The organism is Sungkyunkwania multivorans, from assembly GCF_042675645.1.
Taxonomy (GTDB): domain Bacteria; phylum Bacteroidota; class Bacteroidia; order Flavobacteriales; family Flavobacteriaceae; genus Sungkyunkwania; species Sungkyunkwania multivorans.
On the sequence record NZ_JBHTJH010000025.1, the window covers coordinates 1,557 to 59,227 of the forward strand.

The 57,671-nt window shown below is 41.5% G+C and carries 54 protein-coding genes (1 of these 54 only partly in view); 43 read left to right on the forward strand and 11 right to left on the reverse strand.

What is annotated here, in order from left to right; translation table 11 throughout:
- Window positions 1-40: 40 nt before the first annotated feature.
- Genes ACFQ1M_RS17700 through ACFQ1M_RS17710 form a run of 3 tightly spaced genes read left to right on the forward strand, consistent with a single transcriptional unit; the run spans window position 41 to window position 4,121 of the window.
- The gene (locus tag ACFQ1M_RS17700; protein WP_449343019.1) at window positions 41-1,177 is read left to right on the forward strand and encodes a DUF7507 domain-containing protein; all 1,137 of its coding nucleotides are present in this window, start codon (window positions 41-43) and stop codon (window positions 1,175-1,177) included.
- Window positions 1,178-1,227: 50 nt separating this feature from the next.
- Window positions 1,228-2,175 (forward strand): PorP/SprF family type IX secretion system membrane protein, encoded by a 948-nt coding sequence (locus ACFQ1M_RS17705; RefSeq protein ID WP_386410968.1) that lies wholly within the window; start codon window positions 1,228-1,230, stop codon window positions 2,173-2,175.
- Between the two features lie 11 nt (window positions 2,176-2,186).
- Window positions 2,187-4,121, forward strand: a complete 1,935-nt coding sequence (locus ACFQ1M_RS17710; RefSeq protein WP_386410970.1) for an OmpA family protein — start codon at window positions 2,187-2,189, stop codon at window positions 4,119-4,121.
- A gap of 64 nt (window positions 4,122-4,185) precedes the next feature.
- On the opposite strand, the gene ACFQ1M_RS17715 is transcribed toward ACFQ1M_RS17710, so the two are convergent.
- Entirely contained in the window at window positions 4,186-5,772 is a 1,587-nt protein-coding gene (locus tag ACFQ1M_RS17715) for a peptide chain release factor 3 (RefSeq protein WP_386410973.1), read from the reverse strand.
- Window positions 5,773-5,970: 198 nt separating this feature from the next.
- On the opposite strand from ACFQ1M_RS17715, the gene ACFQ1M_RS17720 reads away from it, so the two are divergent.
- The 4 genes from ACFQ1M_RS17720 to ACFQ1M_RS17735 all read left to right on the forward strand — a co-directional run bounded on the left by ACFQ1M_RS17720 (window position 5,971) and on the right by ACFQ1M_RS17735 (window position 10,036).
- Window positions 5,971-6,705, forward strand: a complete 735-nt coding sequence (locus ACFQ1M_RS17720) for a LytR/AlgR family response regulator transcription factor (RefSeq protein WP_386410976.1) — start codon at window positions 5,971-5,973, stop codon at window positions 6,703-6,705.
- 335 nt (window positions 6,706-7,040) lie between these two features.
- Window positions 7,041-7,196, forward strand: a complete 156-nt coding sequence (locus ACFQ1M_RS17725) for a hypothetical protein (protein ID WP_386410979.1) — start codon at window positions 7,041-7,043, stop codon at window positions 7,194-7,196.
- A 125-nt stretch (window positions 7,197-7,321) separates the two neighbouring features.
- Window positions 7,322-9,352 carry an ATP-binding protein gene (locus ACFQ1M_RS17730; protein WP_386410982.1) on the forward strand — a complete coding sequence of 677 codons (2,031 nt, stop codon included), beginning with the start codon at window positions 7,322-7,324 and terminating at the stop codon, window positions 9,350-9,352.
- A gap of 12 nt (window positions 9,353-9,364) precedes the next feature.
- On the forward strand, window positions 9,365-10,036 hold the full coding sequence (locus ACFQ1M_RS17735; RefSeq protein ID WP_386410985.1) for a response regulator: 672 nt from the start codon (window positions 9,365-9,367) through the stop codon (window positions 10,034-10,036).
- Window positions 10,037-10,402: 366 nt separating this feature from the next.
- On the opposite strand, the gene ACFQ1M_RS17740 is transcribed toward ACFQ1M_RS17735, so the two are convergent.
- Complete coding sequence (locus tag ACFQ1M_RS17740) at window positions 10,403-11,470, reverse strand: branched-chain amino acid aminotransferase (RefSeq protein ID WP_386410988.1); 1,068 nt, start codon at window positions 11,468-11,470, stop codon at window positions 10,403-10,405.
- Between the two features lie 124 nt (window positions 11,471-11,594).
- Between ACFQ1M_RS17740 and ACFQ1M_RS17745 the strand changes: the two genes are divergently transcribed.
- From ACFQ1M_RS17745 to ACFQ1M_RS17785, 9 genes are all read left to right on the forward strand, one after another.
- On the forward strand, window positions 11,595-12,113 hold the full coding sequence (locus ACFQ1M_RS17745) for a DUF4920 domain-containing protein (RefSeq protein ID WP_386410991.1): 519 nt from the start codon (window positions 11,595-11,597) through the stop codon (window positions 12,111-12,113).
- 1 nt (window position 12,114) lies between these two features.
- Window positions 12,115-12,786 (forward strand): tRNA (5-methylaminomethyl-2-thiouridine)(34)-methyltransferase MnmD, encoded by a 672-nt coding sequence (gene mnmD / locus ACFQ1M_RS17750; protein WP_386410994.1) that lies wholly within the window; start codon window positions 12,115-12,117, stop codon window positions 12,784-12,786.
- A gap of 127 nt (window positions 12,787-12,913) precedes the next feature.
- Entirely contained in the window at window positions 12,914-13,858 is a 945-nt protein-coding gene (locus ACFQ1M_RS17755) for a TIGR01777 family oxidoreductase (RefSeq protein WP_386410997.1), read from the forward strand.
- Window positions 13,859-13,996: 138 nt separating this feature from the next.
- Window positions 13,997-14,527, forward strand: a complete 531-nt coding sequence (locus ACFQ1M_RS17760) for a nucleotide exchange factor GrpE (RefSeq protein ID WP_386411001.1) — start codon at window positions 13,997-13,999, stop codon at window positions 14,525-14,527.
- A 68-nt stretch (window positions 14,528-14,595) separates the two neighbouring features.
- Window positions 14,596-15,714 (forward strand): molecular chaperone DnaJ, encoded by a 1,119-nt coding sequence (gene dnaJ / locus ACFQ1M_RS17765; RefSeq protein ID WP_386411004.1) that lies wholly within the window; start codon window positions 14,596-14,598, stop codon window positions 15,712-15,714.
- 313 nt (window positions 15,715-16,027) lie between these two features.
- A complete protein-coding gene (locus tag ACFQ1M_RS17770) occupies window positions 16,028-16,954 on the forward strand; it encodes an ABC transporter ATP-binding protein (RefSeq protein ID WP_386411007.1) in 927 nt (308 codons plus the stop codon).
- Window position 16,955: 1 nt separating this feature from the next.
- Window positions 16,956-18,269 (forward strand): ABC transporter permease, encoded by a 1,314-nt coding sequence (locus ACFQ1M_RS17775; protein ID WP_386411010.1) that lies wholly within the window; start codon window positions 16,956-16,958, stop codon window positions 18,267-18,269.
- Window positions 18,270-18,288: 19 nt separating this feature from the next.
- Window positions 18,289-19,131 (forward strand): mechanosensitive ion channel family protein, encoded by an 843-nt coding sequence (locus ACFQ1M_RS17780; protein ID WP_386411013.1) that lies wholly within the window; start codon window positions 18,289-18,291, stop codon window positions 19,129-19,131.
- Complete coding sequence (locus ACFQ1M_RS17785) at window positions 19,124-20,287, forward strand: sigma-54-dependent transcriptional regulator (protein WP_386411016.1); 1,164 nt, start codon at window positions 19,124-19,126, stop codon at window positions 20,285-20,287. The genes ACFQ1M_RS17780 and ACFQ1M_RS17785 overlap by 8 nt, the downstream gene beginning before the upstream one ends.
- 83 nt (window positions 20,288-20,370) lie before the next feature.
- Here the strand turns inward: ACFQ1M_RS17785 and ACFQ1M_RS17790 are convergent, their stop codons facing one another.
- Together ACFQ1M_RS17790 and ACFQ1M_RS17795 are read right to left on the reverse strand one after the other, a co-directional pair.
- Entirely contained in the window at window positions 20,371-21,168 is a 798-nt protein-coding gene (locus ACFQ1M_RS17790) for a hypothetical protein (protein ID WP_386411019.1), read from the reverse strand.
- Window positions 21,169-21,298: 130 nt separating this feature from the next.
- On the reverse strand, window positions 21,299-22,489 hold the full coding sequence (locus ACFQ1M_RS17795) for a hypothetical protein (protein WP_386411022.1): 1,191 nt from the start codon (window positions 22,487-22,489) through the stop codon (window positions 21,299-21,301).
- A 206-nt stretch (window positions 22,490-22,695) separates the two neighbouring features.
- Between ACFQ1M_RS17795 and ACFQ1M_RS17800 the strand changes: the two genes are divergently transcribed.
- Window positions 22,696-23,589: a PPK2 family polyphosphate kinase gene (locus tag ACFQ1M_RS17800; protein ID WP_386411025.1), complete on the forward strand. Its 894-nt coding sequence runs from the start codon at window positions 22,696-22,698 to the stop codon at window positions 23,587-23,589.
- Window positions 23,590-23,595: 6 nt separating this feature from the next.
- A complete protein-coding gene (locus ACFQ1M_RS17805) occupies window positions 23,596-24,993 on the forward strand; it encodes a M20/M25/M40 family metallo-hydrolase (protein WP_386411028.1) in 1,398 nt (465 codons plus the stop codon).
- A gap of 273 nt (window positions 24,994-25,266) precedes the next feature.
- On the opposite strand, the gene ACFQ1M_RS17810 is transcribed toward ACFQ1M_RS17805, so the two are convergent.
- The 7 genes from ACFQ1M_RS17810 to ACFQ1M_RS17840 form a co-directional block, all read right to left on the reverse strand.
- A complete protein-coding gene (locus tag ACFQ1M_RS17810; protein WP_386411031.1) occupies window positions 25,267-25,914 on the reverse strand; it encodes a hypothetical protein in 648 nt (215 codons plus the stop codon).
- A 446-nt stretch (window positions 25,915-26,360) separates the two neighbouring features.
- The gene (gene secA / locus ACFQ1M_RS17815) at window positions 26,361-29,726 is read right to left on the reverse strand and encodes a preprotein translocase subunit SecA (RefSeq protein ID WP_386411034.1); all 3,366 of its coding nucleotides are present in this window, start codon (window positions 29,724-29,726) and stop codon (window positions 26,361-26,363) included.
- A 206-nt stretch (window positions 29,727-29,932) separates the two neighbouring features.
- Window positions 29,933-30,154, reverse strand: coding sequence for a DUF2795 domain-containing protein (locus tag ACFQ1M_RS17820; RefSeq protein ID WP_386411037.1), 222 nt, complete (start codon window positions 30,152-30,154; stop codon window positions 29,933-29,935).
- 146 nt (window positions 30,155-30,300) lie between these two features.
- A complete protein-coding gene (locus ACFQ1M_RS17825) occupies window positions 30,301-30,882 on the reverse strand; it encodes a cob(I)yrinic acid a,c-diamide adenosyltransferase (protein WP_386411040.1) in 582 nt (193 codons plus the stop codon).
- A 191-nt stretch (window positions 30,883-31,073) separates the two neighbouring features.
- On the reverse strand, window positions 31,074-31,229 hold the full coding sequence (locus tag ACFQ1M_RS17830) for a hypothetical protein (protein WP_386411043.1): 156 nt from the start codon (window positions 31,227-31,229) through the stop codon (window positions 31,074-31,076).
- A gap of 96 nt (window positions 31,230-31,325) precedes the next feature.
- The gene (locus tag ACFQ1M_RS17835; protein WP_386411046.1) at window positions 31,326-32,081 is read right to left on the reverse strand and encodes an O-methyltransferase; all 756 of its coding nucleotides are present in this window, start codon (window positions 32,079-32,081) and stop codon (window positions 31,326-31,328) included.
- Window positions 32,082-32,377: 296 nt separating this feature from the next.
- Complete coding sequence (locus tag ACFQ1M_RS17840) at window positions 32,378-34,231, reverse strand: ABC-F family ATP-binding cassette domain-containing protein (protein ID WP_386411049.1); 1,854 nt, start codon at window positions 34,229-34,231, stop codon at window positions 32,378-32,380.
- 194 nt (window positions 34,232-34,425) lie between these two features.
- Here ACFQ1M_RS17840 and ACFQ1M_RS17845 point away from each other — a divergent pair, with 194 nt between their 5' ends.
- The 25 genes from ACFQ1M_RS17845 to ACFQ1M_RS17965 all read left to right on the forward strand — a co-directional run.
- Window positions 34,426-35,169, forward strand: coding sequence for a polysaccharide biosynthesis/export family protein (locus tag ACFQ1M_RS17845; RefSeq protein ID WP_386411052.1), 744 nt, complete (start codon window positions 34,426-34,428; stop codon window positions 35,167-35,169).
- Window positions 35,170-35,200: 31 nt separating this feature from the next.
- On the forward strand, window positions 35,201-37,669 hold the full coding sequence (locus tag ACFQ1M_RS17850; protein WP_386411055.1) for a polysaccharide biosynthesis tyrosine autokinase: 2,469 nt from the start codon (window positions 35,201-35,203) through the stop codon (window positions 37,667-37,669).
- Between the two features lie 13 nt (window positions 37,670-37,682).
- Window positions 37,683-38,267, forward strand: coding sequence for a sugar transferase (locus ACFQ1M_RS17855; RefSeq protein WP_386411058.1), 585 nt, complete (start codon window positions 37,683-37,685; stop codon window positions 38,265-38,267).
- A 29-nt stretch (window positions 38,268-38,296) separates the two neighbouring features.
- Window positions 38,297-39,160 (forward strand): ABC transporter permease, encoded by an 864-nt coding sequence (locus ACFQ1M_RS17860; RefSeq protein WP_386411061.1) that lies wholly within the window; start codon window positions 38,297-38,299, stop codon window positions 39,158-39,160.
- A gap of 157 nt (window positions 39,161-39,317) precedes the next feature.
- Window positions 39,318-40,583: an ABC transporter ATP-binding protein gene (locus tag ACFQ1M_RS17865; protein ID WP_386411063.1), complete on the forward strand. Its 1,266-nt coding sequence runs from the start codon at window positions 39,318-39,320 to the stop codon at window positions 40,581-40,583.
- Window positions 40,580-41,374, forward strand: coding sequence for a sulfotransferase domain-containing protein (locus ACFQ1M_RS17870; protein WP_386411067.1), 795 nt, complete (start codon window positions 40,580-40,582; stop codon window positions 41,372-41,374). Before ACFQ1M_RS17865 ends, ACFQ1M_RS17870 begins: the two co-directional genes overlap by 4 nt.
- On the forward strand, window positions 41,367-41,993 hold the full coding sequence (locus ACFQ1M_RS17875; protein WP_386411070.1) for a sulfotransferase: 627 nt from the start codon (window positions 41,367-41,369) through the stop codon (window positions 41,991-41,993). Before ACFQ1M_RS17870 ends, ACFQ1M_RS17875 begins: the two co-directional genes overlap by 8 nt.
- Window positions 41,994-41,996: 3 nt before the next feature.
- Window positions 41,997-43,073, forward strand: a complete 1,077-nt coding sequence (locus tag ACFQ1M_RS17880; protein WP_386411073.1) for a DegT/DnrJ/EryC1/StrS family aminotransferase — start codon at window positions 41,997-41,999, stop codon at window positions 43,071-43,073.
- Window positions 43,070-43,774, forward strand: coding sequence for a WbqC family protein (locus tag ACFQ1M_RS17885; protein ID WP_386411076.1), 705 nt, complete (start codon window positions 43,070-43,072; stop codon window positions 43,772-43,774). The genes ACFQ1M_RS17880 and ACFQ1M_RS17885 overlap by 4 nt, the downstream gene beginning before the upstream one ends.
- Window positions 43,774-44,409, forward strand: coding sequence for a class I SAM-dependent methyltransferase (locus ACFQ1M_RS17890; RefSeq protein ID WP_386411079.1), 636 nt, complete (start codon window positions 43,774-43,776; stop codon window positions 44,407-44,409). The genes ACFQ1M_RS17885 and ACFQ1M_RS17890 overlap by 1 nt, the downstream gene beginning before the upstream one ends.
- A gap of 11 nt (window positions 44,410-44,420) precedes the next feature.
- Window positions 44,421-45,080, forward strand: a complete 660-nt coding sequence (locus tag ACFQ1M_RS17895; RefSeq protein ID WP_386411082.1) for an acetyltransferase — start codon at window positions 44,421-44,423, stop codon at window positions 45,078-45,080.
- A gap of 1 nt (window position 45,081) precedes the next feature.
- Window positions 45,082-46,017: a hypothetical protein gene (locus ACFQ1M_RS17900; RefSeq protein WP_386411085.1), complete on the forward strand. Its 936-nt coding sequence runs from the start codon at window positions 45,082-45,084 to the stop codon at window positions 46,015-46,017.
- A 24-nt stretch (window positions 46,018-46,041) separates the two neighbouring features.
- Window positions 46,042-46,971, forward strand: a complete 930-nt coding sequence (locus tag ACFQ1M_RS17905; protein WP_386411088.1) for a glycosyltransferase — start codon at window positions 46,042-46,044, stop codon at window positions 46,969-46,971.
- A 3-nt stretch (window positions 46,972-46,974) separates the two neighbouring features.
- The gene (locus tag ACFQ1M_RS17910) at window positions 46,975-47,721 is read left to right on the forward strand and encodes an FkbM family methyltransferase (protein WP_386411091.1); all 747 of its coding nucleotides are present in this window, start codon (window positions 46,975-46,977) and stop codon (window positions 47,719-47,721) included.
- The gene (locus ACFQ1M_RS17915; protein WP_386411094.1) at window positions 47,722-48,507 is read left to right on the forward strand and encodes a glycosyltransferase family 2 protein; all 786 of its coding nucleotides are present in this window, start codon (window positions 47,722-47,724) and stop codon (window positions 48,505-48,507) included. It abuts the gene before it with no gap.
- A 3-nt stretch (window positions 48,508-48,510) separates the two neighbouring features.
- Entirely contained in the window at window positions 48,511-49,332 is an 822-nt protein-coding gene (locus ACFQ1M_RS17920) for a glycosyltransferase family 2 protein (protein ID WP_386411097.1), read from the forward strand.
- A gap of 1 nt (window position 49,333) precedes the next feature.
- The gene (locus ACFQ1M_RS17925; RefSeq protein ID WP_386411100.1) at window positions 49,334-50,347 is read left to right on the forward strand and encodes a hypothetical protein; all 1,014 of its coding nucleotides are present in this window, start codon (window positions 49,334-49,336) and stop codon (window positions 50,345-50,347) included.
- Window positions 50,348-50,362: 15 nt separating this feature from the next.
- Window positions 50,363-51,214: a glycosyltransferase family 2 protein gene (locus ACFQ1M_RS17930; protein WP_386411103.1), complete on the forward strand. Its 852-nt coding sequence runs from the start codon at window positions 50,363-50,365 to the stop codon at window positions 51,212-51,214.
- Window positions 51,211-51,960 carry a glycosyltransferase gene (locus ACFQ1M_RS17935; protein ID WP_386411106.1) on the forward strand — a complete coding sequence of 250 codons (750 nt, stop codon included), beginning with the start codon at window positions 51,211-51,213 and terminating at the stop codon, window positions 51,958-51,960. Before ACFQ1M_RS17930 ends, ACFQ1M_RS17935 begins: the two co-directional genes overlap by 4 nt.
- A gap of 1 nt (window position 51,961) precedes the next feature.
- On the forward strand, window positions 51,962-53,212 hold the full coding sequence (locus ACFQ1M_RS17940; RefSeq protein ID WP_386411109.1) for a glycosyltransferase: 1,251 nt from the start codon (window positions 51,962-51,964) through the stop codon (window positions 53,210-53,212).
- Window positions 53,213-53,234: 22 nt separating this feature from the next.
- Complete coding sequence (gene gmd / locus ACFQ1M_RS17945) at window positions 53,235-54,353, forward strand: GDP-mannose 4,6-dehydratase (protein ID WP_386411112.1); 1,119 nt, start codon at window positions 53,235-53,237, stop codon at window positions 54,351-54,353.
- Between the two features lie 3 nt (window positions 54,354-54,356).
- The gene (locus ACFQ1M_RS17950; RefSeq protein ID WP_386411115.1) at window positions 54,357-55,439 is read left to right on the forward strand and encodes a GDP-L-fucose synthase family protein; all 1,083 of its coding nucleotides are present in this window, start codon (window positions 54,357-54,359) and stop codon (window positions 55,437-55,439) included.
- 4 nt (window positions 55,440-55,443) lie between these two features.
- A complete protein-coding gene (locus tag ACFQ1M_RS17955) occupies window positions 55,444-56,352 on the forward strand; it encodes a class I SAM-dependent methyltransferase (RefSeq protein ID WP_386411118.1) in 909 nt (302 codons plus the stop codon).
- Between the two features lie 6 nt (window positions 56,353-56,358).
- Window positions 56,359-57,138 (forward strand): glycosyltransferase family 2 protein, encoded by a 780-nt coding sequence (locus tag ACFQ1M_RS17960; protein WP_386411121.1) that lies wholly within the window; start codon window positions 56,359-56,361, stop codon window positions 57,136-57,138.
- Window positions 57,135-57,671, forward strand: partial view of a glycosyltransferase family 2 protein gene (locus ACFQ1M_RS17965; protein ID WP_386411124.1) — the 5' portion only. The gene runs 351 nt beyond the window's last position; 537 of the gene's 888 nt are visible here — the first part of the coding sequence; its start codon is at window positions 57,135-57,137; its stop codon lies beyond the right edge, outside the window. The genes ACFQ1M_RS17960 and ACFQ1M_RS17965 overlap by 4 nt, the downstream gene beginning before the upstream one ends.

Consider the following 57,671-nt stretch of genomic DNA (forward strand, 5'->3'; position numbering starts at 1 on the left):
CGACGGCACGAGTGACGGTGACCCGACGAACGACCCGACGGTGACCACGCTCGGTCCGAACCCGGAGCTGACGGTGACCAAGACGGTGCGCGTCGCGGGATCGGCCCTGAATGACGTGATCGAGTACGACATCATCGTGACCAACACGGGCAACGTGACCCTGACGGACATCGAGGTGACGGATGCGAACGCGGACGCGGGCAGCATCGTGGGCAGCCCGATCGCGAGCCTCGACCCAGGTCAGAGTGCGACGGTGACGGCACAGCAGACGATACAGCAGTCGGACCTCGACGCGGGCTACATAGAGAACAGTGCGACGGCCACGGGGGACAGCCCCGATGGCACGGACGACGTGAGCGACGTGTCGGACACGGACGTGGATGGCAACGGCGACCCGATACCTGACAACGAGAACACGGAGACGGACGACGGCGACGGCACCAGTGACGGCGACCCGACGAACGACCCGACGGTGACCACGCTCGGTCCACCACCAATGCCTTCGCTTAGATTAGTCAAAACTGCGGCGTTCGATGGAGTAGGTGAAGTAGGTGAAACCATATTGTATACTTTCACTGTAACAAATACCGGAAACACGACAGTTAGTAATTTGACTATAACAGATGCAGTCATTGGAATAAGTAATTTGGCAGTGACACCTAGCACTTTAGCTCCAAATGAGATCGGTATTGCTACGGTTAGCTATTCATTGACATCCACAGATGTATCCAATGGTACCGTGGTTAACTCGGCAGTGGTCAACGGGGATAGTGATTCTGGTGGAACAGTCAGTGATGTGTCGGATAATGGAGATGAGAATGAAGATGAAGATGGCGACGGTGATGGAGGAAATGACCCAACCATTGTTGTATTTGACTTAGATCCTATAACTGGAGTTTCTCCTGATGATGATGGAGAGAACGATACCTTCCAGATTCCTGGAATCGAAAATTTCCCTAACAACACCGTACGAATCTATAATAGATGGGGTGTTCTTGTCTATGAAACTCGAGGCTATGGACAGAATGGAAATGTGTTCAGAGGAATCTCCAATGGAAGAGTCACCATTAATACGGACGCAACTTTACCCGAGGGAACCTATTACTATGTGCTAGAGTACCAGCTGCCAAACGGTACCTTCCGGAGCAAAGCAGGATACTTATATATTAACCGATAGTATTTATCTGGGCGAATCATCTTCGCCCAGATAATTATAACATATTACTCATGAAAAAAATATTTTCTTTATTTGTGCTCGCCCTTCTTTCGAATGTTGGTATTCATGCCCAACAGGATGCGCAATACACCAATTATATGTACAACACGATGGCATATAATCCTGCTTATACAGGATCTAGAGGTGTTTTAAGTGCGTTTTTGTTGCATAGGTCACAATGGGTAGGTTTAGATGGTGCACCAACTTCTCAGGCTTTTTCTATTAATTCACCTCTGAAATATGAAAAGGTTGGTCTAGGATTATCAATTGTCAATGACAAACTGGGTCCATCCCAAGAATTTATCATTGATGGTAATGTCTCTTACACGATCGATGTCTCCGATAGGGCAAGGCTGGCTTTTGGACTTCGCTTAGGGTTTAGTATCATCGATGTTGATTTTAGTAAGCTGAATCTACAGTTTCCAGATGGAACTCCCGTAAATGATCCGAGCTTTTTTCAAAATATTGAGAATCGATTCGCACCTATGATAGGTCCAGGGTTATATTATTATTCAGATAATTATTATTTAGGAGTATCCGCACCCAATTTGATACAGACCGAGCACTTTCAAGAGGAGTTGGTGCAACCGAGTTCTACGACTTTCATAGCTAAAGAGCGCATCAATTATTATATCATGGGTGGTTACGTTTTTAGGTTTGGAGAGGATTGGCAATTCAAACCTGCGGCCTTGGCAAAAGTTGTTGGTGGGTCACCTTTGCAAATAGATTTGTCAGCAAATGTATGGTACAAGGAAAAGTTGAGTCTTGGACTTGCATATCGATGGAGCGCTGCTTTGAGTGCTTTAGTCGGATTTCAAGTGAGTGATGGGCTTATGATCGGTTATGGATATGATGCGGATACTACCGAATTAGGTAATTTCAATTCTGGTTCGCACGAAATATTCTTGCGTTTCGAAATTTTCTCAAATCAATCAGTTGAATCACCAAGGTTCTTTTAAAATTATAAGAAATGATACGATTTTGTTCCACATTATTATTAATCCTTTGTTCTTTTTTTGCATTGGCTCAAGAAGGGGCCTATAAAAAGGGAGAAGAGGCCTTTGGTAAAAGTAATTTCAATGAGGCCGTTACACAATACCTAAAAGTTGCGCAGACGGATTACAATTCGATTTCGGTATATAAGAGATTAGCAGATTCCTATTACTACCAGGCCAAATTGCTCGAGGCGGCAGATTGGTATGAAAAGTATTTTAATGCAGGTAAGGATAGCATCAGTTTTCAATCAGAATATTATTTTAAGTATGCCCAATCGCTCAAGGCACGCACCAACTATGCTAAAGCAGATTCATTGATGAAGGTCTTAGCGGATATTGAAAATGAAAAAGATTCAAGAGGTGTGAAGATCAAGGAAAATCCCTCTTATTTGAAAGAGATTGAAGATTTTTCTGGAAAGTATTCGATATCACCTACCGATATCAATCAAGAATCTTCAGATTTTGGTACTTCTTTTGGATTGGATGGTATCGTCTTTGCTTCTTCCAGAGATGACGGAAGTAAAAAGCATAAATGGACAGGTGATCCTTATTTAGAACTCTATACAGCTTCTATTGATGAAGACGGAAAATTGTCAGACACAAGAAAGGTCAAAATCAAAACGAATAGGAGATATAATGAATCCACTACCGCATTTACCAAGGATGGAACTACGATGTATTTTACCAGGAATAATCAATTGAGAGGCAATAAGTATGAGACAGATAGCACTGGTTTGGTAAGGCTTAAGATATATAAAGCTACGCTAGAGGATGGAGCATGGAAAAATATCGAAGAGCTTCCTTTCAATGATAATAATTATTCTGTGGCGCACCCAACGCTTTCATCTGATGAGCGCACCTTATATTTTGCTTCAGATATGCCAGGGACGTATGGGAAGTCCGATATTTTTAAGGTTGATATATTATCGGACAGCACCTATAGCGAACCGGTAAATCTCGGAAAGCATATCAACACCGAAGGACGGGAGACGTTTCCCTTTATAAGTAATAACGGCGATCTTTATTTTGCTTCGGATGGGCATCCAGGAGTTGGGGGGTTAGATGTTTTTGTTAGCTTATCCGATCCGACCTATACTTCAAACAAAGTATTGAATCTAGGAAAGCCGATCAATAGTAAATTGGATGATTTTGCATTTATCATAGATGCTGACCATAAGATTGGCTATTTTACTTCCAATAGAGAAGGAGGCCAAGGGTCTGATGATATTTATCTGCTTAAACAGTTGGAACCATTATATGTCTGCAAAGGTAGTATTAGTGGCGTTGTCAAAGATAAGTCGAACACGAAGTTGGCCAATGCCAAAGTAGAGTTATTAGACCTTAACGAGAATGTGATCGCGTCTCAAATTACTGGAGCAGATGGAAGTTTTAATTTTGAGGTGGCATGCCAAGATGCAGAATTCAAATTGTATGGGTCAAAGGAAGAATACCATCCTGCGAATTTAATTACCAAGATCAACTTTAATGACCCGAACAATACTGAAGAATTGATCTTAGACAAGAAGACCTTCGATGTGGGCACCGATCTTGCAAAGGTGCTAAACATTAAAGAGATCTATTTCGACTTGAATAAGGCAAACATTCGTCCGGATGCAGCCATTGAACTCAATAAGGTGGTCGCCTATCTTAAAGAATATCCTTCGGTGAAGATCGATGTGCGTTCGCATACCGATAGCCGCGGGAGTGATCGATATAACCTGAAATTATCCGATCGGAGAGCAAAATCGACCATCGCCTACATTGTTGGTCAAGGCATTTCGGAGGATAGGGTCAACGGACGTGGTTATGGGGAAACCAGCTTACTAAACAAATGTAACAACTTTACGCTTTGTAGTGAGGAAGAGCATCAATTGAATAGACGAAGCGAATTCATCGTGGTGACAAACTAAAGCAAATCTATAAGAGGAAAGGGCCGTGCTTTTTAGCATGGCCTTTTTTTATCCACCTAGATAATTAGAATTCAGAGGTGAAATGAAATTGAATACTTGGATATTTCTGCTGCGTCATCTGCAAAGAGAACATGGAGTCTGCCAAGAATACCAATTGCCCGTATTTATCTTTTGCTAAGAACTTTTGCTTTACCCTTTTAAATTCTTTGAATTCTTCGTTGTTCTCATCTTCCACTGCTACCCAACAGGCCTTGTGCACATTTAGGTTTTCGTAGGTACATTTGGCACCGTATTCGTGCTCTAGTCGATATTGGATGACCTCATATTGGAGCGCGCCTACCGTTCCGATTACTTTTCTACCGTTTAATTCCAATGTAAAAAGTTGGGCCACACCTTCATCCATCAACTGGTCGATCCCTTTTTGAAGTTGTTTGGCCTTCATGGGGTCGGCATTGTTGATATATCTAAAATGTTCTGGGGAAAAGCTTGGGATTCCCTTATACTGCATCACCTCGCCTTCTGTGAGCGTATCTCCAATTTTGAAGTTTCCGGTATCGTGAAGTCCTACGATATCTCCTGGATAGGAAACATCAACAATTTCCTTTTTTTCGGCAAAAAATGCGTTAGGACTACTGAATTTCAGCTTTTTATCGCTTCTTACATGAAGGTAGGGCGTGTTTCTTTTGAATTCGCCAGAGACCACCTTTACAAAAGCCAAACGGTCTCTATGTTTTGGGTCCATATTGGCATGTATCTTAAAGACGAATCCTGAAAATTTGTCCTCCGTTGGAAGTACTTCTCGTGTATCGGAATCTTTTGGTCTAGGATTGGGAGCGATCTCCACAAAACAATCCAATAATTCCCTAACACCAAAGTTATTCAGTGCGGATCCGAAGAATACGGGCTGAAGAGTACCCTTTAAATATGCTTCTTTTTCAAAGGCAGGATAGACTTCATACACTAATTCTAACTCTTCTCTCAGCGTATCTGCGGCGGTCTCACCTATAATATCATTGAGTTTCGGGTCATTGACATCCTCAAATTTTATGGTATCGCTTACGGTGGTCTTACGCTCTCCAGAGAATAGATTAATATTCTTTTCCCAGATATTATAGATGCCCTTAAAGTCGTAGCCCATTCCAATTGGAAAGCTTAAGGGCGTCACGGTAAGTCCCAATTTCTGTTCCACCTCGTCCAAAAGATCGAATGCATCTTTTCCTTCACGGTCCAATTTGTTTATGAAAACGATCATTGGAATGTTTCGCATTCTACAGACTTCGACCAACTTTTCGGTCTGCTCTTCCACCCCTTTGGCGACATCGATGACGACGATCACGCTGTCCACGGCGGTGAGCGTTCTAAAAGTATCCTCGGCGAAATCCTTATGTCCTGGGGTGTCCAAGATATTTATTTTCTTGTCCTTATAGTTAAAGGCTAAGACCGAGGTAGCTACAGAAATGCCTCGTTGACGCTCGATTTCCATAAAATCGCTGGTAGCGCCCTTCTTTATCTTATTACTTTTAACAGCCCCTGCCTCTTGGATCGCACCACCGAACAGCAATAATTTTTCTGTCAAAGTGGTCTTTCCAGCATCTGGGTGAGAGATAATACCAAAGGTCCGTCGTTTTCTTATTTCTTGTATGAGACTCATCTTTTAGGCCGATCTATTCAAAATTCAGTGTGCAAAGGTATTATAATTTATGAGCTGACACACCATTTTGTCTATGATACTTTTCGAATCTTAGGTACAGCTTTAGATTGCGATTCCACATTATTATTACGGTAAAACCACAGTATAACCACCCACATATTTTTTATCTTATATGCGGATTTTAACCAATAGGCCACGATGAAGTACACCTATGTCATCATAGATAACGATAACAGTTCCATAGAAGCGATCCGGAATGCTTTTTTGAACTTTCCGGATTACCTATGCAAAGGCACTGCAGCGAACGAAGAGGCCGCGGTAGATCTCATTTTGGCACAATCACCAAATCTGGTTTTTATCGAAGTGGAAATACCTGGAAAATATGGTTGTGTGAGTTCTTTTGGAGTGATCGACGAACTAAGAAAATATACCGACAGCTTGCCTTTCTTTATAGTGGTCACCAAAACCGAGAAATTTGCGCTGGACGCTATCAAGAATGATGTGCTTGATTATGTTCTAAAGCCGATGGGAGGACCATCGTTGAGAAGGGCGTTATGTAGATTTGAGAAGAAGAACGAGGTACAGGCAGAAACCGTTTGTATTCGTTCATATGGCGATTACCGATTTTTGAACACCGATGATATTCTTTACTTGAAGGCAGATAACAATACCACGGATTTTTTTCTGGAAGGGGGAAATAAAGTAAGCGCATATAGAACGCTGAAATATTTCGAGAATATGTTACCCCAACATTTTGTACGCATCCATAACAGCTATATCATCAATTCTAAACATATCTCTCGCATTCATTTTGGGAAGGCCAAATGTGCCATAAAAAATTCCAAAGAACTCATTCCGTTTTCCAAGTCCTATAAAGACAAAGTAGAGACAATGAAAAACTCCCTTTATATCAACAGTTCTGTATTTATTTAAAAGATTTTAGTATCTACCCTGCAAAACGGGTTATCCACTACACAGAAATAGTCACCCACTACATGTACACTTAAACACGATACTTTTCTCAAAAGGTTCTGTAGTTTTGAAATGTTCATGATAGAGAAGGCCACTCTTCACGAACGATATCGAAGCTTCGATAGCAGGTAATTGCTAAAAGTTCGCTTAAGGGAAATGTGAACTTTGAGAACATTGTCTTAAATCTTGGCGTGTGAATTCCCATCATACGCTTAACCTCAAGAAATAATTCTAAACACAAGGTTGAACCGACATTCGACCTGGAAAACTAATGTCTAAAACTAAAACAAAATTCTATGAGACTTTTTAAATATATTTTAACTGCGGCAATATTTAGCATTTCTTTAATTGCTTGCCAAACCGACAGTTTACAAGAGGATGAGCAACTGTATGATATAGAGAATATTCAGGCAACTGAAGGTCAGGTTGATAGACCTGCTGAGCCTGAATAATAATATTTCTTAATAAAGCTTTACCAACCCCGTTTTTTACGGGGTTTTGTTTTTTTCTGAGTTTTTTTGTTTCTTAGCTAATGTTCCCCGCAGTTAATTATTTTTATTTTTTTAGAGAGAAATAGATGCGGAGATGTCTTGCCTTTTATTTATTAGTTTCAATCTTTATTTGCTGTCAAGAAAAAGACACTTTTTCCAGTACGGCCTCGGCAGAAGTAGAGGCTATTAAAATATTGATTGATAGCGCCCAAAATAATTCTTTTTCCGTTGAAAAGAGAAGGTCATACCTCAAAGAAGCCTCAGCCTTTTTACCTTCCGTTGAGAATGATTCCGTTGCAATCAATGTTCACTTCGACATAGCCCTCACGTATTATCGCTTAGGAGATAAAGACTCATTTCGTGATTCAAGTAAAGAGATTCTTGAAAAATCACGTTCTGTAAAAGATTCTATCGGAATTGGAAGGGCACTAGGCTTTTTGGGGAATTATTTCTTAAGAAAACACAAATCCGATAGTGCGTATCAACATCTTTATGAAGCAAGTAAAATTTATAAAAACTTAGGCGATGAATACAGTTTAGCGAAAGTCCTTCTCGACATGGCGATCATTCAAAAGAATGGGAAGGACTTTATCGCTAGTGAAGCAACTACAATAGAAGCCCTATCATATTTTGAAAATTTAGAAAAAAATGATCGTATAGCGGCATGTTACAACAACTTGGCTATCATAGCGAATGAATTACAAAGATACGATGATGCTATTGAATATTATAAAAGAGCTATTGAGTATGATACTAAAAATGGAAATTTTAATGCGATTAAAATTTCTTTGAATAACATGGGTGTAGTTTACGAAAGACAAGGAGACTACAATAGTGCTATTGAATTGTATGATAGGGTGCTTTCTGAGAAAGATTTAGCCAAAGACTCTCCAAGTTTGTATGCCTTCGCGTTGGATAACTTAGCACATACTAAACTTGAATCTGGTTATGAGGCAGATGTATTGCCAGATTTACTTCAAGCTTACAGAATCAGGGATAGTATAGGAGATTCTCAAGGATTGATTACGAGCTTTTACCATCTGGCAAAATATCATGCTGCTGTTGGAGAAAACGATAAAGCTATTAATTATGCCGTAAAAGCGAAAGACTTATCGTATAAGTCAAAAGACTTTAGTGATATCTTAAAGCCTTTATTGCTTCTCATAGAAACTGAAAGCGGAAGTAGAGCCACAAAATATGCAAAAGACTACATCCGCATCAACGATAGCCTTCAAAAACAAGAACGTGCATTGCGCAATCAATTTGCACGTATCCGCTTTGAGACCGACAAGATCGCTTCTGAAAACGAACTTATATCAAGACAACGCCTGCAACTGATGATCTTATTGGCAGTGTTATTCCTTACTGGTTTTTTATTGTATATCATAAAGGAACAGCGCGCGAGAAACAAGAAATTGGTCTTCGAACAAGAGCAGCAGCAGGCCAATGAAGAAATTTATAACCTGATGCTCGCGCAACACGGTAAGCTAGAAGAAGGTCGGTTGGACGAACAGCGACGTATCTCAAGAGAATTGCACGACGGCGTGCTAAGTAGACTCTTTGGCACTCGACTTAATCTCGACGTGCTTAACCCAAACAATGATGAAAATGCCATCAACTCCAGGAAAAAGTATATCGATGAGCTAAAGAATATCGAAGAGGAGATTCGACATGTGTCGCACAATCTAAGTTCAGGTCTTGTGGAACAATCGAGTTTTTTAGATATCATAAAAGACCTTTTGAAGTCACAAGAACAGATCAATGGGTATGCGACCCATTTGGACAGTGACACCAAAATTGATTGGGAAGAGATTCCCAATAAAGATAAGATACATTGCTATCGTATCGTACAGGAGGCCATTCAGAACATCAACAAACATTCTAAGGCAAAGAATGTTACTGTCAAAATTAGATCGATCAATAACGATCTGATTTTGAGCGTCATCGATGACGGCGTTGGATTTAATATTGCAAAGAAAAAAGACGGTATCGGCCTCAAGAATATCCAAGCTCGGGTCGAAGAGCTCAAAGGTTTCTTGGACGTTTTTTCAAAGAAAGGCGAAGGCACCGAAATTAGAATTGAGTTTTCCCTAAGAACCCCCCAAACCATAAATTAAAAAAGTATTGTAATGAAAAAGAAACTCTCTGTTTTAATCATAGATGATCATCCGATGATCATTGAAGGATATCAAAATTCGTTACTCGCACTGAAGAGCGAGGGATTTTCATTTAGCTATGAGACCGCGAACGATTGTGATGAGGCAATAAGGAAAATTGATGAGGCGGCAGGTTCAGATACGTTCGACGTGATGCTGGTGGATATCAATCTGCCCGCATCGAGCGATGGCGATATCACTTCGGGGGAAGACATCGTGGTCTATGCAAGACCCTTATTTCCGAATACAAAGTTCATCATCCTTACGATGTATAACGAAAATCATCGTTTGCATAATATTTTAAGGTCTTGCGATCCAGACGGATTGCTTATTAAAAGTGACCTAACTTCCAACGAACTGGCCAAAGCATTTAAAGAAGTGCTCAATGACCCGCCCTATTACAGCCATACGGTGGATAAATACTTGCGAAAGGCGATGCGAAACAATTTTGCATTAGATGATGTGAATAGAAAGATCATCTATTATCTGTCCCAAGGAATCAAGACAAAGAATCTGACTACCCATGTTGGACTTTCTTTAAGCGCCATTGAAAAACGTAAAAGCCAGATAAAGGCACTGTTTGGTATTGAATCTGGCGATGACGAACGGTTGCTAGAAGAAGCGCGTAAACGTGGGTTCGTTTAATGGTGGCTAGAGATAATTCTTAGTGATAATCTTCGTTTTCTGAAAGATATTCACGCATTATTTCTACGGTTTTCCCGTAACAAATTGTTCTTTTTTGTAGTTATCTTTGATAGGGTTAAGTTTATTAACAGACTTAATAAAACCGGGGGATTTTTCTTATTACTTAATGTTAATGAATCAAATTCGTCAAAAGCATATGCACTTATAGAATTCATTGTTTTTACGAAGAAGTTTCAGACAGAATTAAGTCTTAAGTATTCAATCAAGTTAGAGAAGGGCTGCGGTCGAAGGATCCAGCCCTTTTTTATTTTAAAAATATTCTGTGAGCTCTCTCGAGTATTCGGAAATGCATCCAGAAACTCTCTTTTACACCTTGTAGCGCCATCCATACGGGTCCTCAGCCTCGTTATGCTGTATTTTGGTGATAGTTTCTTTGAACAAATTAGCATAGGAATTCTCGATCTTTGGTAGCTCAAACTTCTCGCCTTTATAACCAAATCCTAGTATAGGGTTGATCACAGCGGCAGTACCCGACCCAAAGATCTCTTTTAACTTTCCATCTTTTACGGCTTTTACGATCTCATCGACCTTAATACGGCGAACTTCTACCTTGATACCATTACGCTCGGCAACAGCGATCACACTTTTTCTGGTAACGCCGTCCAATATCTTATCATCATTTGGAGCGGTGATCAATGTATCTCCTATTCTGAAGAAGACATTCATGGTTCCAGCCTCTTCTAAATATTCGTGAGTATCAGCATCGGTCCAGATCACCTGTTGGTAACCTTCTTCTTTTGCGAGATTTGTAGGATAGAATTGCGCGGCGTAGTTTCCTGCAGCCTTCGCTGCTCCTACACCACCACTTGCGGCACGACTGTAGTGTTCTGCGATCTTCACCCTAACTTCTCCACCGTAATATGCCTGCGCTGGTGAACAAATGATCATAAAGCGATATTCGTTAGCCGGAGAGGCCAAAACGCTCCCTTGAGTTGCGATCACAAAAGGACGTATGTACAAGGAATTACCAATGCCTTTTTTGATCCAGTCTTTTTCAAGCTGCAGTAGCGTTTTCATTCCTTGGAAGAAGAACTCCTCTGGAAATTCGGGAATAGCAAGTCTTTTGGAGGATTTATTGATACGTTTGAAGTTTTCATCAGGTCTGAAAAGCCAGATCTGATCTTCTTCATCCTTATAGGCCTTCATTCCTTCAAAAACAGCTTGCCCATAGTGAAAGACCCTTGCTGAAGGCTCTAACTCGATTGGACCGTAAGGTACTATTTGTGGCGTTTGCCACGCGCCATCCTTGTAATCACATACGAACATATGATCGGTGAAAATACTTCCAAAAGTAAGATTCTCAAAGTCAACATTCGTTATTTTCGAAGTTGCACTTTTTTCAATTGGGATCGAAAGTAATACCTCGTTTTTCATGCCTTACTAATATTTTATGCGAAGTTAGCCAAATTAAAGGAGACTTGTTATTTACACTATCAGCAAAAATCATTTATTTTGCATTTTTAATGAGAGAGCTATTTAATTTAAAAAATATCAAGATATGAAGCGTTTTGTTATTGTTTTTGCATTGGCTACAACAGTTTTTGCATGTAAAGATGAAGGGAAGTCGTCAAAGGAAGTCATCAAAGAGCCCGTGACTGCAGTGGCTGAGGAGGTTGCGAATACAACTTTTGGAATACCGGTCAGTGAGGCATCAGCGATTGACGCGGTTGCAATGCGCTCAAAGTTCGAGTCGTTGAGGGTTGGGGATACGATCCCAGTGAAATTTAAAGCAAAAGTAAATTCGGTCTGTCAAAAAAAAGGCTGTTGGATGCGATTGGATCTTGGTGAAGATCAAGAGACGATGGTTCGATTCAAGGATTACGGTTTTTTTATGCCCAAGGATATCGCAGACCAAGAAGTTGTGGTGGAAGGAAAAGCCTTTGTAGAAGAAACCTCTGTAAAAGATCTACAGCACTATGCCAAAGATGCTGGAAAAACTGCTGAAGAGATCGCTGCTATCACAAAACCAAAGAAGACCTATTCCTTTACCGCCGATGGAGTGCTTTTAACCAATTAGTTTGAAACGCAAGATCATTAAGACGGCAGATGGTTCTACCACCATTCATTTAGTGGATTGGGATGAGCAATACCATTCCAAACATGGTGCGATACAAGAGGCCTATCATGTCTTTATAAAAAGCGGATTTGAACGATTTACTCCTAAGGCGAACGAACCTCTAAATATCCTAGAGATAGGTTTTGGTACGGGTCTGAATGCCTTTATAACATTTCTAGAAGCGCAAAAGCTTGCCTTGAAGGTAGATTATGTTGGTATTGAAGCCTATCCGGTGGAAAACGAAGAGCTAGAGCATCTTAACTATATCCAAGAATTATCTGCTGAGAAGTTTAAGGATATCTTTGATAAGATGCATCAAGTTTCATGGGAAGAATCACATGCCATTACCAATGATTTCAACCTGTTTAAAAGAAAGCAATTCTTCAGCGAGATCAACGATATCGCAACGTATGATCTGATTTATTTTGATGCCTTTGGAGCAAGAGTGCAACCAGAACTTTGGACTGAAGCGATCTTTGCCAAAATGTTCAATGCGCTTAAGTCAAACGGGCTGTTAGTCACCTATGCCGCAAAGGGCAGTGTTAGACGGGCCATGCAAGCGGTGGGATTTACCGTTGAGCGCTTGCCCGGTCCTCCTGGTAAGCGGGAAATGCTCAGAGCTGTTAAGGGGTGAGCATTTGACAAATTCACTGGCTTCATGGTGCAAAAATGCTTTAACAGCCCTTAAACAATACTGTTAAGAGCATATTAAAAATTATGCATCCCTACTTTCGAAAGCTATCTTTGTAAAAATGAATGTTATGAAGGTCTTAATTACAGGTGCAACAGGATTGATAGGAACGGAGTTGGTGAAAGTATGTCATCAGCAAGGAATCGACGTTCATTATCTCACGACAAGTAAAAATAAGATCGAGCATCAAAACAATTATAAAGGCTTTCATTGGGATCCAGATAACGGAAAGATCGACCCTCGTTGCATCGAAGGTGTGGACACGATCATCAACCTGGCAGGAGCTACTGTAGCCAAGCGATGGACCTCTTCTTACAAGCAAGAAATTCTAGAAAGTCGTTTGGATACTATAGACCAGTTGAAGCAATTGTTGGAAAACAATGAGCATCAAGTAAAGAATATCGTATCGGCTTCAGCGATTGGAATTTATGAGGATTCTCAAACAAATTATTATTCAGAGGAGAGTAATCAACTTGGAACGGGTTTTCTTGCTACTGTGGTGAAACGATGGGAAGGTGCCTTGGATGCCATTGAGCAAATGGGCGTCGCGGTCTCTAAGATAAGGATTGGGCTCGTTCTTTCGGATAAAGGAGGTGCGCTTACTAGCATGGCAAAACCGATCAAGTACTTTGTGGGGGCAGCTTTTGGCGATGGACAACAATGGCAATCTTGGATCCATATAAATGATTTGGCCAGAATGTTCTTATTCTTAGCGGAAAAAGAAACTTTCGGTGTTTTCAACGGGGTAGCGCCAAATCCAGTGAGTAATGAAAAATTGACCAACGAGATAGGAGCTGTGCTCAAGCGACCTGTTTTCTTGCCAAATATCCCTCGTTTCTTCATGAGACTGGTATTGGGTGAGATGAGTCAAATACTTTTTAGCAGTCATCGTGTCTCCAGCAAAAAAATAGAGAGCCATGGATTTCACTTCAATTTTAAAACCTTAAAGCCTGCATTGCAAGACCTTTTGCAAAAAAACAATGGGGAAGAGACAGAATTGGCCTATCAAGAATGATTTCTTCCGATTGTCTACCACACGCATTTTTCCAGCTTACTTAAAATAAATGGATGACATTTTGACATTTTAGCATAAATGGCAGTACTTTTGCTCGCTGTTTATGCAGTCTAACTTTATATGCTGAAGATTTAAAAAATGGCAAAAAAGAAGAAAGAAGAAACCGTTGTAGAAGAACAAGAGCAACATACGACCGAGGAGACTCAAGAGCAGGTTTCGAAAGAAGATCATCTACAAGAGGAATTGGCGAAGGAAAAAGACAAATTCTTACGTCTTTTTGCCGAGTTCGAAAATTATAAGAAACGCACTAGTAAAGAACGCGTGGAATTATTCAAGACAGCTGGACAAGATGTCATTCAGTCCATGTTGCCAGTGCTGGACGATTTTGATCGTGCCATGTTAGAGCTAGGCAAGACCGAAGAAGGAAATGAGCTTTACAAGGGTGTAGAACTCATCAACAACAAATTTAAAGGTGTTTTAGAAAGTAAAGGGCTAAAAATGATGGAGGTCGAAACTGGCGATGCTTTTGATGCAGAGGTCCATGATGCGATCACTCAGATCCCCGCACCTTCAGATGACCTGAAAGGTAAGATCATCGATGTAGTGGAGAAGGGATACACGTTGGGAGACAAGGTCATAAGACATCCAAAAGTAGTAGTAGGACAATAATTATGGATTTGGGTGGCTTGTTTTGAGCTTATTCAAAATTCATGATTCCAAATTCATAATTAAGGATAATGAAGCAAGATTATTACGAAATATTAGGCATAGACAAATCTGCTTCTGCGGCAGAAATAAAAAAGGCCTATCGCAAAATGGCCATCAAGTATCATCCGGATAAGAATCCAGGTGATACGGAAGCTGAAGAAATGTTTAAGAAAGCAGCCGAGGCCTATGAAGTGTTGAGCGATCCAGACAAGAAATCGCGTTATGACCAATACGGTCATGCAGCTTTTGATGGTGCTGGCGGTTTTGGCGGAGGTGGAATGAACATGGAAGATATCTTTAGTCAGTTTGGAGATATCTTCGGAAGCGCTTTTGGTGGTGGTTTCAGTGGGTTTGGAGGATTTAGCGGTGGTGGTCAGCGCAGAGTCAAAGGAAGTAATCTACGTATCAGAGTAAAACTCACCCTTGAGGAAATAGCCAAAGGAGTAGAGAAAAAGATCAAGGTAAAGCGTAAGGTACAGGCGCCTGGTGTTACCTATAAGACCTGTAGTGCTTGTAATGGTGCTGGGCAAGTAACTCGTATTACCAATACCATTCTTGGTAGAATGCAAACCGCAACTACCTGCAACACTTGTGGAGGGGCAGGTCAAGTAATGGACAAACGACCAGCAGACGCCGATTCGCAGGGTCTTAAAGTAGTAGAAGAGACAGTCGCTATAAAAATTCCGGCTGGGGTGGTAGAAGGGATGCAACTAAAAGTTGGTGGTAAAGGCAACGAGGCACCTGGAAACGGTGTTTCTGGAGACCTTCTTGTGGCCATAGAAGAATTAGAGCACGATACCCTGAAGAGAGAGGGAGACAATCTTCACTACGATCTATATGTGAGTATTTCTGATGCGGTCTTGGGTACTTCAAAAGAAATTGATACCGTTTCGGGAAAAGTAAGGATCAAGTTAGAAGAAGGTATACAGTCTGGAAAGATACTACGTCTGCGAGGAAAAGGTATTCCAAGCATCAATGGTTATGGAAGTGGCGACCTTTTGGTGCATGTAAATGTATGGACACCCAAGAAGTTAAATAAGGAACAGCGAGAGTTTTTTGAGAGAATGCAACAGGATGAAAACTTTACTCCAAACCCTGAAAAGAGCGATAAGTCGTTTTTTGAGAAAGTTAAGGACATGTTTTCATAGATTTTGTTTAATGTTTTATCAAAAAAAACTATATTTGATATTGTGCTAGCACTGCTAGTGTCAATTTTTTCTTTTTCATAGCAATTTTTTCCCATCCTTGATCTCTATCGAGGGTGGGTTTTTCTTTATTATCAAGGCTTTCGGGCGGATTGCTTTGACCTCCTTTATGCTGTTCATTCTTTTAATAAGAAATTTCAACAGTCTATTGACCAACCTTTAATTGGGGTTTTGGGTCTATTTTGGATCCGAAAAATTGTTAAACATGCTTTAACAATAGGTGATTTCTATATCTTTACAAAAAACTGTTTTTTTTATGAATGATCTATTGGTTGTTGAGGGTGCTACCAAGAAATTTGGAGATTTCACCGCATTGAACAATGTATCCATCAACATACCTAAGGGAAGTATTTTTGGGCTTTTGGGGCCTAATGGTGCTGGTAAGACCACACTGATCCGTATAATCAATCAAATTACCTATCCAGATAGCGGTCGCGTGTTTTTAGACGGCGAGCTTTTGCAATCGCATCATATTAGACAGATCGGTTATCTGCCTGAAGAACGAGGCTTATATAAGACCATGAAAGTGGGGGAACAAGCCGTTTATTTGGCCCAATTGAAGGGATTGTCCAAGCCTGAGGCCAAAAAAAGGTTGAAATTTTGGTTCGAACGTCTAGATATCGGTGATTGGTGGAACAAGAAGATACAAGAATTGTCTAAGGGAATGGCCCAAAAGATACAATTTGTGGTCACCGTATTGCACGAGCCCAAGTTGCTCATATTTGACGAACCCTTCAGTGGTTTCGATCCTATCAATGCCAATAAGATAAAAGATGAGATCCTTTTTTTGAGGGAACAGGGCGCTACGGTCATATTTTCAACACATCGCATGGAATCGGTCGAGGAACTCTGTGATGATATCGCGTTGATCCACAGGTCCAATAGGATCTTGGATGGTAAGTTGGCCGATATCAAACGCGCACATCGTTCCAACACGTACGAGATCGGTCTGGAGACTTCAAATAAAGAGGCGCTGCGTAGAGAGCTTGATGCAAAATTCAAACTTTCCGAAGCAAACTTTAAGACCATCGGCGACGAATTAAAGCTGAATATCCATTTGGACAATGGAAGCACTCCCAACGACCTGCTTACCTATCTTACGTCCAAAGGGCAACTGACCCATTTTGTGGAATTGGTGCCCAGCGCAAACGATATCTTTATACAAACTGTAGAAAAACATTAGAATGAACCATCTGCCTATTATCATAAAACGCGAATACCTGAACAAGGTTCGAAATCGTTCATTTATCATTATGACCTTTCTCAGTCCTATCATCATGATCGCGCTGGTTGCCGTAGTCGCCTATTTGTCGCAGCTCAATAACGACAAGGTAAGGGAAATAGCGGTATTGGACGAGTCTCGTATGTTTACAGAAGTTTTAAAGGACACCGATAAGACAAAATTTAAATTTTTTGAAAATACTTCGCTCAATGCTGCACGAGAAGAGGTCAAAGAAAAAGAATTATACGGATTACTGCATATTCCTAAAGAAAGCGATCATCAGCAACTGGCCGAAAGTATCACTTTCTATTCTCAGGATTCTCCCAGTCTATTAGTGATGGATTCACTGAATGATCTCATCAGCAATAAGCTGACGGACATCAATATGAAGGAGAATGAAGTGAATATTGAAATGATCAAAGCCCTGGAGGCAAGAGTAAACATTCGTCTGGAAAACTTTTCGGGTGAAGAAACTTCCGAGCTTGGCAGCTTCATGAAGCTAGGGTTTGGCGGTCTTGCCGGATATCTATTATTTATGTTCATCATTATTTATGGAAATATGATCATGCGAAGCGTCATTGAAGAAAAGACCAGCAGGATCATAGAGGTCATTATTTCTTCGGTAAAGCCCGTTCAATTGATGTTAGGTAAGATCATTGGCACCTCATTGGCAGGAATCACGCAATTCTTGATTTGGGTGGTTCTGGGAGGTGTGATGCTATTCGTTGTTTCTGCCATCATCGGCATCAATATTAGTGAGTTGCAAAGCCCACAGCAAGAATTGTTGATGGATCAGGCACAAAATCCAGTGCTTCAAGAAAAGATAGGGATAGCACTCATGGAGTTTGTAAATTTACCATGGCTCAATCTTATAACGGCCTTTCTTTTCTTTTTTGTTGGAGGATATCTATTGTATAGCTCGTTATATGCTGCTATCGGGGCTGCCGTGGACAATGAGACCGATACACAGCAATTTATGATGCCAATACTAATGCCACTCATTTTAGCGGTATATGTCGGAGTTTTTACGGTCATAGAAAATCCACACGGCACCGTATCTACTGTTTTTTCAATGATTCCTTTGACATCTCCTGTAGTTATGCTGATGCGTATTCCTTTTGGGGTACCGCTCTGGCAACAAATTCTTTCGCTAGTATTGCTATTTGCCACCTTTGCTCTGGTCGTTTGGTTGGCAGCCAAGATCTATCGAGTCGGAATCTTAATGTACGGCAAGAAAGCGAGTTACAAGGAGCTCTACAAATGGTTGAAGTATTAAGTTTTAAAACATCAATAATTTGGAAAAACTAAAACAGTTTTTAAATTACACCTTTTCGTTTAGCGAGAATATATATATCAACGTCAAGACCATCTTGATCGTCACTCTCGTGTTTTTCATAACGTCATTCCTGCTCAGAATGTCGCGTAAGTTACTTACAAAACGACTCGATGCGGATGACCAGGCAAAATTTAAGACTGTCTTTTCGTTCGCCAAGTACTTCATCTATACGGTGGTCCTCTTGCTCACTGTTCAGAATATGGGTATCAATATAACGGCAGTATTTGCAGCTTCTGCAGCATTGATGGTCGGTGTAGGTCTGGCCTTACAAACTGTTTTTCAAGATATCTTTTCTGGTATCATCATCCTTGTGGATAAAACGGTACATGTAGATGATATTATAGAGATCGACAACAAGGTAGGGAGGGTGACCAATATCAACCTTCGTACCACAAGGGCGGTCACCATAGACAACAAAGTGTTGATCATTCCCAATCACAAGTACCTCACAAATAGTCTGTACAATTGGACACAAAATGGTACGATCACCAGAGAGCATATCGAGGTTGGAGTTGCCTATGGAAGTGATTTGGCATTGGTAAAGCGCCTACTAATACGAGCGGCGGAAGAACATCCAAAAATTTTAAAAATACCTGAACCCCTAGTTTTATTTATGGGTTTTGGCGATAGTTCGTTAAATTTCAGATTGATCTTCACCTTGGATGACAGCTTTGCCGCTGGGATACCTAAAAGCGATCTGCGCTTTAGAGTAGATGAACTATTTAGAGAGCATAAAGTAAGCATCCCGTTCCCGCAACGAGATGTGCATATATTCGAACAAAAAATCAAAGATAATGTCTAAAATATTGGTCATAGAAGATGAAGCTGCAATCAGAAGGGTCCTTGTAAAGATTCTTACCGAGGAGAGTGATACGTACGAAGTAGAGGAGGCCGAAGATGGCTTGGTCGGAGCTGAAAAATTAAAGAAAGAAGATTATGACCTGGTGCTTTGCGATATCAAAATGCCAAAGATGGATGGTGTGGAGGTATTGGAGGCGACAAAAAAGATAAAGCCCGAAGTACCCTTTGTGATGATCTCTGGCCATGGCGACTTGGATACCGCTGTCAATACCATGCGACTAGGTGCTTTCGATTATATCTCTAAGCCCCCAGATCTGAACAGATTGTTGAATACGGTCAGAAATGCCTTGGACCGAAAGGAGCTGGTCGTGGAAAATAAGCGATTGAAAAAGAAGGTCGGTAAGAACTATGAGATGATCGGCCAATCGGAGGCGATCTCTCATATCAAAGAAATGATCGAGAAGGTCGCGGCCACCGATGCACGAGTGCTGATCACTGGGCCAAATGGTACGGGAAAGGAATTGGTTGCGCACTGGATCCATCAGAAGAGTGAACGTGCTAAAGGGCCGATGATAGAGGTCAATTGTGCTGCGATTCCTTCAGAATTAATAGAGAGCGAGCTCTTTGGGCACGTTAAAGGTGCCTTTACTTCGGCCAATAAAGATAGAGCAGGAAAGTTTGAAGCTGCAAATGGCGGAACCATCTTTTTGGACGAGATCGGGGACATGAGTCTTTCGGCCCAGGCAAAAGTATTGAGAGCATTACAAGAAAGCAGAGTGCAACGAGTAGGAAGTGATAAAGACATCAAAGTGAATGTTCGCGTTATCGCTGCGACAAATAAGGATCTGAAAAAGGAAATAGCAGAGGGAAAATTCAGAGAGGATCTCTATCACCGATTGGCGGTGATCTTGGTCAAAGTACCAGCCCTTAATGATCGCAGGGATGATATTCCATTATTGATAGCGTATTTCACCGAGAAAATATCTGAGGAGCAGGGTACGGTGGCCAAAACGTTCTCACCAAAGGCGATCAAGCTGTTGCAAGAGTATGATTGGACCGGAAACATCCGAGAATTACGCAATGTGGTAGAGCGTTTGATCATCTTGGGCGGAAAAGAAGTAACAGAAGAAGATGTAAAGCTTTTTGCAAGTAAATAGTATGAACCGTGGTTCGGTGGGGATAATATAGAAAAACGTCTAGAGGATATCTAGACGTTTTTTATATCAGAAATTATTGGTCTTTAGTCATTCTGTGTGGTAGAATAGGAGCCTTCCTTACAGGTTTGCACCTTATCCATTGCTTTGCGTACAATCTGTAAAGCACTCTTTGCATAACTGGCTTTGGTCACCTCTAGCGCCTCACCTTCAAGGGTTTCATAGCTTCTGCTATAATCAGCTAGGATATCATAGGCTTCGTCGCATTCCATGGCGTCGACTAGCACAGCAATGGCATTTTCGAGATTTTCCAAGGCCGAATCCATTTTCTTCTTCACAACAAGCTGCTCTTGCAACTCTTGCTCTTTCTGAGCTCTTATATCCGCCTGGAGACGTCGTTGCTCTTCCATCTTCTCTTGAAGCAGACGTTGTTGCTCCAGTAATTTTTGTTGCTGAGCAAGTAATGCCTCTTCCTGGTCTTTCAGATTATCCGATGCCATGGCCAAGTCATCCTCAGGATTGTTAGACATGCATATTTCTAACGATTCCATGGTTTTCATGGCGAGCTCTTTGATCTTTTTCGCATGGTAACGCCCTTTTTCAAACTCTTCGGCGGCAATGGCCATATCGGCATGCTCTAAAAGGTCGAAACTAGCGTTGAACGCATTTTTGCAGCCACATTGTTCCGTGATCGCCTTTACCTCAGTAAAAGATTTCACAGCCCTTTCGACATAGTATTTCATATGCTCGATGTTGTTGGCCTCTAAAGATTTTTTGGTGTGATTGTAACCGTAGACTGATGCATCGTAGGCACTTTCACAAGATTGACCGTACGAGATACCTAATGCCAAAAGCATTACGATTAGCGGGGTAATTTTTTTCATGACACAAAATTTAGGACATTGCAATGTTACAATAAAAATGCTAAAAACCAAATGTAACTCACTAAAAATGGGGGCTTAAGGCCCATTTTTATGCTGTTTCTAAGCATTTAGTGTAAAATTTAACAATAAATTAGAAATTTAAGATAGGTAGAGCAAACTTTATGCCAGTTTGAATATCGGGTGCATTGTTCACTAAAAGGTCTTGCTGGATATAGATGGAGAATTCAGCTTTTTTGGTGAAGGAATATACTAAAGACCAGTAACTTGGGTATTTGTACAAATGTCGGGCAGCTTCATGCCATCTTTTAATTCGGTCAGGATTAAAAGGCACATAATAGTCTTCCTCTTTCTTCTGATTGTAAGGGGTCTGAATACGATAATTGATACCCAAAGAATGATGTCCGCCGTTCCTGTTTCTCCGCGTGAATTCGATTTGTGTTTCCAGACTTCCAAAGAAGGAGCTTGTTCCCAGGTCCGTTTGATCATTTACAAAAGAGATCATGTCCTTTTTCAGTAGGTTCAGTCCAAGTCCGACCAGTATGCTTCTATTCTTGCTAAAACGATAGGTTTTAACGCCCGCCATGGACATTCCAAGGTCGACGGAAGTATTATACTTGCTGAGGTTAGTTCCTAAATGCGCTCCAAAGTTGAGGTGAATATTCTTTTCTCTCAAAAGTTCTGGATAATAATAATAGGCTGTTTCTATTCCAGAGAAAACAAATTGATCCTTCGAGATGTGGAGGCTATTTCCATCTCTATCGGTGTATTTTATACCTGCCTTATCCAATCCCAAGACCCTTCTGCCAAAGGGGTCCTCACCACCTGCAATGTTGCTATGGAAACTTTCTATAAATTGGTCGCCAGTGATGGTGGCATATGGAAAGCTACCATCTGTAAGCATGAACGCCCGTGCAGTGACGAGAAGCTCCTGTTTCTTTGCCAGGGGAATGTTCAGTGCTATTCTAAGATCTTTGACCACACCATCATACTCAAACGTATACGATTCCGACGGACTGTTCTCAGGGTCAAAGAAAGCAATACGGCTAAAAAAAGCGATATCTTTCATTCGTGCTCTATCATCGGCATTGGTTGGGATGTAGGCAGTAACAGGCTGTCCCCAGATATTTCCACTGCTTAACTGAAGGTCAAGTGACGATGTGCGATCCGCCTGATACTTAAAATTATGTGGAAGCGTGTAAAAAAGGATTCCGAAAGGATGAGTTGCTAGCGTTGTGGGTTTTGAAATCCCATTTTTAAAGGAGGTGGAATCCTGCAAGATCGGATCTTGGCTAAAAAGACCTTGAAAAGTTAATGATAGCATTAAAAATATCGAAAGTCGAATCGGAGAAATAATATGGCGCATTTAGATAATCGTTGCTGTGATCTTTTTTGGGTAAAGATAGCGAACTTCTTCAGTCTTGGATTATGATGGTAATCTTTTCTATCTTTAGGCTTCAATTTTTTGCAAATCCTGATCACGAATGATATTTGATGTACTTAGGGTTTGGCAAAATGCAATTTCAACAGATGAAAAAAGTCAAATACACCAAATTCAGGGTGGATGCACCCATAACTTTGAAAGATGTCGACACCTCCTTGGACCTTGATGCAGACAGGAAGAAAATTGAAAAAGAATTAGAAAAGATGAGAGTGCAATTAGGGGATTTGCAGAACACCCTCTATGCGCACGGGAAATATGCCGTATTGATCTGTATTCAAGGAATGGATACCGCTGGAAAAGACAGCTTGATAAGAGAGGTCTTTAAAGATATCAATGCTCGAGGCGTGGTAGTTCATAGCTTTAAGGTGCCAACACCCTTAGAATTGGGCCACGATTTCCTTTGGAGGCATTACATCGCTCTTCCCGCGCGTGGGAAATTCGGTGTCTTCAATAGAACCCATTACGAGAATGTGCTTGTAACGAGAGTGCATCCTCAATATATTTTAGGAGAAAACATTCCTGGAGTAGATAGCCTAGAGGATGTGAATGATGAGTTTTGGGAAAAACGCTTTCAGATGATCCGGGACTTTGAGAAGCATATTGCCGAAAATGGGATGATCATCTTCAAATTCTATCTTCATATCTCTAAAGAAGAACAGCGCCAACGATTATTAAGGCGTTTGCACAAGAGATCCAAGAATTGGAAATTCTCAGCAGGCGATCTTAAAGAACGAGCACTTTGGGATAAGTATCAAGTATATTATGAAGAGGCTATCAATAAGACAAGTGAACTTCACGCGCCATGGTACACGATTCCGGCGGATGACAAACCTACAGCACGCTATCTTGTTGCTAAGATATTATTTGAAAAGCTCAGCGAGTACGATGATATCAAAGAACCTGAATTGGAAGCAAAGATAAAGGAGCATTTGGATGAATATATTGCGCAACTCGAATCGGAAGCGCCTAAAAAGAAATAAAGACCTATGAAGAATATTTTCACGATTTGCCTTTTGGCGTCAACCTTGGCCTTCGCCCAAAAATCAGATGAAGAACGGGTGAAGTCTTTTTATGATGCTTCTTTACTCAATGGAAAGAGCTATGAATGGCTCGACGCGTTATCCAATGATATTGGTGGACGATTATCAGGATCGCCACAAGCCGAAATGGCTGTAAAGTGGGGAGAAAGAGAACTAAGGGCGTTAGGGCTGGATAAGGTCTGGCTGCAGCCCGTGATGGTGCCAAAATGGACCCGTGGGGAGGCAGAAAAAGCGTACTTTCAGATAGGAGGGAAGAAGACTGCTGTGCCAATTTGTGCCTTGGGAGGTTCGGTGGCCACAAAGGCATCGGGTCTTAAAGCCAGTGTGATCGAAGTTCAGAACTTTGAAGAGCTAGCGACCTTAGGAAAGGAGAAAATAGCTGGAAAGATCGTTTTTTACAATCGCCCGATGCAGGCCAATTTGATCAGTACGTTTAGCGCGTATGGTGGTTGTGTAAACCAGCGCTACGCGGGTGCGATGGAAGCTGCTAAGTACGGTGCGGTTGGTGTCATCGTAAGATCGATGAACTTACGTATGGATGATTATCCGCATACAGGCTCGATGACCTATGGAGAAACTCCTGTGAAAGACAGGATTCCTGCAGCCGCGATCAGTACCAAGGGAGCAGCACTGCTGAGTGCGCAACTTAAAGAGCATCCAAGACTTCAGTTTTATTTCAAACAAAATTGTCAGCAGTTTGACGATGTATTATCTCATAATGTGATAGGGGAGATCAAGGGAAGCGAATTTCCAAACGAGGTCATGGTCGTTGGCGGACATCTAGATTCATGGGATCTAGGTGATGGCTCTCATGATGACGGGGCAGGTGTTGTGCAAAGTATGGAAGTGCTGCGATTGTTCAAAGAAACAGGATACAAGCCGAAGAGGACCATTCGTGTGGTATTGTTTATGAATGAAGAGAATGGGCTTCGCGGTGGTAGAAAATATGCTGAGGTAGCAAAGGAAAAAGGCGAAAAGCACATTTTTGCCTTAGAGAGTGATGCTGGTGGTTTTACCCCCAGAGGTTTTTCCTTTGATTGCTCGGATGCCGCCTTTGCCCAGGTGCAAAGCTGGAAGCCATTGTTTGAGCCTTACCTGATCCATTATTTTGCCAAAGGTGGAAGTGGAGCTGATATCGGCCCATTAAAAGATGAGAACATCGTACTGGCAGGTCTGCGACCCGATTCGCAACGTTATTTTGACCATCATCATGCCGCTAATGATACTTTTGATGCCGTAAACAAGCGGGAGCTGGAACTCGGCGCGGCTACGATGACCTCATTGATGTATCTGTTTGACAAATATGGGACGCAGCCTGAACTCGAAGAGAAGATCAAAGGGTAGTTTCTTTAGTAGGTAGTTTATGGTATGTCAGTTCGAGTGCGCCGAAGGCGTGTATCGAGAACTGTTTAAGAGTCAAACGCTTGACGGTTCACAGTGGGCAGTGGGCAGTAGTCAGCAGGCAGTAAGCAGTAAGTAGTAAGTAGAAAGCAGTGTTGAGTGCGTAGTTGAAATTTAGCGCTTTTAGCATCAACATCGACACTGCCTATGTGGTATGTGGTTGTGTGTATATTTTGTTTTAGGTCAACCTTCTGGTTCTCTGCGGTAGGCAAGCCTTCAATTTTTGTCTTGCACGAAATCGTTCGCCACAGCTTTCTTAAATGTTCGCAGCGCATCCACAAAAGCCGCATATTTAACATGGGCCTCTTCGTCTGTTGCAATCGGCAGCAGTATCTTTTTGCTTAGCAGTCCCAATCTACCAGACATAAATTCTCTCCAAAGTACATTTTCTAGGATGGTCGCATCTTTTTCTGCCAGCACTGTGACGATCACCTTGTCTTCGCTCAACCTTCGCGCTGGGGCAAATTGAATACTGTCTTTCAGGCTAAATAACATGAAATTGTTGCTTGATTTCTCGTAGTGCTTGCTATTTTTTGGGCTCCGATTTTGCCGGATATCAAAGAGAAGTAGCCCGTCCTTTCCGTCATGCTCAAAACGTTGTGCCCAATCGATGATACGCTTGGAGGCCCATTTTTCTTTCATTAAAAAATAGTACACATCGGTATCTTCTCCAGCTTCTTCCTGCCGACGCTCCAATTCTTCGATATGGGCATCGCAGAAGGGCATGTCCAAATGAAACACACAAAAGCCGATATCATGGGCAGCATCTTTAAGCCCCGTCCATTCTTTTAGATCTTCCTGCGAAAACCCTATCGCAAAGGATGCAGCGCAGAGGATATAGCATAGAAGAGATCGAAGTATCATTTCAATTTTTTCGAAAAATAATCATTTTTATCAATCTATCTACGGAATCTGGCTATGAGTTAGTAGAAACAAGACAAAAGATGCTAGTATAGAAGGAAAAGATCAAAGAGAAAAGTAAAAAGAGTAAAGAACCAAGACTCAAGATTTACCTGTCAGGAAGGGTGTATTCGAGTTTGATGACTTTCAAAGGACACTTCGCTTTTGGTGCAAAACATTTGTTTCTGAAGGAGAATGGCGATCAATGGAAATTCAAGCAGCACTTAGATTCGATCTCACTTATCAGCTTCAACAAAAAAAGGCCACCTCCATTTCAGAGGCAGCCGATTCATCTTATATTTTGTTTGATTTTCATCCGTCATCCGTTATCGGTCATCCTTATAGTTTTTAAATGGTTCTCGCTAAACGCCTTCGACGCACTCGAACTGACAACCTTCTACCGTTAACCTTCAGCCTTCCTCCGTCAACACCCATTCGCCTTTGGCCAGTAAGGGCTCTGCCTGTTTGAATTTGAGTGTCTTGTTTTCACCACTCATCACATTTTTGATGGTTACGCGCTCGTTACGGCCGATCTTTGGTCGTTCTCTAACGATGGTCTCGGTGACTTGAGGTCGTCCTCCCCCAGCGCCAGCACCTACTCGGCGGTTTTGAGCCGCTAGCTCGTCGCTATTGAGTACTTCTTCTTTGCTGGTGGTGTAATCTTCTTTTCTACGAGTATCTCTCGCTTGTTGGATGGTGCTCGCCTCTTGTACTGGCAATTCCCCTTTGAAGAGGAAGGACAACACTTCTTTATTGATCTTGTCTATATTCTCTTTGAACAACTCAAAAGCTTCAAATTTATAGATCAGTAAAGGATCTTTCTGCTCGTGAACGGCCAACTGTACCGATTGCTTTAGTTCGTCCATTTTACGTAAATGCGTCTTCCAGGTCTCATCGATAATGGCGAGGGTGATGTTCTTCTCAAAATCGGTCACCAATTTTTTCCCTTGGCTCTCGTATGCCTCTTTTAGGTTGGTAACGACATTTAGTGTTCTTACCCCATCGGTAAAGGGCACCACGATACGCTCGAAGCGATCTCCTTGATTCTCGTAGACGTCCTTGATCACGGGAAGCGCAGTCGCGGCAGAACGCTCCATCTTCTCGTTGTAATGCTCATAGGCTGCCTTATAAACTTTGTTGGCAATTTCTACTTCGCTTAGCTTACCAAACTCCTCTTCGGTGATGGGTGAGCTGATAGAGAAATAGCGGATCAATTCGAACTCAAAATTCTTATAGTCGTTTGCACCTTTATTACTGTCTGCAATTACTTCGGCCGTATCGTAGATCATATTGGCAATGTCTACCTTCAGACGTTCTCCTTGCAATGCATGACGACGACGTTTGTACACTACCTCTCGCTGGGCATTCATCACATCATCGTATTCCAGCAGGCGTTTACGAACCCCAAAGTTGTTTTCCTCTACTTTTTTCTGCGCGCGCTCGATAGATTTGGTCATCATGGAATGTTGGATGACTTCGCCTTCTTTATGACCCATGCGGTCCATCATTTTGGCAACACGGTCGCTACCAAAGAGACGCATCAAGTTATCTTCTAAGGACACATAGAATTGAGAGCTTCCAGGATCTCCCTGACGGCCAGAACGACCTCTTAGCTGACGGTCCACACGGCGCGAATCGTGACGTTCCGTACCGATGATAGCCAAACCACCTGCTTTTTTTACTTCTTCGCTAAGCTTAATGTCGGTACCACGACCAGCCATGTTGGTCGCGATGGTCACTTGGCCTGGCTTCCCAGCTTCCGCAACGATGTCTGCTTCTCTTTTGTGAAGCTTTGCATTTAGTACATTATGTGGAATCTTCCGGATGGAAAGCATTTTCCCTAGCAATTCGGAGATTTCGACGGAAGTAGTACCGATCAGTACTGGGCGTCCTTGATTGGACAGTTCTACCACATCTTCGATCACCGCATTATATTTCTCCCTTTTCGTCTTGTAGATAAGATCTTGCTTATCATCACGTGCGATTGGTCGGTTGGTTGGAATTTCCATCACATCCAACTTATAGATCTCCCAGAATTCTCCTGCCTCCGTGACTGCAGTACCCGTCATCCCAGAGAGTTTGCTGTACATCCTGAAGTAATTCTGTAAGGTGATCGTGGCAAACGTTTGGGTGGCGGCCTCGATCTTTACATTTTCCTTGGCCTCGATCGCTTGGTGCAATCCATCCGAGTAACGGCGTCCATCCATGATACGACCAGTTTGCTCGTCTACGATCATCACTTTATTTTCCATCACCACATATTCAACATCTTTTTCGAATAGGGTATAGGCCTTTAAAAGCTGATTCATCGTATGGATACGCTCGCTTTTGATACTGAAGTCCTTAAAAAGTTCTTCTTTTAATTCTGCCTCCTTTTCGGGTTCGAGACCTTCATTCTCGATCTTGGCGATCTCCGTGCCAATGTCTGGTAAGACGAAAAAGTCCTTATCATCATCTCCTGAAAGATATTCGATACCCTTATCGGTCAATTCGATCTGATTGTTCTTTTCTTCGATGACAAACAACAGTTCGGCATCGATCTGATGCATCTCTCTATTGTTGTCTTGCATATAGAAATTTTCGGTCTTTTGAAGTAGTTGTTTTACGCCTTCTTCACTTAGGAATTTGATCAGGGCTTTGTTCTTTGGAAGTCCGCGATACACTCGTAGCAATAAGAATCCTCCTTCTTTGGTGTCTCCCTCTTTGATCAATTTTTTAGCTTCGGCCAGTACGCCGGTAAGATATTGGCGTTGTTTGGTAACGATATCGGCCACTTTTGGCTTCAATTCGTTAAACTCGTGTCGATCTCCCTGAGGGATTGGACCAGAGATGATCAGCGGCGTACGTGCATCATCGACTAAGACGGAGTCGACCTCATCGACGATGGCATAGTTATGTTTACGTTGTACAAGGTCTTCTGGGGAGTGCGCCATATTATCTCGCAGATAGTCGAAACCAAACTCGTTATTGGTTCCGTAGGTAATATCTGCCTCATAGGCTTTTCTTCTTTCTTGAGAATTAGGTCGGTGGTGATCGATACAATCCACGCTGAGTCCGTGAAATTCGAAAATAGGGGCCATCCATGCACTATCTCGTTTTGCAAGATAGTCATTGACGGTCACCAAGTGAACCCCATTTCCCGTAAGTGCATTCAAATACACTGGGAGTGTGGCCACCAATGTCTTTCCTTCACCCGTTTGCATCTCGGCGATCTTTCCTTGATGCAGCGCAGCACCTCCGATCAACTGCACATCATAGTGAATCATATCCCAAGTGACCTCTTTCCCAGCGGCATCCCAAGAATTTGCCCAAATGGCCTGTTCACCATCTAGTGTAACGTACTCTTTGCTACCAGAAAGCTCTCGATCGAAGGTTGAGGCGGTCACCGCAATAGTTTCATTATTCGTGAATCGCTTGGCTGTTTCCTTTATAACAGCAAAGGCTTCGGGCAAGATTTCATTGAGTACTTTTTCGGAAGCTTCGTAGGCTTCTTCTTCTAGTTTGTCTATTTCAGTGTAGATCTCTTCCTTGCGATCGATATCGGACTCATTATCTGCTTCAGCTTTCAGCGCGCCGATCTGGTCATCAAACTCCTTTCTCCCTTCTTTGATGGCCGCTTTAAATTCTTCCGTCTTTGCACGCAATTCATCGTGAGACAGTTTCTCAAGGCTGGATTCAAATGTCTTTATCTGGTCAACGATGGGTTGTAATTCCTTGATGTCCTTTTTGGCTTTATCGCCTACAAAGGCTTTGATTACCGAATTGATAAAACTCATGGTGGTATTGTATTATTTTGTTCTTCAAAAGTAATGAAATATCTTCATTGAGCCCTTTAAAAACAAGGCTTTATTAGATAGTTCAGTTTCCCTGTCACAGGGTCGATGGTTTATTTCTGGCGACTGCCGCATAAGGCAGTCCTTTTATTTTTTGCACATAAAAAAAGCCTCATTCAAGAGACTTTTTCTGTGGCGGTATTTTTTATTTAATATTCATCTTCATTCCAAAGATAATCTTCATCTGTTGGATAGTCTGACCAAATTTCTTCAATAGATTCGTAGATCTCGCCTTCGTCTTCAATAGATTGGAGGTTTTCAACCACCTCTAGTGGCGCTCCGGTTCTTATGGCGTAATCAATCAACTCGTCTTTTGTAGCGGGCCAGGGTGCATCGCTTAAATATGATGCTAATTCTAGAGTCCAATACATTGCTGTCTTGATTTAAATTTTTGCAAAAATAAATTTTTAACCGAGAAAGTCAAGTAAAAAATTCGATAATGGCAAATTATTTCTAAGAACGTTAAATTTCACGCTAAAAAATTGATTTTCAGCTAAGGGTTTTCGGGAGATCAAATTCAATGGTCATCAATTTTTTTTGGCACCCATTTGATCTCTTCGGCCTGCAAATCATTGGACAACTTCCGTGCCAAGACAAAAAGGTAGTCTGAAAGACGATTTAGATAGTGCAGTGTGCGTTGGTCAAAAGGCTCTTCTTCATACAGTTGTGTTGCCAAACGTTCAGCTCTTCGGCACACGCAACGAGCGATATGACAGAATGACACAGTTGTATGTCCGCCAGGAAGTACAAAGTGCGTCATGGGAGGTAGTACATCGTTCATCTTATCCATTTCTTTTTCTAATAATTCGATATCCTCTTCTTCTATAAGTGGAATATTCAATCGTTTTTTTCCACTTTTAAGGATGGCCTTTTCTGGGTCCGTCGCTAAAATGGCACCAATGGTGAACAATCGGTCTTGGATGTGAATAAGGATTTCCTTGCTTCGCGGGTCGATCCGTTGGTCTCGTATAAGTCCAATATGGCTGTTCAATTCGTCGACCGTACCATAACTTTCTATTCGGATATGATGTTTTGGAACGCGGGTGCCACCAAAAAGTGCGGTTGTTCCCTTGTCACCTGTTTTAGTGTAAATTTTCATTCTTTCGTATTCTTTTTTTACTGACCAAATTTAATAGCTATTTTCCACTAGTAATGGATCTTTTAATTTCTTTCAACCTTCAACCAGTTCTCGATACATCCCGAAGTCTCGGGACACTCCATGCCCGAACGTACCGTTCGATACCCGCCCGACGATGTCATTCAGGCGGGCGGGCGGGGAACTGACAACCTTCAATCGTTGAACTCGTCTTTTTCTTTTTTCTTTTCAAAGTAACCTTGACGAAAGTTTCTTCCCTTCCGATTGCGAAGCTTGTGTTGGTTGTTTTTATTGTTCCAGATGACCAATATGAAGAGCACCGGAATTGCCAGAAGCCAATAAATAGACATGGTGTAAAAGTTTGTAGTGTAAAAATACACATTTAGCCTCTTTCAGGTGCAAACAAATTGCAGCTAAACGTCTACATGGGTCAGCCGATATTTTTTTCAAACTCTGATCACAAAGTCTTGCCGTCGCTGCTCTTTCCGGAAGAAGACCAGTCCCCAATAAAAAGAGTCGATAGTTACCGTTACCGAAGGATGTGCCTTTATCTTCTCCCAAGCCTCTTCCATGCCGGCTGACCAGTGAATGTCGTCAAAGACCCATACGCTATCATTATGAATGGTTGGTAGCAAGGTGTCGAAATAGTCTAAGGTCGCTTCCTTTTGGTGATTCCCATCAAAGTAGATGAGGTCGTAGGTGGGTGTTGGGTGATGGATTTTGGGTTTTGGGTGTTGGGTGTTGGGTTGTGGGTGATGGGTGAAGAAGTCTTCGAATTTAGTGGTGATCAATTCGACATTTTGAAGTCCGAAAGTGTCAAAAGCATCTTTGGCTACCTTGCTGGTCTCTGGGCAGCCTTCTAAAGTGATGATCTTGGCTTTTGGATTGCCCAGGCTCATCGCCGATGAAGCGATGCCTAAAGAGGTGCCTATTTCTAAAATATTCTTTGGTTGAAAATAATTCACCAAGCGATACAAGAGCTGACTTCTTTTTGGAGAAATCCCTGCGTTTTTAGCAATGGCAGCCACCTTTCTTTGGTTAGATTTAAAAACTCTGGAACCAGAGCCAAAATCGGTCACGGTAATGATCTCTTCATCGTTCAGAAGATGCTGCCGATATTTTTCAAGGATGGTATATGCTTCATAGGTTGTTTTATCGTAGAAGCATTTAGTGACCAGATCGTATATAAATGGGGAGTGCACTCCGTGTCGGTTAGAGGACTTGAAAAGAAACTTTATATATGCTAGTATTTGATGCACCTTCTTTTGATTTTGAATACGTTACCTAAAACCTTCAACCAGTTCTCGACCTGCCTGCCGGCAGGCAGGTACATCCCGAAGTCTCGGGACACTCGAACTGACAGCCTTCAACCAGTTCTCGATACACCTCCCGTTGGTCGGCACTCGAACTGACAACCTTCAACTATCGCCTTACACCTAAAACCAGTTCTCGATACATCCCGAAGTCTCGGGACACTCGGACTGACAGCCTTCAATATTCATCCTTCCATCTTCATAGACAATTCCAACCAACGTTCTTCTTTCTCCTCTATTTGTGAAAGGACCTCTTGCAGTTTCCTTGATTCTTCATCAACGTCTTCAACCGCACCTTCTGCAAATCGCAATTCTATTTGTACTTTCTCCTCGCCGAGTTTTGCAATGTCCTTTTCCAAGCGTTTGAATTCCTTTTGCTCGTTATAGCTTAGTTTTGGGCTTTCGTCCTGCCGCCAACTTTGTTTTTCTTTTTTCTCAACAACCTTTTCTTTTGGTGCTGCGCTGTCTTCGTATATTCTGAAGTCTGAATAATTTCCAGGAAAATCTTCAACAACACCCTCACCTCTAAATACGAAGAGATGATCTACGATCTTATCCATAAAATAGCGGTCGTGTGAAACCACCAAGAGGCATCCTGGATAATCCAACAAAAAAGACTCCAATACGTTGAGGGTAATGATGTCCAAATCGTTCGTTGGCTCGTCCAAGATCAAAAAATTAGGGTTTTGAATGAGCACTGTGCACAGATATAATCGCTTTCGTTCGCCTCCACTCAGCTTTTCTACAAAGTCATATTGTTTTTTGCGATCGAAAAGGAAGCGTTCTAATAACTGCGCCGCAGAGATAGTACGTCCCTTTTTGAGCGGGATGTGATCGCCAAACTCGCGAATGACATCGATCACCTTTTGTTCTGGTTTAATTTTGATGCCTTTTTGGGTGTAATATCCAAACTTTACGGTATCGCCTACGACTATTTTGCCTCCATCCGGACTCAAAGCGCCGGTAAGCATGTTGAGAAAGGTGGTTTTGCCGGTCCCATTCTTTCCGATGATACCAATGCGCTCCCCTTTTTTAAATGTATAGTCAAATTTGTTGAGCAGTACTCGTTCACCAAACCTCTTAGAGACATTATGAAGCTCTACGATCTTACTTCCAAGACGTTCCATATTGATCTCTAACTGCACTTGATGATCTTTGCGCCTTTGGTGGGCCTTCTCTTTGATCATGTAGAAATCATCGATACGTGATTTCGATTTGGTGGTGCGTGCCTTTGGCTGCCTCCGCATCCAATCCAATTCCTTTTTGAATAGATTTTGAGCTTTATCTACTGAAGCTTGTTCGGAAGCTATTCTCGCTTCTTTTTTCTCTAGATAATAGCTGTAATTGCCTTTGTAGCTATATAGTTGGCCATTCTCCAATTCGACGATCTCATTGCAAACGCGTTCTAAGAAAAAGCGATCATGTGTTACCATGAATAAGGTAATGTTTTCTTTGGCGAAGTAGTGCTCCAACCATTCTATCATCTCTAGATCCAAGTGATTCGTGGGCTCGTCCAAGATCAGCAGATCGGGCTTATTGATAAGTGCATGGGCCAAGGCGAGGCGTTTCTTTTGGCCACCAGAGAGGTTCGACACTTTTTGATCTAAGTTGTCCAGCTTTAGTTTGTAGAGAATTTGTTTGTAAAGGGTCTCAAAATCCCATGCATTGTTCGCATCCATCGCCTCGAAAGCCCTTTGATAAGCGGCGGTGTCATCAGGGTCTTTAAGTACTTTTTCATACTGTTCAATGATCTTTAGCACTTCGCTGTCGCTAGCAAAGATCGTTTGCTCCACGGTAAGACTGCCGTCTAACTTTGGGTCTTGAGACAAAAACGAGATCCGTATGCCTTTACGGGTGATGATCTGCCCCGTATCTGGTTCGTCATCACCAGATAGAATATTGAGAATGGAGGTTTTGCCAGTCCCATTCTTGGCAATAAAGGCGATTTTTTGATCCTTATTGATTCCGAAGGAAATATTTTGGAACAAAACACGTTCACCGTATGATTTAGAGATATTTTCTACTGAAAGGTAATTCAAGATATATTTTTTGCAAATCTAAGGAAACAAAAATCAAATTTCGAGTACCATTTTCATCGATGGACCTTCTGTTTTTGGGAGGTGGTGTTCGTTAATTTAAACAGGTTGGTTTCATTATTCGCATCGAAAGTATATATTTGCTGCTAAACTAAAAAGTTACTATGGGTCGCCAAATCCTTTATCTACTGTGTCTAATGCTTACAGTAAGTTCTTGCATTACCAGAAAACAATACTCATACTTGCAGGGTACCGATGAAGAATTGACGGTGAATAATATGCTGAAAAAGGACGATCCTTATAAGGTGCAGGTCAATGATATTCTTAAGATAAATATCAAAACCTTGAATCAGGAATTGGTGGCCATCTTTAACGCCACTCCTGGAGCACTTGGTAATGTTGCCGGTTCTAACTACCCGGTAAATAGACATGGAAATATACGAATGCCAATTTTAGGCGATGTCAATGTCTTAGGATACACGACGGAAGAGATCAGAATGGAGGTAGAGCAACGCTTACTTGCTGAATACCTAACGCCAAATTCACAATTATATGTAAGAGTATCCCTTGCCGGTTTGAGATTTACGGTGTTGGGAGAGGTAAATAATCCCGGTACCAAAAGTATCGATCAAGAAAAGGTGAACATCCTTGAGGCCATGGCAGCGGCAAGCGAGATCCCTATCACCGGTGATAAACGAGACGTTCGGATCTTTAGGCAATATCCAGATGGTAAACGCAAAGTGCATCGGATCGACCTTACCCAAATAACTGCTTTGGACTCGGAGTACTTTTATATTCAGCCAAATGACATCATCGTTGTTGATGCGTTGCCACAGAAATTGATAGGAACTGGTACAACGGGATTGCAAACCTTTACGACCATTTTTTCGGTGGTATCGGTGATCACCAGTACGGTCTTACTAATACGAAACCTAAATTAAAAAGAGATGCCCCACATCTTTTTAAAATACTATGATAGAAAACGATTTTGATATATCACAACCGCAGAATTTTTTCGATATCCGAGCTTTCTTTTCTCGGGTGATCGGTTATTGGTGGTTAACGCTTTTGTGCTTGCTCATTGCCCTTGGAATTGCCTATTATATCAACAAAAGATCTGTTCGGTACTATGAGCTGTCGACGCTGATCTCCATCAAGGAGGAGCAGAACCCATTTTTCACATCCAGTATGAACCTGGTATTTAACTGGGGAGGTGCTAGTGACAAGGTAGAAACGACAAGGACCATACTTACATCCCGAACGCACAATGAGGAAGTGGTGCGCGCCATTCAGAGCTATATCCATTACATGAAAGAGGGAGATTTCCGATTGGAGGATGTGCATACCGATGCTCCCTTTAAAGTGGAATTGAACGAGAACTCATATCAAATATATAATCGACTCATAAGGCTTAAATTTAAAGATGAGAACAGTTTCGAGCTTTCCATAGACGGAAATGAAAACGGAGAAGCGCAGGTAATTATCTACACGCTTAATAAGATCTCCAAGATCAGCTTTCCAAGCAGTGGCTTTAAGCAAACCTATAAGATAGGGGATAGCATCGAAACACCATTTCTAGACATGGTTTTGGAAAGGCGCGCGGGATTGATCATAAACCCAGGTGACGAGTACTTTTTGAAGTTCACAGGGATCAATGAGGAGATCTCCAAATATCAACAGGTAAAGGTGAATCTCAAGAAACAGGGGGCTTCCATGCTAGAGTTAAGTCTCATAGGCACGAATAGGGCCATCTTGGCCGATTACCTAAATGCGACGGTAGGGATCTTAAGCACTAACCAACTGAATAAAAAGAATCAATATGCCATCAATACGATTCGCTTTATCGACCAACAGCTAAACTCGGTCAATGACTCCTTAAAGCAGGATGAGCAGCGCATTAGCGACTTTAGGCGCGAGAATAAGGTCATCGATCCTGGGAGTGAGGGTTCTGTGGTATATCGTCGCTTAAATGAGTTGGAAGACGAGGAGAATGGGATCATGATCAAAAAGGCCTATCTCGATCAATTGGAGCGATATCTATTGCAGAGCAACGATTATTCGGATTTACCTGCACCAGCTTCTTCTGGTATCAACAGTGCGAGTATCACTTCGAGTGTCGCGGCTATTGTGGCGAAGTCCATTGAACGCTCCGAGATTGCGTCGCAAGTGCAGAACGAGCTTTATTTTGAAACGCTCGATAAGGAGATCGACGCTTTAAAGAATGTACTTTTTGAGAGTATCAAATCAGAGAGAGGGTCCCTAGATGTTTTATTGAAAAATTTGCAGCAACGTAGAAGTCGTGCTAACTTAGAGTTCAATAGCTTGCCAGAGAAGGAGCAAGAGTATTTTAAGATCCAGCGTAGCTATACCTTGAGTCAGACCTCATACGGATCCCTATTGGCAAAGCGCAACGAGGCTGGCGTCGTAAAAGCGGCCAATGTTTCGGATGTGAAGGTCATCGATGAAGCGAGGGATCTAGGACAAGCGCATATTTCACCAAATACGCAGCGTAACTATCTGTTCTTTGGATTAGGAGGCTTGGTGTTGCCATTGTTCTATCTGTTTTTATTGACTTTCCTAGACAATAACATTCACGGCCCCGAAGGATTGGAGAAGATCTCTTCGGTTCCCATTCTTGGAATCATCGGTAGAAGTAACTCAAGGAACAATCTCGCGGTATTTGAAAAGCCAAAGTCATCGGTGGCTGAATCATTTAGGGCCTTGCGATCCAGTTTGCAGTATCTCTACCGCAATCTCGATAAAAAGGGAACGAAGACCGTAATGATCACATCTTCGGTAAGTGGGGAAGGTAAAACCTTTTGTTCTATCAATGTGGCCTCGGTATTTGCGTTGAGTGGTAAAAAGACGGTTTTGGTTGGATTGGATCTTCGAAAGCCTAAAATATTTGGAGATTTTGACATTAGTAATGATATAGGAGCCGTAAACTTCCTAATTGGTCAAATGTCCTTGGACGAGGTGATTCAATCTACACAGAGCGAGTTTTTAGATGTGATCACTTCAGGGCCAATTCCGCCAAACCCTGCCGAATTGCTCATCAACCCCAAGATGGATGAATTCATGGACGAGCTAAAGAAGCGCTACGACTATATCATTTTGGATACGCCACCACTCGGCCTGGTCGCAGATGCCTTCGAATTGGTAAAATATGCCGATGCCTCTTTATATTTGGTGCGACAAGATTACACCAAAAAGGGAATGCTCAACACGATCAATGAGCGTTATAAAAAAGGCGAGATCAAAGATGTGAGCTTTGTGCTCAACGATTATAGAGCTCGTGCCAAATATGGCTATGGCTACGGTTATGGTTATGGCTACGGACATGGCTATGGTTATGGATATGGGGCCTACGGAAATGGTTATCATGAAGATAGCCCAAAGACCTTCTGGCAGCGTATTGTGAGAAAAGTGAAGAGAAGATGATCAATAAATTTTGATGTCTAGTTGGCAAAAGCTTTTAAAAAGAGCGTTCGATATAACACTAAGTTTCTTTTTGTTGCTCTTGTTTTGTATTCCGCTATGTCTATTGATCGTTTTGGCCACGATAAGTACCAATCGTTTTGGACTTTTTTCACAAGAGCGTATAGGGTACAGGGGTGAAGTATTTACCATTTATAAGTTACGTACCATGCTAGGAGATCCTCCTCACGATTTGAACGAATGGTCCGATCACGTGACAAGATTTGGTCGATGGTTGAGAAACACAAAATTGGATGAACTGCCACAACTTTATAATATACTAGTAGGGGACATGAGCTTTGTGGGCCCACGACCAGATGTACCTGGGTATGCAGATAAGTTAGTGGGCGAAGACCGAAAGATCTTGGAGGTACGACCAGGGATCACCGGTCCTGCCACTTTAAAATATAAGGAAGAGGAAGATCTGCTCGCCATGCAGCAAGACCCACTACTATATAATGATACGGTCATTTGGCCAGATAAAGTGGCCATCAATAGACAATATGTAGAGGAATGGTCCTTTTGGAAGGATGTAGGTTATATGTGGAAAACGATTTTTTGAATTACGAAGTTTGAATTGAATTGATTTGAATGAGCAAAACTACAGAAGAGAAATGGTTGTTTGAGATCACGCCTAAACGTGGACTCTTCGAATTGAATTTTAAAGAGATATGGCAATATCGCGATCTCTTGTTCTTGTTTGTGAAACGCGATATCGTCACTGTGTACAAGCAGACCATCTTGGGACCTTTATGGTTTTTTATTCAGCCGCTATTCACCTCGGTCATCTTTACGTTGATCTTTAACAATGTTGCCAATATTCAAACCCCCGGAGTGCCATCACTTATCTTTAACATGGCCGGGATCACCATCTGGAACTATTTTAAGGTATGTTTAACCGACTCTAGCAACACCTTTAGGTCCAATCAAGGTATTTTTAGCAAGGTGTATTTTCCTAGGGTGATCGTGCCATTATCTAAGGTGATGTCCAATCTGATGAAGTTTGGCATACAACTGCTCATCATCGTTTCCTTTTATATCTACTATGTATCTATCGGGAAGGAGATTCGTCCGTCTGTGAACCTACTGCTTTTACCTTTATTAATCGTTATTTTGGCTTTGTTTGGTCTGGGCTTTGGGATGATCCTTTCCTCAATGACCACCAAGTATCGCGACCTCAATAATCTGATAACCTTTGGAACGCAGTTGTTGATGTATTTGTCTGCGGTGATGTATCCGATCCAGGTGATCAGAGAGAAAATACCAAAGTATGCCTGGTTGGTCGAATACAATCCATTGGCAATCGTTATAGAGAGTTTCCGGTATATGATCTTTAGTTCTGGAGATTTGAATTATGTGGCTTTAGGACTTAGCCTGTTGGCGTCCATCCTTGTCTTTTTATTTGGGCTGATGATCTTTAACAAGGCAGAAAAGAACTTTATCGACACGGTCTAAAGGTGATCTTTGACCAATAGTGGCCGGTAGTCTTGATGCAATGCTTATGGAAGCGGTAAATGTCAAATAGTTTCGAGTTAAGAACTACTTGCCCTTAGCGATAAGGTATTCACAATATTTATTACATTTGCGGATGTGCCTAAATACCCCAAACTAAATGAATGATATCATATTAAAGGCCGAAAACATTTCCAAACAATATCGTCTGGGACTTGTCGGTACCGGTACAATTGCCCACGATCTTAACAGATGGTGGCATTTGGTGCGCGGAAAAGAGGATCCGTACATGACCGTTGGGGATGTAAATGATCGCAGTGAAGCGGCAGATTCGGACTACGTTTGGGCGTTAAAGGATATCAATTTTGAAGTAAAGCGGGGCGAGGTATTGGGCATCATCGGTAAGAATGGTGCCGGAAAATCTACCTTGCTAAAAATTCTTTCCAAAGTTACGGGCCCTACCACAGGTATCATACGGTCCAAAGGTAGAATAGCCTCTTTATTAGAGGTAGGAACAGGGTTTCATGGAGAGCTCACTGGCAGAGAGAACATTTATCTGAATGGTGCGATCCTCGGAATGACCAAGGCGGAGATAGCTTCTAAGATCGATGAGATCGTAGATTTTTCGGGTTGTACACGATATATCGACACTCCCGTAAAAAGGTATTCTTCTGGGATGATGGTACGCTTAGGTTTTGCCGTTGCCGCGCATTTAGAACCAGATATTCTTATTGTGGATGAAGTCCTGGCCGTTGGAGATATAGAGTTTCAAAAAAAGGCCATAGGTAAAATGAAAGACATATCTTCTGGACAAGGCCGGACTGTTTTATTCGTAAGTCATAATATGGATTCGGTACGCAACCTATGTACACGTGGATTTGTCTTGGAAAATGGATTGATCACTTTTTCTGGAACCCAGAATGAGTCGGTAGACTATTACTTAAGTTTGGCCAGAGAGAACATTTCAGACGTTAAGTCATTTGAGAGCTTAGGGAATGACTTCATTTCAGTACATAGTGTTACTGTTAATGAAGGTAAGAAGTATATCGGGATAGAAGATGATGTCGATATCACTGTCGAATTCACACTGTTGCAGCCTACCTCTAAACGTGTAGATGTCGCGGCTGCAATTTCCAATGAGAGCGACCTACTTATGCTTAATACAGGCACGGGACTTTCTTCAACGTCACCTATAAAGAATGAAGTAGGATTACGTCAAAAATTGGAAATGAAAATTCTTAGTCCTAATCTTAATTCGGGCTTGTATAGTGTTACCCTACGATTTGTAGAGAATCGAGCTGGACAGGCCAAACTTCGGTTGGATGAAATCATCACCTTTGAAGTGAGAGGAGAAAAATTAGGTGAGGCATATATTAAGACGGCTGGTGTAATAAGTCCTACTTCCATAATAAAGATGCAGCCATGATTATTACTGATGATTTTGTGATGATAAACTTTCCAAAAACGGGAAGTACGTTTGTTCGATCGGTATTACACCAAATACACCATGCGCGTGTACATCATAAAAGTCCACTAAGAAGGTTGTTGTCTAAAGATCCTGAATTCGTAAATCTAAAGTTGCCAAATATAAGAACCACAAGTTTTAGGAAGGGACTTGAAGATGAACATGGAATCTGTTATCAGATTCCAGAAGAACATAGGCAGAAAAAGATAGTTAGTGTAAAGAGAGACTTGTTCGATAGGATTGTTTCGAGTTATGAATATATGGATTGGAAAAAGGCCCCTTGGATAAGTGAGGGTGAAATAAAAGAACGATTTCCTAATTACCCTAATCTTGGTTTTGAAGATTATGTGCACTTATTAATAGAGCATAATCCCTTGGAAGTGCATCCAGAAATTAACCGAAAGTTACCAATAGGACCGCTTTCGAGCTTCTTTATTTTATTCTACTTCAAAGAACCGTTTGAGGTGTTGCGTTCTATTGACGAAGCCTATATCAATTCCTCGAAATACAAGGAAGACATGTTTGATGTAACATTTTTAGATCAAGCGAACTTAAATGACGAATTGCATCGGTTTTTACTGAGTAATGGTTATAAGCAGAAAGAAATTGAGTTTATTCTTACCGAAGAAAAGAAAAACACTACCGAGAAGAACGGAAGAACGACAAGAGATTATTTTGCAGATCCTCTTCTCGAATTGATCAAGGAGAAAGAGGCTTTCTTGTATAAAGTGTTTGGAGAGTATTATGTTTAATAGAAGGCAAAAAGTATTTTGTATTGGAACCGGAAAAACGGGAACGACTACGCTTGGAGTAACTTTAACAAAATTAGGATACACCTTAGGGAACCAAGAACAGGCAGAATTGTTGATAGATGCGTGGCACGATAGAGAGTTTATCCCAATTATCTCTTATTGTAAATCGGCCAACGCCTTTCAGGATATTCCTTTTTCACTTCCACATACTTATGAAGCTCTGGACAATCATTTTCCAAAAGCTAAGTTCATACTGACTGAGCGCGATTCTGCCGAGCAATGGTATAGATCTTTAACAAGGTTTCATGCTAAGCTTTGGTCCAATACAAATGAAGTGCCTACAAAAGAAGAGCTTCAGGCGGCATCTTACAGGCATCCAGGATATGCATACAAAGCGCATAAGTATATTTACAATACCAGTGATGATGACCTTTATAATGAAGAAAAACTTAAAAGCTTTTATTTACAACACAATTCTAAGATAAAAGAATATTTTACAGGGAGAGAAGATAAACTTCTCATTATTAACGTTTCAAAAAAAGGAGATTTTGCAAAATTGTGTGATTTTTTAGGAGTAAAAACCTCCTTGACAGAGTTCCCTTGGGAAAATAAAACCTAGCCTATGATGAACGTCACTAAGACATTTTTACCCCCGATGGAAGAATATCAAAAGATTCTTTCACACGCTTGGGATAAACATTGGATCACCAATCGAGGTGACTTGGTACTTAGGCTAGAAAAAGAGATTGCTTCTTATCTCAAAACAGCTCCCATAATAGCTATGACAAATGGTACTTTGCCTATCCAAATTGCAATTAAGGCATTGGAGCTTAAAGGAGAAATCATTACTACGCCCTTTAGTTATGTGGCTACTACTTCCAGTATTGTATGGGAAGGATGTAAACCTATTTTTGTTGATATCCATCCAGAATATTTGACTATCGACGAAACGAAGATCGAGCAGGCTATTACGCCCTATACTTCGGCAATTTTAGCCACGCATGTGTACGGAAATCCATGTAATGTAGAGGCTATAGAAAAAATAGCTAAGACCCATGGGTTAAAAGTGATCTATGATGCGGCACACTGTTTTGGGGTGACGTACAAAGGAAGATCTGTTTTTAACTATGGAGATGTTAGTACCTGTAGTTTTCATGCTACTAAGGTATTTCATACAGGGGAAGGGGGAGCTTTATTTTCAAATGACCCAGAGATAATCAACGCGCTCTTCTATCACCATAATTTTGGACATAAAGGACATGAGTCCTTCTACGGAATTGGAGTAAACGCTAAAATGAGTGAGCTGCAAGCTGCTTTGGGGCTGGCTATATTACCGTATTTCGAAAAGATAAAGTCAAATAGATTAAGCAGCATTGCCTTCTACAAAGAGCATCTAGATGATATAGCCTCCATTCAGTTTCCAAAAACAAGAGAACATGTTTCAGAAAACGGCGCTTACTTTCCGATTGTATTTGATACCGAAACCCGATTGCTCAATATCGTTAAAGCGCTTAATGACAATTCAATTGTTCCAAGGAGATATTTTTACCCATCTTTAAACAAATTGCCCTATGTGGCATATCAAGAAATGCCAATTTCAGAATCCATTTCTAAACGTATTGTATGCCTTCCGTTATATTATGGAATGGATCAAGATGACCTAAGGCATATTTGCAAGATCATTAAAGACAGCGTATGAAGATTGCGATCATGCAACCTTACTTCTTTCCTTATATAGGATATTTTCATTTACTGCACTCGGTAGATACCTTTGTGTTCTATGATGATGTTCATTTTGTAAAAAAGGGTTGGATTCATAGAAACAACATACTTATAAATGGGACGTCTTATTTATTTACAATACCTTGTGTTAAACCAAGTCAAAATAAACTGATCAAAGATATTGCTACGAATTTTAGCATCGCAGAAAAACAACTTTTTTTAAAACGCTTGGAACAAGCCTACAAAAAGAGCCCATATTTCGAAGAGTTTTACCCTTCATTGGAGCAATTTATTAAAGCAGCAGAGCAGGGTTCCATTGGAGAGTTGGCCGCTCAGAGTGTAATGTTTATTACAGAATATTTAGGCATAGAAAGAGCGTTTAAGTTTAGTTCTGAAACGCATTCAGATTCTAGGGGAGCAGAAAAACAAGAACGATTAATTGCGATTGTAAAAAAAGAAGGGGCCACCGATTATCACAATGCTATCGGCGGTACGACATTATATGCAAAAGAAGATTTTTTAAAAGAAAACATTAATTTGCAGTTTATAAAAAGTAATGCAATATCGTACGCACAGGACAAGAAATCTTTTGTGCCTTGGCTTTCAATTATTGATGTGTTAATGTTTAACTCAAAAGAAAAAACAAATGAACTCATCACTAGTTATCAGTTAATCTAATGGGAACGAGCAAAAAATATAAGAACATAGCAAGTCACTATGAACGCTGCTTAGAAGCCTACGGTGATTCTCATAAAGGTGTGGATTGGCCGAATGAGGAAGATGCCCTAAAACGTTACGAGGTGATGTTAGAGGTTATCAAAGAAAAAGAAAAAAAGGTTAGTGTATTGGATTTTGGTTGTGGAGCTGCTCACTTATACCAATATATCAAGGATACGGACAGAACCGATCAGATAGCATATACCGGAAGCGATATTTCAGAGAAATTCATCAGTCTTAGTAAGAAAAAATTCCCTGGGATATCTTTTCATCAATTGGACGTTTTAGCGGATGACCTTAAGGATTTCCCAAGTTTCGACTACCTTATATTAAATGGTGTATTTACCGAAAAACAAGACCTTAGTTTTGAAGAAATGTGGGATTTCTTCACAAAAATGCTTCTTGCGATTTACCCCTTGGCCACCAAAGGGATTGCATTTAATGTAATGTCCAAAGCAGTAGATTGGGAGCGAGAAGACCTGTTTCATGTATCCACAGACAAGTTAATTGATTTTATCTGTGAGAATTTGTCAAGAAACTTTGTGCTTAGAAACGACTATGGGCTATATGAATATACAGTTTATTTGTACAAATAATGTAATCAAGAATGGGAAAAGTAATCATATTTGGTACAAACGATCTAGCTGAGCTAGCACATTATTATTTATCAAATGACAGCGCTCATGAAGTGGTAGCTTTTACAGTTCATGAGCAATACTTAAAAGAAGATTCTTTTAAAGGACTTCCAGTTGTTGCTTTTGAGACCCTTGAAGGAGCATATCCGCCAACTGAATTTAGCTTATTCGCACCAATGATTGGTACTAAAATGAATCAATTACGAGAGAGCGTGTATTTGGAAGGTAAGGCAAAGGGGTACGACTATATCTCTTACATCAGCTCTAAAGCTACCTTGTTTGATAATGAAATAGGGGAAAACTGCTTTATCCTCGAAGATAATACCATCCAGCCCTTCACCCGTATAGGTAATAATGTGATCTTGTGGAGTGGTAACCACATAGGACACCACGGAGTGATCAAAGATCACGTATTTTTCACGTCCCATGTGGTGATGTCTGGGCATTGCATTATAGAATCGCATTGCTTCGTTGGTGTAAACGCTACCATTAGAGATGGATGTACCTTATCGCAAGGAACACTATTGGCAATGGGTGCTTGCTTAACGTCGAAAAGAACAGAACCTTGGGGAGTATACATAGGAAACCCGGCAAAATTGAAAGAAGGGAAAATAAGTCACGAAGTCTTTTAGGATGCAAAGCTGGAAAAAAAAAGGTGTCATCTATAATAGTGCAGGAGATTTTTGGTGGAATAAGACGCATGCCCAAGTCCCTGTAGCAACTGCTGTTGGTAATAATGTGCTTCGCATATATTATTCGGCAAGGGACGAACATGGAAGAAGTCATATAAGTTATATAGAAACATCAGCAATTAACCCAAAAGAGGTAGTTTATAAGCATCCCGAGCCGATATTGCCTTTAGGTGACGTTGGTAGTTTTGACGACTCTGGGATCATGCCAACTAGCATTCTAAGTATGGACGATCGACACTATTTGTATTACATTGGATGGACTACAAGAGGAACGGTTCCTTTTAGCAATGCAATTGGCCTCGCAGAGAGTTTTGATGGAGGTAAAACCTTCAAAAAAGTATATCAAGGCCCTATAATCGGATGTTCCGCAAAGGAACCTTATTTTACTGGAACTTGTTGTGTAATACAAATTGATGAGAGGTATGTGGCATATTATTTAAGTTGTATAGGATGGAAAAAGCTAGGGTCTAAGTTAGAGCCTTTATACGATCTTAAGATAGCGGTTTCTAAAGATGCCAAAGAATGGAAAATTACAGGTAAAGTAGCGATTCCCTTATTAGAGAATGAAGGAGGTATCGCTAGCGCAACAGTTGTTTTTAAGGATGGAAAATATCATATGCTGTTTTCGGTTCGGGGAGCAGAAGACTACAGAGAAAACCCTTTGCATTCGTACAAGATCGGTTATGCCGAAAGCATCAATGGATATGATTGGCATAGGATGTCATCAAATGTGATACCATTAAGTGTCGAAGGGTGGGATGCTCAAATGGTTGCGTATCCCAATTTGGTAACGACAGATCAAGGACAACTGCTATTTTACAACGGAAATGGATTTGGGCAATCCGGGTTTGGATATGCAATCTTGAACAATAGCTAAGTTAATTTTCAAGAGAAGAAGACAATGGTAGATATTTGGATGGTAACATACAATCACGCGCCTTTTATTGAAAAGGCGATAGAGAGTATTGTATGCCAAGAAACAAATTTCAGCTACAAAATAATTGTAGGTGACGACCATTCTACAGACGGAACTCAGGAATTATTACTTCAGCTTAAAAAAAAATATCCGAACAAACTACAACTTATCCTTAGAGATAAGAACATTGGGCCTGCGAAGAATGCCATCGATGTATATAAATCCTGTACTGCCAAATACATAGCCATGTGCGAAGGGGATGATTATTGGACACATCCTAATAAATTGCAAAAACAATTCGATTTTCTTGAAAGTGATGACTTAGCTGTTGGATGTTTTCACGATAGCGTGGTCGTAGATAAAGAAAACTCTATCATTGCTCATAGCTATTTCGATAATAATGGGAAGTTCGAGTTTGATCAAACTATGGCATTAAAAGAACTACAAAGTAGTTACGCAACAAGTTCCCTGATGTTCAAAAGAGAAGCTCTGATGAATGAAATGGAGCTGTTTCAGGAAATGCCATCAGATTTTATGTTGGATTTTTTTCTTACAGAAAAAGGTACCTTGCATTATATTGAGGAGAATATGTCGGCCTACCGATTGCATTCAGCAGGGATATGGCAAGGGAAGAATGATAGGCAGAATCTTGCGGTTCATCTAAAAAGATATAAATACCTCTATGAAATAGAGAAATATAAAAAACGTCACGGTACCTTTTTGCGAAGTGAAATTTTTTCACATTATCAGGTGCTCCACAAATTAGCCGGTAGCAAGGAGGAAAAGATGAAACTTGAGAGAGAAAAAAATGAATATATAAACTTTAAGTATTTAGATACCTATCCGCAAATATGGCAAAGACTCAAAAAAGCCTTCCGGTACCGTTTGAAAGCAGTAGGGATAATAAGAAAGTAAATCATGATAAAAAAAATAGTAAAAAAACTGCTTTACAAAGCGGGATATAAAATAAAGAAGATACCCAAATCCTATCCTCCCAAGAAACGAATAGTAGAAAAATTCTCTATGGAGGCGGCTCTACAAAGGGCGGTCGCCAGAAATATCGAGGTCGCCACGGTGATCGATGTGGGGGCTTCCGATGGGCGTTGGTCCGAAAACTGTATGAAAGCCTACCCCAATGCCAACTATTTACTGGTGGAAGCACAAAAAGGACATCTAGAAGGACTGAAGGCCTGTGCAGCTAAATATGATAAGGTATCGTATGTATTGGCGGCAGCTGGAGCAGCGAAGGGGACCATCTATTTCGATGATACCGAACTTTTTGGGGGCGTAGCATCGGCTACCAAACTCAAGGAAAATTATATTGAGGTGCCTGTGATCGCCATCGATGACCAAATAAAAGAAGAGGGATTGCCAGGACCTTATATGTTAAAGTTAGATACGCATGGCTTTGAGGTTCCCATACTTCAAGGAGCACAGGAAGTATTAAAGCAATGTAGTCTGGTGATCATAGAGACCTATAACTTCAAACTGGGCGATCAGGCCCTACGCTATTGGGAAATGTGCGCCCATATGGACGCACTTGGTTTTTGGCCGCTAGAAAATGTGGACCTTATGCTGAGAGAGTTGGATGAGGCCTTTTGGCAAATGGACACCTTATTCATCCCCAAAACGCATCCTATATTATCAAAAAGAGGCTATCGCTAAATGGGTGCTGAGTTTCCAAAAATATCAGTAGTAACCCCGAATTACAATCAGGCCGACTTTATTGGCGAGACCATCAAGTCTGTATTGTCCCAAGACTACCCCAATCTAGAATATATCGTTATCGATGGAGGTAGTGATGATGGTTCCGTTTCAGAAATTAAAAAGTATGAAGACAGCCTTGCTTATTGGGTAAGCGAAAAGGACAACGGAATGTACGATGCCATCAATAAGGGATTCGCCAAAGCTACAGGCGACATCATGTGCTGGATCAATTCAGATGATGTATTATGGGAAGGGGCTTTGCATTATGTGGCAAAGGTGTTTTCAGAAAATAGGGGTGTGCAATGGCTGCAAGGATACCCTTCGGTAATTGATGAAGCAGGAGCCTTGCTCTATCAAAGAGACCCCGTTGGAAGTAAATTTCATTTTTTAATTGGAATACACAAAAAAGACTATTCTTTTATTCAACAAGAGTCAACCTTTTGGAGCAGATCGCTTTGGGAACAAGCAGGAGGGCAATTGAACACCAACTGTAAGCTGGCAGCCGATTTCGACCTATGGATGCGGTTTTTTGAACACGAAACACTTTATTGCACCCGCAAACAGCTAGCCGCTTTTCGCAAAAGAGCTGGACAACAATCAGAAAATATGGAGGCCTACCTCAAAGAAGCTGGCCAGTCCATAGCAACATTCAAGGAAAAGCAATCTATATTTGAGCGATTGAAATGGAACTTTACCGCTGCCAAAAAGAAAAGGCAGTTGGCCAAACGCATTAATTGGTTATAAGATATGCCTACGTTTTCTGTCATCATCCCCACCTATAATTCCGAAGAGACGATCAGCGCTTCTTTAGATGCTATAGTGTCTCAGACGTTTACAGATGTAGAAGTGTATATTCAAGATGGCCAATCCAAGGATGCTACCCTTGCCATTGTTGATAGGTACAAAGAGCGATTAGACCATCTAGTGGTGGTATCAGAGGAAGACCAGGGAATCTATGACGCCATGAATAGAGCGATGGCTAAAGTCAATGGCGATTGGCTTATCTTTTTAGGCAGTGATGATACGTTTTATGACAACGAAGTACTGGCCAAAACAGCTGCTTTCCTCGAAAAGACCGAAGCTAAGGTGGTGTATGGAGATGCAAAGATCATCGGCGATACGGGATGGGCAAAGGATGGAGAGCTTTATGCAGGAGAATTCACCCTTGCAAAATTGCTCAACCAAAATATCTGCCATCAGGCGATGTTCTACAATACCAATTTTGTGCGACAAGAGATAGGAGACTTCAATATAGCGTATAAAAAGAGTTCGGATTGGGACTTCAATCTTAGGTGTTGGGCAAAGGCTCCGTTTGTATATTTGGACCTGGTGATCGCCAACTTTGCTGCTGGCGGTTTTTCTACCAACAGCAACGACAATAAACTGGTAGAAGATTACCTGGCCAATGTTTTGTCATATTTTGGGGTCGGATTGTTTCATCCTATGGTCAATAGGCCATCGTTCATCTTTTACCCAGAAGTGATGGCAAGACAGCAAAGAGAGCATCCCTATAGGTATCGTCTAATGCAGCTGAAGCAACGAATAGCAAGAAAATTAGGAAGGAAATAATATGAGTGATACAACAAAATTTGCCTTTACCATCTGTTCTAACAATTATCTTGGACAAGCCAATGCATTAAAACGGTCCTTTTTAAAACACAATCCCGATTTTCAATTTACCATCGTTTTGGTGGACAAGCTTTCAGAAGAGATCGACTATAGCATCTTTGAGCCTGCTGAGGTCATTCCGGTAGCAACGATCAAGACCATAGATATCGATGAGCTGGTTTCCAGATATTATATTATCGAACTCAATACATCGATCAAACCAAGCGTCTTTAAGCATATCATCAATGAACATCCGCAGGCAGAGGTAGTATATTATTTGGATCCGGATCTTTACTTCTATGATTCGTTGGCCGAGTTGAACGGAATACTAAAACATAAGACCGCCGCACTCACACCACATATCCTTTCTCCCATTCAACGCGACGGCAAAAAACCAGACGAGAATATCTTCTTGAATTTTGGGATCTACAACCTTGGTTTTATCGGGGTGAATGCAAAAAGCGAGGAGGCACAGCGGATGTTGGATTGGTGGGAAGAAAGGACGATCTACCATGGTTATGACCGTCCTAAAATAGGATACTTCGTCGATCAGCTTTGGATGGCACAAGCACCGCTATTTTATGAGGATATAGCCATTTTGAAAAGCTATAATTACAATATGGCACCGTGGAACCTTCATGAGCGCCATATCGTGGAAATTAACGGTGATGACGTCCTGTTGAATGATGATACGAAACTCGTCTTTTATCATTTTAGCAAGATAGCGGATAACGACATTGACGTTTCTAGGGAATACGATAGGTTTACCCTAAACGATTTTCCATTGCTGAAGGAATTATACACAGATTATAAGAAGGTACTGAAGGAAAGTCGCTATTGGGAGATGAAAAGCATTCCGATCGCCTATCCCGTAAAGATCATCGAAAAAACACCTCAAAACACAAATCCATCGCTGCTGAGGAGGGCCCTAAAGCGACTTAGTAGTATCTTTAGCAAGTGGGGAGACAACGTTTAAAGCCGAAGCAGCACAATGATATCCGTCATAACAATTAATTACAACAACAGAGTTGGTCTGGCACGCACCATGACAAGCGTATTGGATCAGAAGGTTGCAGATTATGAGTATATCGTGGTGGATGGAGGTAGCGATGACGGCAGCAAGGAACTTATAGAAAGCCATGCCGACCGACTCGCCGCTTGGGTGAGCGAATCGGATACTGGCATATACAACGCCATGAATAAAGGTATCGCCCTGTCCAAAGGTGGTTACCTTCTGTTTTTAAACAGTGGGGATGCGTTGGCAGATGAAAACATACTCGCTAACATTGAACAAGAATTGGTAGACAAGGATATCTATTACGGAGACCTCCTTCTAGATTTTGATGATCAAAAAGAAGTGGATATCTACCCAAACAGATTAACCTTTAGTTTTTTATACAACAAATCGCTGCCACATCCGGCATCTTTTATCAAAAGAGACCTTTTCGATCGGGTCTTTTACTATAATGAAAAGCGGCGGCTGGTGTCCGATTGGGAGTTTTTTATGTGCGCTATTTGTAAACATCATGCAACCTATAAGCATCTGGGCGTCACCATTTCAGAATTTGATCCCAGCGGCCTGTCCAGTTCTCCGGAAAACAACAAACTGATGGCAACGGAGCGATTGTCGGTAATGAAAGACCATTTTTCTGCTTTCATCGATGATATCAACGAACTCAACGCATCTAGAGCACTACTTCACACCAATCGATTCAAAATCTTGGCAGCTTTAGAGGATTCGAAGGTTGCGAGGAAGATCAATTCTTTTGTTCTAAGGATCCTGCTCAAGCTTTTTAAGAACAAAACGGTCCAACAGCTCAACAAACAAGATCATTCTCAATGATTCCCAAGAAATTACACTACTGTTGGTTTGGCGGCAAGGAAAAGCCAGAAACCTTGGTCCGTTGCTTAAAAAGTTGGCAGCTATATTGTCCCGATTATCAGATCACCGAATGGAATGAGACCAACACCAAAAGCTTTTCAAATCGATTTTATAAGAATGCCCTGCGTAAAAGAAAGTACGCCTTCGTCGCAGATTATGTTAGGGCCAAGGTACTTTTTGAAGAAGGAGGTGTCTATTTGGATACCGATATGCTATTGGTCAGATCCGTCGATGACCTTTTGAAATATGATTTCTTTATCGGGGAAGAGGTATCAGGCCGAATCGCTTTTGGTCTTTTTGGAGCGCGGCCAAAACATCGTTTTCTAGAGAAAATGCTCGCTTTTTACAATAGCAACTACTTCGACAACTTTTCGCGTCCGGTGATCACGCACAAGTTCAGCCCGTTGATCAATAAAGATACCATCAGCACTAACGAGGTCATCTTAGCGCCACCTTATTTCTATCCTTTGCCCTATGAGCAAAAAGAGGCAGATCATCACTCTTTTTTGAAACCGGAAAGCTATGCGGTTCACCTATGGGACCACTCCTGGGGAGAAGAAATGAATACTACGGCATGGAGTTGGATCAAAAAATTGAGCGAGGTGACGGTCGATTTTCTTTTCTACGGATATCCATATTCTTATTTTAAACGCTATTTTAGGGGTTTTTCTAGGCAATTATATTACGCCTTGAAAAAGAAGCCCTAACATGTCAACACTAAAAGTACTTCATATTACCACATCCTCAAAGGGTGGCGCGGGAATCGCCGCATTGAGATTGCATGAGGCATTGCGCAGTCAAGGAATTTCTTCCGCATTTCTAGCTACCGACCTTACCATAGGATTTGATGGGAAACAACAGGAGGATACATTTTTCAAGTATCAACGCCCCAATTTGCTGAAGAGGATCGCGAATAAGGTTCGAAGGGCAATACGCCTCACCCATGCTGAAATTGCCCAAAAGGAGATCGATTCGGTAAAAGCAAAGTTACAATACGAGACGCTTTCATTACCCTACAGCAAACATCAGCTGCACCTGCATCCTTTGGTACAAGCAGCCGATATCGTTAATTTGCACTGGACAGGCATCATTCTGGACTATGAACATTTCTTTGGCCACTGCCAGAAACCTATCGTTTGGACACTTCATGATATGAACCCTTTTCAAGGAATATTTCACTACAAGGACGATGAGATACGAAATGCTGAATACATCGGACAATTAGATGAAGCGGTAAAGACCTTCAAAAGGCAGATCATGAAAAACGTGGAGGTTGGGGCCATTGTTGCGCCCTCCAAGTGGATGTTGTCCGAGGCTAACAAGAGCGGCTTTTTCGATCATTTTGAAAAGATACATATCCCAAACTCGGTGGACCTGACGCTTTTCAAGATGCAGGATAAGCGCGTGTTGCGGGAACAATACGGCATCGACGAAAATGATCTCGTGATTCTCTTTATATCAGGTAGCCTAGACAATGCTAGGAAAGGACTGGATCTGCTTATGGCGGCCTTGCCGATGCTCGAGGAAACGGGCATCAACCTTCTTACGATCGGAAAGGGGCCTGTAAACGTTCCTGAAAGTTTAAAAGTCATACCTTTGGGAGCAATTAAGGAAGCATCCAAAATGGCAGAGTGCTACGCCTTGGCAGACGCCTTTGTTTTGCCTAGTCGCGAGGATAACCTTCCTAATGTGATGTTGGAGTCCTTTGCGTGTGGCGTGCCTGTGATAAGCTTCTTCACTGGCGGGATGAAAGAACATATTGTAGAAGGAAAAACAGGTAGCTTTGCCAAAAGTATGGATGCTGCTGCACTTGCAAATACGATCGACCGTTTTAATGAACAAAGAGCGTCATTCATTGCAGCCGATATTCGGGCCTATGCGGAACAGAATTTTAATGCAGCACGACAGGCGATGGCCTATATCGAACTTTATGATATTTTAGAAAAAAAGAATGTATAATTGTGTTTTATAGAATTAAACAATGAGTCAGAAGGTAGCTTTTATTACTGGTGTAACAGGGCAAGATGGAGCATATTTAAGTGAATTTTTATTGAAGAAAGGCTATTTGGTCCATGGGCTGAAGCGAAGGTCATCCTTATTCAATACCGACAGGATCGATCATTTGTATCAAGATCCGCATGTGGAGAACCGTAATTTTATTCTTCACTATGGCGACATGACCGATAGCACCAACCTTATAAGGTTGATCAAACAGATACAGCCCGATGAGATCTATAACTTGGCAGCTATGAGTCATGTTCATGTATCTTTCGATATGCCCGAATATACGGCAAATACAGATGCCTTGGGAGCATTGCGCATTCTAGATGCCGTACGTCTTTTAGGTTTAGAAAAAAAGACAAAGGTCTATCAGGCGTCTACCTCAGAGCTCTATGGAAAGGTGCAAGAGGTCCCTCAAACCGAAACCACACCTTTTTATCCTAGAAGCCCTTACGGGGTGGCAAAAATGTATGCCTATTGGATCACGATCAACTATCGAGAGGCATATGATATATTCGCTTCCAATGGCATCCTATTTAATCATGAATCTCCAATTCGTGGAGAAACCTTCGTAACCAGAAAGATCACTAGGGCAGTGTCGCGTATCGCACTTGGACTTCAAGACAAGTTTTATATTGGAAATTTGGACGCACAGAGAGATTGGGGCCATGCCAAAGACTATGTGCGAATGATGTGGATGATCTTACAGGCCGACCAAGCCGAAGATTGGGTGATTGCCACCGGAAAGACCACATCGGTAAGAGACTTTATAAAGATGGCCTTTAGTGAAATTGGCGTGGAACTAGAATTCAAAGGCAGTGGAGTAGATGAAAGAGCCATCGTAAAACAATGCCATGACGAGCGATTTCAATTAGAGGAAGGAAAAGAGGTCTTACAGGTCGACCCAAAATACTTCAGACCTACGGAAGTAGATCTTTTAATTGGCGATGCCACGAAAGCAAAAGAGAAGCTGGGATGGGTGCCGGAATATGAGTTGTCAGAATTGGTAAGTGACATGATGGAAAGCGACCTGAAACTGATGAAAAAAGAGCAATATTTGAAAAAAGGAGGATTCGATACCCTAAATTACTTTGAATAGTTCATGGACAAAAATGCTAAGATATATGTTGCTGGACACCGCGGCCTCGTAGGAAGTGCCATTTTAAAGGGGCTCAAAGAAAAGGGATACGATAACATCGTGCTCAGGACCCATAAAGAACTCGACCTGACCGACCCCGCGAAGGTGACAGCTTTTTTTGAGGAAGAGAAACCTGCCTATGTATTTCTGGCAGCGGCAAAAGTAGGTGGTATCGTTGCCAACAATACCTATCGGGCCGATTTTATCTATCAGAATCTAATGATTCAAAACAATGTCATCCATCAGAGCTATCGGTCGGGCGTACAGAAATTGTTGTTCTTGGGAAGTACCTGTATCTATCCTAAAAATGCGCCACAACCGCTAAAAGAGAAATATCTGCTCACAGACACCTTAGAATATACCAATGAGCCTTACGCCATAGCAAAGATCGCTGGCATTAAGATGTGCGAAAGCTATAACATACAATACGGCACCAACTTTATGTCGGTGATGCCAACAAACTTGTATGGCCCTAACGATAATTTCGATCTGGAGAAGTCGCATGTGCTACCCGCGCTGATACGAAAAATGACGTTGGCAAAAGCCTTGGAAAACAACGACTGGGAACTCATTAGAAAAGATCTCGACAAACTTCCAATAGGGAAGATCAGCGGCAGCAATAGCGAGGCCGAAATATTGAATATCTTAAAGTCTTTTGGTATTTCAAAAACGAACACCAAGGTACAAGTGGAAGTTTGGGGTACCGGGAAGCCTCGCAGAGAATTTCTATGGTCCGAGGACATGGCCGATGCCTGTATCTTTATCATGGAACGATTGAATTTTGACGATGTGAAACCTTCTTCCACAGAGATTCGTAATACACATATCAATATTGGAACGGGTAAGGACATAACGATCCAAGAATTGGCTATGCTTATTAAAAACATAGTAGGTTTTCAAGGGGAGATTTATTTCGATAGGTCAAAACCCGATGGAACCATGCGCAAATTGGTAGATGTCACCAAACTTACCTCTTTGGGCTGGCAAGCTCAAGTAGCACTCGAGGAAGGGATCAGAAAGATATATTCATGGTACTTAGGACACTAGCCTTATGAAACTCTTTAAGTCCATAATTCGAAAATTACCCTATGCTAGAGGCCTTTATGCAGAGGTCCAAAATTTCAAGAAGAATTCGTGCTATCCTGCAGGACATTATTACTCGCCCATTGTTTCGGTAGACGAGATCAAGCGAAGAGAGAAAGATATATGGAAGGGAGCGGCCATCGATGGGATTGCCGGTATCGACCTCAATACCGATAGACAACGGTCATTGGCGATAGATCTATCCAAATATTATGAGGAGATGCCCTTTGAAGAGAACCCTGTCGAAGGACTTCGATACAAGTTCGACAACAATATGTACCGCCATACCGATGGCATCTTGCTCTATGGAATGCTAAGGCACCTGGCGCCAAAAAGGATCATAGAAGTGGGCTCGGGACACTCTTCAGCGCTGATGTTGGATGTTAATCAAAGATTTTTCAACAACGAGATCGATCTTACATTTATTGAACCGTACCCAGAACGCTTGTTCAGCACCATCACCGATACCGATAAGGTGAGTACCACTATTTTTGAACGAGATCTTCAGGAAATGGAGGTGTCCTATTTCAAAAACTTGGGGAAAGGCGATATACTTTTCATCGATAGCACCCATATAGCCAAGTGTGGTAGCGATGTCAACTATATTCTTTTTGAGATCTTACCTGCCTTACATCCAGGTGTTTTTATACACTTCCACGACATATTTTACCCTTTCGAGTATCCAAAGGGATGGGTATACGGAGGCAGGAACTGGAATGAGAACTACATCCTCAGGGCATTCTTAATGAATAATGAAAATTATAAGATCCAACTCTTTTCAGACTATTTGCACAAGCATCATTCAGACGTCTTTGAAAAAATGCCTTTAGCATATAAAGACTTCGGAGGAGATATATGGTTAGAAAAAATAAAATAACCATCAATGACTCAACCATTGCTTTCCATAATCACTATCAACTTCAATCATGCAAAAGGACTGCAACGAACCATCAATTCGGTGACGTCCCAGACATTCGAAGATCTTGAATACCTAATCATAGATGGCGCATCTAAGGACGAAAGTACAGCTGTTATCGAAAAGAATGCCGATAAGATCGATCATTGGGTCAGTGAGTCAGACACCGGAATCTACAATGCCATGAACAAGGGCATTAAGGCGGCAAAAGGACAATATCTCTTATTTTTAAATAGTGGAGATGTACTAAGTGGTCGCACGGCGCTGGCAGATTTTATCGGACACCATGACTTTAAAGGAGATATTATTTACGGTGATTATAAATTTGAAGAAGGTGAAAAAGTGTATCCAGATACATTGACGCCGATCTTCTTTATGAGATCGTCCTTACCACATCAGAGTACCTTGTTTAAAAGCACGGTGTTTGATGAGATGGGACTGTATGATGAAAGTTATCAGATTTCCGCTGATAGGGCGTTTTATGCCAAATGCTTCGCGAGTGGCAATGTGCAGTTCACACATCTCAGCTACCCATTGGCAGTGTTCGATCTTAGTGGGATGAGCAATGACCCCAAACACCTTCAAAAGAAATTGGAGGAGGATGAACGGCTTTTGCGTGCAGCTTTCGGAGAAAGATACGATGGATATATGGCTCAATTGCAGGAACAAAGAGCGATGAGTGAAGCCAAATACAAAGGTCTTATGGGGATTTTTAGACGAATCAATAGGAAGTTTCGAAAACGATGAATAAACCGCTGGTTAGCATAATCATTCCTACCTATGATCGGTTGGCGCTCTTAGAAAAGACCCTGAGAAGCGTGTTGGACCAGTCGTATCCCAACATGGAGGTCATCGTCGTGGACGACGGCACACCTGGGGATGAAAATGAAAAGCTTTGCGAGCAATTCAACAACCTTAGCTATTTTAAGATCCCTAATAGTGGAGGTCCCTCTAGGCCGCGTAATGTTGGAATTTCCAAGGCCAAAGGCGATTATATTGCTTTTTTGGATGATGATGATATTTGGCTTCCGCAAAAGCTTGAGAAGCAAGTGGAAATTTTAGAGAAACACCAAGATTATGGCTTAACTCACTGCTATTGTAAGGTCATTGATGCCACAGGAAATGAAACGGGAGATCTTATTGGACGGCCCGGAGATCCTGGGGTGAAACATGGAAAGGTCACTGAGCGTATGGTAGGCAATTGGACCTTGATGATGCCAACACCCTTGATGAGACGCGAGCTCATAGATAAAGTTGGAAATTTCAATGAGGCCATGCCA

Bases quoted from the DNA above. Each gene is read 5' to 3' on its own strand.
- ACFQ1M_RS17935 (WP_386411106.1), top strand. From the start codon at position 51,211: ATGATTCCCAAGAAATTACACTACTGTTGGTTTGGCGGCAAGGAAAAG.
- ACFQ1M_RS17900 (WP_386411085.1), top strand. From the start codon at position 45,082: ATGCAAAGCTGGAAAAAAAAAGGTGTCATCTATAATAGTGCAGGAGAT.
- ACFQ1M_RS17950 (WP_386411115.1), top strand. From the start codon at position 54,357: ATGGACAAAAATGCTAAGATATATGTTGCTGGACACCGCGGCCTCGTA.
- ACFQ1M_RS17910 (WP_386411091.1), top strand. From the start codon at position 46,975: ATGATAAAAAAAATAGTAAAAAAACTGCTTTACAAAGCGGGATATAAA.
- ACFQ1M_RS17880 (WP_386411073.1), top strand. From the start codon at position 41,997: ATGATGAACGTCACTAAGACATTTTTACCCCCGATGGAAGAATATCAA.
- ACFQ1M_RS17760 (WP_386411001.1), top strand. From the start codon at position 13,997: ATGGCAAAAAAGAAGAAAGAAGAAACCGTTGTAGAAGAACAAGAGCAA.
- ACFQ1M_RS17890 (WP_386411079.1), top strand. From the start codon at position 43,774: ATGGGAACGAGCAAAAAATATAAGAACATAGCAAGTCACTATGAACGC.
- ACFQ1M_RS17740 (WP_386410988.1), bottom strand. From the start codon at position 11,470: ATGAAAAACGAGGTATTACTTTCGATCCCAATTGAAAAAAGTGCAACT.
- ACFQ1M_RS17850 (WP_386411055.1), top strand. From the start codon at position 35,201: ATGATAGAAAACGATTTTGATATATCACAACCGCAGAATTTTTTCGAT.
- ACFQ1M_RS17720 (WP_386410976.1), top strand. From the start codon at position 5,971: ATGAAGTACACCTATGTCATCATAGATAACGATAACAGTTCCATAGAA.
- ACFQ1M_RS17940 (WP_386411109.1), top strand. From the start codon at position 51,962: ATGTCAACACTAAAAGTACTTCATATTACCACATCCTCAAAGGGTGGC.
- ACFQ1M_RS17870 (WP_386411067.1), top strand. From the start codon at position 40,580: ATGATTATTACTGATGATTTTGTGATGATAAACTTTCCAAAAACGGGA.
- ACFQ1M_RS17745 (WP_386410991.1), top strand. From the start codon at position 11,595: ATGAAGCGTTTTGTTATTGTTTTTGCATTGGCTACAACAGTTTTTGCA.
- ACFQ1M_RS17855 (WP_386411058.1), top strand. From the start codon at position 37,683: ATGTCTAGTTGGCAAAAGCTTTTAAAAAGAGCGTTCGATATAACACTA.
- ACFQ1M_RS17845 (WP_386411052.1), top strand. From the start codon at position 34,426: ATGCTTACAGTAAGTTCTTGCATTACCAGAAAACAATACTCATACTTG.
- ACFQ1M_RS17860 (WP_386411061.1), top strand. From the start codon at position 38,297: ATGAGCAAAACTACAGAAGAGAAATGGTTGTTTGAGATCACGCCTAAA.
- ACFQ1M_RS17710 (WP_386410970.1), top strand. From the start codon at position 2,187: ATGATACGATTTTGTTCCACATTATTATTAATCCTTTGTTCTTTTTTT.
- ACFQ1M_RS17830 (WP_386411043.1), bottom strand. From the start codon at position 31,229: ATGTCTATTTATTGGCTTCTGGCAATTCCGGTGCTCTTCATATTGGTC.
- ACFQ1M_RS17955 (WP_386411118.1), top strand. From the start codon at position 55,444: ATGAAACTCTTTAAGTCCATAATTCGAAAATTACCCTATGCTAGAGGC.
- ACFQ1M_RS17795 (WP_386411022.1), bottom strand. From the start codon at position 22,489: ATGCTATCATTAACTTTTCAAGGTCTTTTTAGCCAAGATCCGATCTTG.
- ACFQ1M_RS17805 (WP_386411028.1), top strand. From the start codon at position 23,596: ATGAAGAATATTTTCACGATTTGCCTTTTGGCGTCAACCTTGGCCTTC.
- ACFQ1M_RS17730 (WP_386410982.1), top strand. From the start codon at position 7,322: ATGCGGAGATGTCTTGCCTTTTATTTATTAGTTTCAATCTTTATTTGC.
- ACFQ1M_RS17790 (WP_386411019.1), bottom strand. From the start codon at position 21,168: ATGAAAAAAATTACCCCGCTAATCGTAATGCTTTTGGCATTAGGTATC.
- ACFQ1M_RS17895 (WP_386411082.1), top strand. From the start codon at position 44,421: ATGGGAAAAGTAATCATATTTGGTACAAACGATCTAGCTGAGCTAGCA.
- ACFQ1M_RS17715 (WP_386410973.1), bottom strand. From the start codon at position 5,772: ATGAGTCTCATACAAGAAATAAGAAAACGACGGACCTTTGGTATTATC.
- dnaJ (WP_386411004.1), top strand. From the start codon at position 14,596: ATGAAGCAAGATTATTACGAAATATTAGGCATAGACAAATCTGCTTCT.
- ACFQ1M_RS17865 (WP_386411063.1), top strand. From the start codon at position 39,318: ATGAATGATATCATATTAAAGGCCGAAAACATTTCCAAACAATATCGT.
- ACFQ1M_RS17785 (WP_386411016.1), top strand. From the start codon at position 19,124: ATGTCTAAAATATTGGTCATAGAAGATGAAGCTGCAATCAGAAGGGTC.
- gmd (WP_386411112.1), top strand. From the start codon at position 53,235: ATGAGTCAGAAGGTAGCTTTTATTACTGGTGTAACAGGGCAAGATGGA.
- ACFQ1M_RS17925 (WP_386411100.1), top strand. From the start codon at position 49,334: ATGAGTGATACAACAAAATTTGCCTTTACCATCTGTTCTAACAATTAT.
- ACFQ1M_RS17825 (WP_386411040.1), bottom strand. From the start codon at position 30,882: ATGAAAATTTACACTAAAACAGGTGACAAGGGAACAACCGCACTTTTT.
- secA (WP_386411034.1), bottom strand. From the start codon at position 29,726: ATGAGTTTTATCAATTCGGTAATCAAAGCCTTTGTAGGCGATAAAGCC.
- ACFQ1M_RS17770 (WP_386411007.1), top strand. From the start codon at position 16,028: ATGAATGATCTATTGGTTGTTGAGGGTGCTACCAAGAAATTTGGAGAT.
- ACFQ1M_RS17875 (WP_386411070.1), top strand. From the start codon at position 41,367: ATGTTTAATAGAAGGCAAAAAGTATTTTGTATTGGAACCGGAAAAACG.
- ACFQ1M_RS17705 (WP_386410968.1), top strand. From the start codon at position 1,228: ATGAAAAAAATATTTTCTTTATTTGTGCTCGCCCTTCTTTCGAATGTT.
- ACFQ1M_RS17735 (WP_386410985.1), top strand. From the start codon at position 9,365: ATGAAAAAGAAACTCTCTGTTTTAATCATAGATGATCATCCGATGATC.
- ACFQ1M_RS17725 (WP_386410979.1), top strand. From the start codon at position 7,041: ATGAGACTTTTTAAATATATTTTAACTGCGGCAATATTTAGCATTTCT.
- ACFQ1M_RS17905 (WP_386411088.1), top strand. From the start codon at position 46,042: ATGGTAGATATTTGGATGGTAACATACAATCACGCGCCTTTTATTGAA.
- ACFQ1M_RS17820 (WP_386411037.1), bottom strand. From the start codon at position 30,154: ATGTATTGGACTCTAGAATTAGCATCATATTTAAGCGATGCACCCTGG.
- ACFQ1M_RS17810 (WP_386411031.1), bottom strand. From the start codon at position 25,914: ATGATACTTCGATCTCTTCTATGCTATATCCTCTGCGCTGCATCCTTT.
- ACFQ1M_RS17800 (WP_386411025.1), top strand. From the start codon at position 22,696: ATGAAAAAAGTCAAATACACCAAATTCAGGGTGGATGCACCCATAACT.
- ACFQ1M_RS17755 (WP_386410997.1), top strand. From the start codon at position 12,914: ATGAAGGTCTTAATTACAGGTGCAACAGGATTGATAGGAACGGAGTTG.
- ACFQ1M_RS17920 (WP_386411097.1), top strand. From the start codon at position 48,511: ATGCCTACGTTTTCTGTCATCATCCCCACCTATAATTCCGAAGAGACG.
- ACFQ1M_RS17885 (WP_386411076.1), top strand. From the start codon at position 43,070: ATGAAGATTGCGATCATGCAACCTTACTTCTTTCCTTATATAGGATAT.
- ACFQ1M_RS17775 (WP_386411010.1), top strand. From the start codon at position 16,956: ATGAACCATCTGCCTATTATCATAAAACGCGAATACCTGAACAAGGTT.
- ACFQ1M_RS17930 (WP_386411103.1), top strand. From the start codon at position 50,363: ATGATATCCGTCATAACAATTAATTACAACAACAGAGTTGGTCTGGCA.
- ACFQ1M_RS17960 (WP_386411121.1), top strand. From the start codon at position 56,359: ATGACTCAACCATTGCTTTCCATAATCACTATCAACTTCAATCATGCA.
- ACFQ1M_RS17915 (WP_386411094.1), top strand. From the start codon at position 47,722: ATGGGTGCTGAGTTTCCAAAAATATCAGTAGTAACCCCGAATTACAAT.